A 55,790-nucleotide genomic window follows, 5' to 3' on the forward strand; every position below is an offset into this window, starting at 1 on the left:
GCAACATGGGCAGAAAAGAGGGCCAGTCGGCATAGCTGGTCGTGCTGTAGCCCGTGGTCGTGCCAAGGGAGACCGCCTGGAACAGGCCGTGGTTGAGCGCCTCCTGCCAGGTGGCGTAGTGACCATGGAACAGCAGGGAGACGAAGCAGATCAGCACCAGCACGCCCTGGATGCCCAGGAACACCTTCAATTCGGAGTCCCGCAGATAGCTGCTCAACCGCACGGGCTTGTGGGCGAATACCATGAAATGCAGGGCAAAGTTGACGCTGGCCAGCAGCAGAAACAGCACGGTAATCAGGTTGATGGCCGGGCTGTTGAAGAAACCTATGCTGGCATCGTGGGTCGAGAAGCCGCCCACCGACAAGGTGGAGAAGGAGTGGCAGATGGCATCGAACAGCGTCATCCCCGCCATCCAGTAGGCCAGGGCACAGAGGGTCGTCAGCAACAGATAGATGAACCAGAGCGCCTTGGCCGTCTCGGCTATGCGCGGGGTTACCTTGTTGTCCTTGACCGGCCCCGGGATCTCGGCACGATAGAGCTGCATGCCCCCGATCCCCAGCAACGGCAGAACGGCCACGGCCAGCACTATGATCCCCATGCCCCCCAGCCATTGCAGTAGCTGGCGGTAGAACAGAAAGGCCTTGGGCAGATCGTCCAGCCCGGTCAACACAGTCGCCCCCGTGGTCGTCAGACCGGAGAAAGATTCGAAAAAGGCCTCGGAGACCGACATGTTCGGCACGTCGCTGATGATGAAGGGGACTGCCCCCACGCTGCCCAGCACCACCCAGAACAGCACCACTATGAGGAAGCCTTCCTTGGATCTGAGGTCTTTCTTCTGATGGCGATTGGGGAACCAGAGCAGGGCACCGAGCAGGAGGGCGATGAAGAAGGAGTTCACAAACTCGGCACCGCCACCATCGCGATACCCAAAAGCAACCATCGCTGGCAGCAGCATGGTCGAGCTGAACAGCGCGACCAAGAGACCAACGATACGAATGATGCTCAGAATCTGCATTCCGGCTCCCCCTTCAGGCTAAAAGAGCGATGGATTCTAGCCATCTAAGGGGCGAAGAGATACCCGGCCATGGGTTCGGTCTGTCATTTCCTGATCCACCTGACTCCAGATGGCCGCATCCCAAGCCACCTGCAGGCGAACCTGCTGACCATAATCGGCGGCCAGCAACTGACCCTGGTGGGTCGAGATCAGGGCTTCCACCGCCCCCATGTCGCCATAGTCGCAGCAGATAAGGGAAGGAGTTTGCTGGCGCTTGATGCGGGTCTCGAGCCGCTTGAGCGCAGCCCCCACCCCGCCACCATAGGCCTTGACCAGGCCGCCGGTCCCGAGCAGGACGCCACCGTAGTAACGCACCACCACGGCCGCTATCTCGCCGATGCCGGCCCCCATCAGCTGGGCCAGCATGGGTTTGCCGGCGGTGCCCGAGGGTTCACCGTCATCGCTGAAGCCATAGACCTGGCTGTCTTGCGGAGCCCCGGCGACGAAGGCCCAGCAATGGTGCCGGGCCGTCGGGTGCTGCCGCTTCACCTCGCCGATCCAGGCCTTGGCGGCCTCGACCGTCGGTGCATGGGCAATCAGGGTGATGAAGCGACTCTTCTTGATCTCCTCGCAAAGCTCCAGCGGCGCGGCCGGAATGGCATAGTCTGCGGCCATCAGAGCCCTGCTTGCCTGGTGAGGTTCTCCACCCCGTCCCCATGCAGGACGACGTTGTCCTCGATCCTGATGCCACCGAAGGGGCGCAGCGCCTCGACCTTGTTCCAGTTGACCCGCTTGCCCTGCTCACCCTGGCGCAGCGGCTCCAGCAGACTGTCGATGAAGTAGAGGCCGGGTTCTATGGTGAACACCTGCCCCACCTCCATCACCCGGGTGCAGCGCAGATAGGGGAACTGCTCGGGCGCCGCCAGGTGGGTACCCCGCTCGTCCTGCATGAAGCCACCGGCATCGTGCACCTGCAGGCCGAGGAAGTGCCCCAGGCCATGGGGGAAGAACACATTGGTGACACCGGTGTGGATCATCTCGTCCACCGACATGTCCACCAGCTCGGTGGCCTGCAGCAAGCGCGCCAGTCTGTGGTGCATCTGCAGATGCAGCTCGCTGTAACGGCGACCGGGCTTGATCTCCGCGATGATCTCCTGCTGCTGCGCATCCAGCGCCGCGATCAGATCGGCAAACTCGCCCCGGCGCCAGGCCCAGGTACGGGTGATGTCGGAGGCATAGCCGTGATAATCCGCCCCGGCATCGATCAGGAAGGAGTGGCGCTCCGCATCCGGTACCCGCTGGGTCGACAGATGGGTGTAATGGAGGATGGCCGCGTTGCGGTTGATGGCGACTATGTTGCCATAGGGCGCCTCATTGGCCCCCTGCCCGACCGCCTTCATGTAGGCCAGGTTGATCTCGAACTCGCTTGCCCCCGCCATGAAGGAGTCCTTGGCCGCAATGTGGCCGCGCACCCCGAGCCGATTCGCCGCCCGCAGACACTCCAGCTCATAGGGCGTCTTGTAGGCACGGTGGTAGTGCAGGTAATTGAGCACCGCCTCCGGATTGGGCTGTCCCAATCCCACCAGCTGGGCCACCTCGAGATGACCGCCCAGATAGGCCCACTCCTGCTTGTCGGCTGGCAGATGATCCGCCACCTGCTCCGGCTTGGTCAGGAAGCGGATGTCGAAGAAGTCGACCCAGAAGGCATTGGGCAGGTCCGCCACCTTGTGCCAGAAGTCCACCGGCCGGTAGAACAGCAGCACCGGCTTGCTCACCCCGTCCACCAGCAGCCAGCAGTGGGGATTGTCCAGCACCGGCAACCAGGCCTTGAAGTGCGGATTGACCTTGAAGGGGTAATCCTGATCGTCGAGGAAGATGCGGTGGGTCTGGCCGGAGTGGATGGCCAGTCCGCTGAGCCCCTGTTGTTGCAGAATGTCGCGGGTGCGCTGCTGCAGGGTGTCTAGGTGCTGGGCAAAAAGTTGGCTGTAGCTGCTCATGGCGTCCTGCTCCGAGGTGAATGTGATAGCAGCATAACACCAAGCTCGGGGCGGCTCGACCCGTCAAGCTGCCGCTTCGTGAGGTAACGCATGCGTTACAAAGTGTTTGTTATCAACAGAAAACCAATCATTAACAAATCAAACACAATTCAATACACTGCCGGTAGACAGTAGATATCAGCAGTCAGGAACGATTCATGCAAAACCTTTGTCTGTGGAAACCGGATCAGGACAGGATGCAGCACTCCAACCTCCACCAGTTCATGGCCGAGGTCAACCACTTCCACGGCCTGCAATTACGCAGCTACGCCGACCTCTATCAGTGGTCGGTGGAGAAGACCACCCGTTTCTGGCCGCTGGTGTGGCAGCACTGCGGCGTCAAGGGAGAGCTGGGGGACATAGTGGCGGAGAACCGCCAGGAGATGCAGCGCGCCCGCTGGTTCCCCGACAGCCGGCTCAACTTTGCCGAGAACCTGTTGCGCCGCCTGGACGAGAGCCCGGCCATCATCTCCCGCCTCGAAGGGGGGGTGAGCCAGACCCTGAGCTGGGCCGAGCTCGGCGATCGGGTGGCCCGACTGGCCCAGTGGCTGCGCAGCCAGGGCATAGGCCGTGGCGACGTGGTCGCCGCCTATCTACCCAATATTTCGGAAACCGTGGTAGCCATGCTGGCCACCACCAGCCTGGGCGCTATCTGGACCTCCACCAGCCCCGACTTCGGTGAAGCCAGTGTGGTGGAGCGCTTCGGCCAGACCCGGCCCCGGGTGCTGTTTGCGGTGGATGGCTACCGCTATGGCGGCAAGGCCATCGACATTCAGGCCAAGGTCGCCAGCGTAGTGAGCCAAATCAACAGCATAGAGCAGACTGTGATGATCCCCCTGCTCGGCAACCCCCTGCAGCTCGGTCACGACTGGCATCAGGTGCTGGCGAGCCAGCCCGGGGCCCAGCTCGCCTTCGAGTCCATGGCCTTCAACGATCCGCTCTACATCCTCTACTCCTCCGGCACCACCGGCAAACCCAAGTGCATAGTCCACGGCATAGGCGGCACCCTGCTGCAACATCTGAAAGAGCACCAGCTGCACTGCGACATCAAGCCGGGGGAACGGGTGTTCTACTTCACCACCTGTGGCTGGATGATGTGGAACTGGCTGGTCAGCGCCCTCGCCTCCGGCGCCACCCTGGTGCTCTATGACGGCTCGCCGTTTTACCCGGATGGCAACGCGCTCTGGGATCTCGCCCGCGACGAGCAGGTCAGCCTGTTTGGCACCTCCGCCAAGTATCTGGATGCCCTGCACAAGCAGGGTTATGCCCCCATCAGCACCCACGGCTTGCCACAACTGCGGCTTATCTGCAGCACCGGATCTGTGCTCTCGCCGGAGGGGTTTGACTATGTCTATCAGGGGATCAAACAGGATGTGCAACTCAGCTCCATCTCCGGCGGCACCGACATCTGCTCCTGCTTCGTCATAGGCAACCCCTTGAGCCCCGTCTATCGCGGCGAGAGCCAGGGTCGCGGACTCGGCCTCGCGGTACAGGTGTTCAACGAGGCCGGCCAGCCGGTACAGGGGGAGAAGGGGGAGCTGGTCTGCACCAAGCCCTTCCCGGCCCAGCCCATCTACTTCTGGGGCGACGAGAACGGCGACAAGTACCACGCCGCCTACTTCGAGCGGTTCGACAACATCTGGTGCCACGGCGACTGGATAGAGCTGACCCCGACCGGCGGCATCCTGTTCTATGGCCGCTCCGATGCCACCCTCAACCCGGGGGGGGTGCGCATCGGCACCAGCGAGATATACCGCTACGTGGAGCAGTTGGACGAGGTGGAGGAGAGCATCGTCATCGGCCAGCAGTGGCAGCAGGACGAGCGGGTGGTGCTGTTCGTCAAGCTCAAGGCTGGCATGAAACTGGACGAGCCACTGCGCGAGCGCATTCGCCAGCAGATCCGCGAGCACAGCACGGCCCGCCACGTGCCCGCCCGCATCCTGCAGGTGGATGCCATCCCCCGCACCAAGTCCGGCAAGATAGTCGAGCTGGCGGTGCGGGAGGTGGTGCACAACAGGCCGGTCAACAACACCCATGCCCTCGCCGACCCCGAGGTGCTGAACCAGTATCGCAACAGGCCCGAGCTGGCCAGTTGATAAATGACTCATATCCAGAGCAGGCGCCGCAAGGCGCCTCTCTTTTGCCCGTTTTGTGATGAGGAGCTTTTACTCGAGTTCTGTTAAACAAATGTTTTAAATAGGTGTTGAAAATGTCTCCTTTTGGATCAATAGTGAGCCTCGCCCCCTGCTGGGGAGAAAGGAGCAAAGCCCCCCACCGCGTGGGAACAAGGAGACACTCTCATGATCTACCAAGGCGAAACCCTGTCGGTCAGCTACCTCGAACACGGCATTGCCGAGCTGAGGTTTGATGCCCCGGGTTCAGTCAACAAGCTGGATCGCGCTACCCTGCTCTCGCTGAGCGAAGCGATCGCCGCATTAAAGCAACAAGCCGATTTGAAGGGTCTGATCCTCACCTCCGGCAAAGACGCCTTTATCGTCGGCGCCGACATCACCGAATTCCTGGAACTGTTCGATCTGCCGCAAGAAGATCTGCTCGGCTGGCTGAAAAAGGCCAACGACATCTTCAGCGCCATCGAAGATCTGCCGGTGCCGACCCTGTCCGCCATCAAGGGCCACGCCCTGGGCGGCGGCTGCGAGACCATACTCTCCACCGATTTCCGTCTGGCTGACACCACTGCCAGGATCGGCCTGCCCGAGACCAAACTCGGCATCATGCCGGGCTTTGGCGGCACAGTCCGTCTGCCGCGCCTGATCGGCGCCGACAACGCCCTGGAGTGGATCACCACCGGCAAGGATTACCGTGCCGATGACGCCCTCAAGGTGGGTGCCATCGATGCCGTGGTCGCCCCCGACGCGCTGCACAGCGCTGCGGTGCAGATGATGAAAGACGCCATCGCGGGCAAGCTGGACTGGCAGAGCCGTCGCGCCGCCAAGAAGGCGCCGCTGCGCCTCTCCAAGCTGGAAGCCATGATGAGCTTCACCACAGCCGCCGGCATGGTTGCCGCCGTGGCGGGCAAGCACTATCCGGCGCCCATGACAGCAGTCAAAACCGTCGAGGCCGCCGCCGGCATGAGCCGCGACGAGGCGCTCAACGTCGAGGCGCAAGGTTTCATCAAACTGGCCAAGACCGACGTGGCCAAGGCGCTGGTCGGCATCTTCCTCAACGATCAGCACATCAAGGCGCTGGCCAAGAAGGCCGCCAAACAAGCTGCCAAGGCCACCAGCCACGCCGCCGTACTGGGTGCTGGCATCATGGGGGGCGGCATCGCCTACCAATCCGCCAGCAAGGGCATTCCGGCGGTGATGAAGGACATCAACGAGAAGGCGCTGGCGCTTGGCATGGGCGAAGCCACCAAGCTGCTCAACGGCCAGCTCGAGAAGGGCCGCATCGACGGCATCAAGATGGGCCAGGTGCTCTCCGCCATCACCCCGACCCTGAGCTATGACAGCGTCAAGCACGTGGATCTGGTGGTCGAAGCCGTGGTCGAGAATCCCAAGGTGAAGGCAGCCGTGCTGGGCGAAGTGGAAAGCGTTATCGGCGACGACGCCGTGCTCGCCAGCAACACCTCCACCATTCCTATCTCCCTGCTGGCCAAGGGGTTGAAGCGCCCCGAGAACTTCTGTGGCATGCACTTCTTCAACCCGGTGCACCGCATGCCCCTGGTGGAGATCATCCGCGGCGAGCAGACATCGGACGACACCATCAACCGCGTGGTGGCCTATGCCGCCGCCATGGGCAAGTCCCCGGTGGTGGTCAACGACTGCCCGGGCTTCTTCGTCAACCGCGTGCTCTTCCCCTACTTCTTCGGCTTCAACAAGCTGGTCGCCGATGGCGCCGACTTTGCGGCCGTCGACAAGGTGATGGAGAAGGAGTTCGGCTGGCCCATGGGCCCCGCCTATCTGCTGGACGTGGTCGGCATAGACACCGGTCACCATGCCGGTGACGTCATGGCGCAAGGCTTCCCGGCGCGCATGAGCAAGGAAGGTCGTACCGCCATCGACGTGATGTATGACGCCAGCCGCTTCGGCCAGAAGAATGGCAAGGGCTTCTACGCCTACGAGCAGGACAAGAAGGGCAAGCCGAAGAAGGTGGCCGATGTGGCCGCTTACGAGCTGCTGACCCCCATCGCCAAGGCGAAGCAGGAGTTCGACAAGGACGCCATCATAGCCCGCATGATGATCCCCATGATCAACGAGGTGGTGCTCTGTCTGGAAGAGGGCATAGTCGCCACGCCGGCCGAGGCCGACATAGCACTGGTCTACGGTCTGGGCTTCCCTCCCTTCCGCGGCGGCGTGTTCCGCTATCTGGACACCATAGGTCTGGATCGCTACGTGGCCATGGCCGACCAGTATGCCGACCTGGGCCCGCTCTACCGCGTCAGCGACCGCTTGCGCGAGATGGCCGCCCAGGGCAAAACCTTCTACTGATTGCGGAAAGGAGATCCATTCATGAAAGACGTAGTCATTGTCGACTGTATCCGGACCCCCATGGGCCGGTCCAAGGGCGGCGCCTTCCGCAACGTGCGTGCAGAAGATCTGTCCGCGCACCTGATGAGCTCCATCCTGCTGCGCAACCCCAACCTCGACCCGAACGAGATCGAGGACATCTACTGGGGCTGCGTGCAGCAGACCCTGGAGCAGGGCTTCAACATAGCCCGCAACGCCGCCCTGCTGGCCGGTATTCCGAAGCAGGTGGGGGCGGTCACCGTCAACCGTCTGTGCGGATCAAGCATGCAGGCGCTGCATGACGCTTCCCGCGCCATCCAGGTGGGTGATGGGGACATCTTCATCATCGGCGGCGTCGAGCACATGGGCCATGTGCCCATGAGCCACGGCGTCGACTTCCACCCCGGCATGGCGAAATCCGTGGCCAAGGCTTCCGGCATGATGGGGCTGACCGCCGAGATGCTCGGCAAGCTGCACGGCATCAGCCGAGCGCAGCAGGACGAGTTTGCCGCCCGCTCCCACCGCCGCGCCCATGCCGCGACCCTGGAAGGACGCTTCGCCAAGGAAATTGTCGGGCTGGAAGGCCATGACGCCAGTGGCGCCCGCTTCTTCTACGACTACGACGAGGTTATCCGCCCGGAGACCACGGTCGAAACCCTGAGCCAGCTGCGCCCTGTGTTCGACCCGGTCAACGGCACAGTGACCGCCGGCACCTCTTCGGCCCTGTCCGACGGCGCCGCCGCCATGCTGGTGATGAGCGCGGATCGCGCCAAGGCGCTGGGCCTCACCCCCCGCGCCCGGGTGCGCGCCATGGCCATCGCCGGCTGTGACGCCGCCATCATGGGTTACGGCCCTGTGCCGGCCACCCAGAAGGCGCTCAAGCGTGCCGGTCTGACCGTGGGCGACATCGACCTGTTCGAGCTGAACGAGGCCTTCGCCGCCCAGTCCCTGCCCTGCGTCAAGGATCTCGGCCTGCAGGATCTGGTGGACGAGAAGGTGAACCTGAACGGCGGCGCCATCGCCCTGGGTCACCCCCTCGGCTGCTCCGGTGCCCGTATCTCCACCACCCTGATCAACCTGATGGAAGAGAAGGATGCCACCCTGGGGGTCGCCACCATGTGTATCGGCCTGGGCCAGGGCATAGCCACTGTGTTCGAGCGGGTGTGATCTAAGCGGCTCACACCAAGCGTGAGCCTGCATTGTCATTTTGGGGTCGGCCCGTCCGGCCCGTTGTCGAGTCTGTGGAGCGCGCCACACGGGGTGCGCACCTGCCGTCGGAATCTGCGTGTTGGCCGGCCCGTTTGGGTCGGCCTTTTTTATTCCGTTATCCCGATCAGGGCCGATTCGGGGGCTATATTGCCCATAACTTCACATTAGAGGGGGGCCTTGCTTGCTTTTTGCTCCCCCGACAGGTTCAATCTGCACAAAAAAATGGGTGGATGCACATACATATGTCAACGAGCAAACAACTGCTTATCGTCGACGACGATCAGGAGATCCGCGAGCTGCTCAACGAATACCTGACCCGGGCGGGTTTTCAGGTGCTGACGGCGGCCGAGGGCAACGAGATGCGCCAGCAACTCGCCCTGCACAGCCCGGACCTCATCATTCTCGATATCATGATGCCAGGCGACGACGGCTTTACCCTGTGCCAGCAGATCCGTCGCGACTCCCAGGTACCCATCATCATGCTCACCGCTGCCTCCGATGAGGCGGATCGGGTGATCGGCCTCGAACTCGGCGCCGACGACTACATCGCCAAGCCGTTCAGCCCGCGCGAGCTGCAGGCCCGCATCAAGGCGCTGCTGCGCCGTGCCGAATTCCGCCAGCCGGAGAAAGAAAAAGAGCCGAGCCGCCGCCTGCGCTTCGCCGACTGGACCCTGGACACCCTGAGTCACCAGCTGACCCACGACGACGGCAGCCTGCTGGATCTCTCCGGCAGCGACGCCCTGCTGCTCGGCATGTTCCTGCAACAGCCCGGCGTGGTGCTGGACAGGGACACCATCTCCGATGCCACTCGGGGCCGCGAGAGCCTGCCCATGGAGCGCGGCATCGACGTGCAGATCAGCCGTCTGCGCCAGAAGCTGGGCGATAACGGCAAGAGCCCGCGCATCATCAAGACCATACGCGGCAGCGGCTACATGCTGATCGCGGAAGTGCACGAGATCCCGTGAAGGGTAAAAAGGTAGCAACAGCATGCTGACTGACAAGAGGCACGAGATCCCATGAGAGGTCGGCGATTCTGGCAGGCACTGGTCCCCCGCTCCCTGCTGTCACGGATGCTGCTGCTGTTGCTGCTCGCCATCCTGCTCTCCCAGACCATACTCACCGGCATCTGGATGCAGCAGATCCAGAAGCGGGAGCTGGAGGGCATGCTCAGCACCACCCGCAACCTGGCGCTCTCCGCCGCCTCCACAGTCAACTTCTTCAAGTCCCTACCGCTGCAGTACCGCCACATCGCCCTGGATCAGCTGCGCAACATGGGGGGCAGCCGTTTCTTCGTCTCCCTGAATGAAGAAGAGATCCACATCAGCGCCATCCCGGACAGCGAGCGCAAGACGCTGGTGCTTAAAGAGGTGGAGGAGGTGCTGACCCGCAAACTCTCCGACGCCATGGCCATCAAGGTGGACTTCTCCCGTCCCGAGGAGCTGCACGTCTTCAACAACGACACCCTGCTGGCAGACCTGCCCTCCTCCTGGGCCCGCTATACCCTGTCGCTGGAGCCCATCAATCCCCCGGTGCTGGTGACCCAGATCGAGATAGAGCCAGGTGAGTGGCTCTATCTGGCGGCCCTGCTGCCGGCCCCCTACATGACGCTGGATGACACCGTCATGCCGAGCAACCAGGTGCGCTTCATCGCCCTGATGACTGTCTTCCTCTGCTTCTTCACCTTCATGCTGGTGCGCTGGCAGACCCGGCCCCTGCGCCGGCTGGCCAAGGCGGCGGTCAACCTCGGCAAGGACATAGATCAGCCCTCCCTCAAGGAGGAGGGTGCCTCCGAGATAGTGGCGGCGACCCGCGCCTTCAACATCATGCAGCAGCGCATCCGCCGCTTCATAGACGACAGGGAGCGGCTGTTCAGCTCCATCTCCCACGATCTCAAGACCCCCATCACCCGGCTGCGGCTGCGGGTCGAACTGCTCGACGACGAAGCCCAGATAGCCAAGTTCAACAAGGATCTGGACGAGCTGGAGCTGATGGTGAAGGGGGCGCTGCAGACGGTGAAAGAGACCGACATTCACGAGAACCTCGAGCTCATCGATATCAATGCCCTGCTGGAGCAGATGGCGGAGGCCATGAACCTGCACGAGGATCTGCTCACCATAGAGGGGCACTGCAAGTGGCCCTATCGCGGCAAGCTGCTGGCCCTCAAGCGCTGCATCGGCAACCTGGTGGACAACGGCATCAAGTACGGCCACCGGGTGCGCGTCATCCTGATGGATGACGAGGAGATGCTGATCCTCTTCATCATGGACGAGGGCCCCGGTCTGCCGGAGGATCAGTTCGAGCGCATCTTCGAGCCCTACTACCGCCTCAGTACGGATTCCGCCGGAACCGGACTGGGTCTTGGCATAGCCCGCAACATAGCCCACGCCCACGGCGGCGATCTGGTGCTGGAAAATCGCCCCCAGGGCGGCCTGCAGGCCACCCTCTCCCTACCAAGGCAGTAAAGCTTATGAAGTGGTTGTCGTTTTCTGTCATCGCCCTGTTGTCTCTGCCCGTCAGGGTGCTGCACTGGTGGCGTGCGGTCGGCACCGACCACTCTCCTTCAATCAAGGCAGTCACAGTATGAAGTTGTTCCTGTTTGCCATTGTCGCCCTGCTCTCCCTGCCCGTCGCCGCCTCCCAGCGCGTCGGGGTGCTGCACTGGTGGCGTGAGGTCGGCACCGGCCACTCTCCTTCAATCAAGGCAGTCACAGTATGAAGTTGTTCCCGTTTGCCATTGTCGCCCTGCTCTCCCTGCCCGTCGCCGCCTCCCAGGTGGAGGTGTTGCACTGGTGGACATCCGGTGGCGAGGCCAAGGCGGTGGAAGTGCTCAAATCGGAATGGGCCGAGCAGGGCAACCAGTGGAACGACTTCGCGGTGCAGGGCGGCGGCGGCAAGAGCGCCATGACGGTGCTGAAAAGCCGGGCGCTGGCGGCCAATCCGCCGGAGGCGGCGCACCTCAAGGGCTATGAGCTACACGAGTGGGCCAGCCTGGGTTTCCTGCGCGACCTCAGCCCCATGGCCGAGCACCTCGGCTGGTACCCGCAGCTCTCCCCCATGGTCCGTGACACCCTCAGCCAGAACGGTGCCCTGATGGCGGTGCCCACCGGCATCCACAGGGTCAACTGGCTGTGGCTCAACCGCAAGTTGTTCGAGCGGCTGGGGCTGACGCCCCCCACCGACTGGGAGCACTTCATGACGGTGGCGGAGCAGCTCAAGGCGCAGGGCGTCACGCCGCTGGCCATCGGCAACGAGCCCTGGCAGCTGGCGGTGCTGTTCGAGACGGTAGCACTCGGTGAAGGGGGCAAGGCCTTCTATCGCAAGGCCTTCCTGGAGCAGGACAGCGCCACCCTGACCGGCCCCGACATGGTGCGGGTACTGACCCGCTTCCAGCAGTTGCGCGCCTATGTGCCGGAAAAATACGCCGGCCTGAAGTGGCACCAGGCCACCAACCTGCTGGAGAGCGGCGGCGCCGCCATGCAGCTCATGGGGGACTGGGTGAAGGGGGAGCTGAGCGCCGGCAACTACAGACCCGGGGAGGACATCGACTGCCTGCCAAGCCCGGGCAGCCAAGGCCTCTTCAGCTACAACCTGGACTCCATCGCCATGTTCAAGCAGCGGGATCCCGCCCAGCTGCAAGCCCAGGGCGAGCTGGCCCGCCTGCTGATGACGCCCAGATTCCAGGAGGAGTTCAACCGGGTGAAGGGCTCAATCCCAGCCCTCACCCAGCCTGACATGAGCAAGTTCGATCGCTGCGCCATCCGCTCCTACCATGACTTCCAGCTGGCGGAGCGGGACGGCAACCTGCTGCCCAGCATGGCGGAGGGCATGGCCGTTCCGACCAATATGCGTCAGGGGATCATGGATGTGCTGAGCAGCTTCTTCAACGATCCCAAGGCCAACTCGGAGCAGACGGCGCAGCAGCTGGAGCGGGCCATGCGCTCGACCCGCTCAGGCGCGGAGCAGAAATGACAAAGGCGGAATCGCTCCGCCTTTGTGGGTGAATCGTCATCCGATTCAGGATTGATCGTTCTCGTCCTCATCCTCGTCGTAGTAGTCGCTGAGCTCGATCCAGAGCCCCAGCCCTATCATCACCATGGACCCGAACCAGGTGCCGGTGTTTCCGATCGGGCTGCCCAGCACTATCATGGCGAACGACAGGAACCCCATGCCTGCGTAGGCTTGCAATCTGCCGTAGGAGACCTGCATATTCACACCTCCTTGTTGAATATGGTTCAATTTTTATATTACTCATCGGGCAAGGTCTGGATAGAGCTGGATCACACTTTGGTTACATATGCTGCTCGAAGACCCTGAGGTTTGATTATTTTTTCGCCTTGAGTATCATTGGCAGCTGAATTGGTTGAAGGTTGAATATTGATGAGTGCTTTATTCTGCGACGCAACTCATGAGTTGGACGCAATCGGGCTTCGTTACCCCGAGCCCGTGACGATAGTGCGCAAGAAGGTGCGGCTGAAGGTTGATTATTAATGAGTAATTTATTCTGCAATGCGACTCACGCGTTGGACGCAATCGGGCTTCGTTGCCCCGAGCCCGTGATGATGGTGCGCAAGAAAGTGCGGCTGATGGCCGAAGGCGAGACCCTGCTGGTCAGTGCCGACGACCCTTCCACCACCCGCGACATCCCGAGTTTCTGCCGCTTCATGGATCACACCCTGATCGCCAGCGAGACAGAGCAGGCCCCCTATCGCTATCTGATCCGCAAGGGTCAATGAGCCCCTGTACCGGAGCAATCCATGACGATTACCCGAATCGGCACCACGGCCCGCTGGTCTGATGTTGTCATCCACAACGGCACCCTCTATGTGGTGGAAGTCCCCGCCACCGACGAGGCCGACATTCACCAGCAGACCCGCGAAGTGCTGACCAGCCTGCAACGCCTGCTGGAAGCCAACGGTTCCGGGGTCGACAAGATCCTGATGGCCAACATCTATCTCAAGGACATTGGCGACATAGCCGCCTTCAACGCCCAGTGGGATGCCTGGATACCGGCCGGCACAGCGCCCGTTCGCGCCTGCGTGCAGGCCCGCCTGGCCCACGAAGGCTACAAGGTGGAAGTGCAGCTGACCGCAGCAGTCTGAGCCGCCCGCCCAGCCTGGGATAGCAAAAGGCCCCGCCATCACTGGCGGGGCCTTTTCGTTACCGGTAACCGGGCGACTTAGGCAGTCGGGGTCAGGGTAATGGTCACACGACGGTTCTGGGCCTTGCCGGCGGCTGTGCTGTTGGTGGCAACCGGCTGATCCGGGCCCACGCCGCTGGTGGCGATGCGGCTGCCGGTCACGCCCTGACCGATCAGCTGGGCGGCGACGGCGTCGGCACGCTGGGCGGAGAGCTTCATGTTCAGCTCGCGGGAGCCGGTGCTGTCGGTGTGACCGACCACGTTCAGGCGGGTCTTGTCGAACTCGGCAACCACCATGGCCACGCCGGACAGGGTATTGGCACCGGCGGCTTTGAGCTGGGCGCTGGAGCTGTCGAAGGTGACATTGTTCGGCATGTTGAGGATCAGCTGATCGCCGTTGCGAGTCACGCTGACACCTGTGCCCTGCAGCTTCTCGCGCAGCTTGGCTTCCTGCACATCCATGTAGTAACCGATGCCACCACCCAGGGCGGCGCCAGCGGCCACACCGGTCAGTATGCCCTTCTTGCGATCACCCTTGCTGGAGGAGAGCGCGCCCACGGCAGCGCCGGTGGCGGCACCGGCCAGTGCGCCCCAGGCGCCCTTGGAGGTCTGGGATTCACCGGTATAGGGATTGGTGGTGCAGCCTGTCATGGCGATGGTCAGGGCAAGTGCAGGAACCAGTTTCTTGAAATGCATGAAAAAACCTCTGAAAAAGAACGACTCTAGCCGATGGCCGCGCATTCTAACCCAGAGAGGCGCCAGAGTGTGACGCGCGCATTGCGGATATGAACAGGGGGGCCAAAGCCCCCCGTGTCATGCCGTGCACGGCATGAGTGCTGCCTGCCCGGGCAGGCCGGACATCAATATTTGATGTCGCGCGCCTCGTCACGCCCTTCCTGCTTGTTGTCGCGGTGCTCCTGACGGCAATCGGCATTGCCCACCAGGCCTTCGCGGCACTCCTGCTTGGCGTCGCGGGATTCCTGACGGGTATCCTGACGCACATCGCGGGCTTCGCGACGCTCCTGGGCCTGTTTGGTTGCCTGTGCAGGCAGGGCAGCCAACAAGGCTGTGGCTGCAAGCAGCGCGAATACTGTCTTCTTCATGGTGGCTCCTTGGCTAAACGAAATACACCGGCTTGGGATGTCTGAATTATACACTGGGGTCAAGATAACCGCGGGACGGGCGCCAGCATGGCGACCCGACAGGGAGGCGGCTTGTCAGGATCAATATTTGACGTCGCGGGCCTCGTCTCGGCCCTCCTGCTTGCTGTCGCGATGATCCTGACGGCAATCGGCATTGCCGACCACGCCTTCACGGCACTCCTGCTTGGCATCGCGGGATTCATCCCGGGTGTCCTGACGCACGTCACGAGCATCACGGCGCTCTGCGGCCTGTTCGGTTGCCTGTGCCGGCAACGAGGAGAGCAGGGCGCTGGCAGCCAGCAAGATAAAGGCACATTTCTTCATGATTAACTCCACGGGGTCGACGGGATGGCGGGGCATCCGGCAACTGATTTATATGAATTCACGGGTGGCGGTGTCTGGCGAGTTACCCGCCAGCAGGCTCGCAGGCCCTTGGGGGCGGTGAGCCCGCTCGGCTGAGGGCCCGATATGCCGCTTGCCGGCTAATCGGGCGCGTTCATCAGCGTTTGACGTCGTTGGCTTTCTCTCTGACGTCCTGTTTGACTTCACGCTTGTCCTGACGGCACTCGTAGTTGTCCTTCTGGTCGGCTTCGCGGCAATCCTGCTTGGCATCGCGGACCTCGGGACGCACCTCCTGACGCACATCGCGGGAGTCCTGGCGATCGGCCGCATGGGCAGGCAGGACGGCCAGCAGAGAGCAAGCCGCCAGGATCAGACTGCCGGCCGTGCGAATGCGAGATGAATTCAGTGACATGGATTAACCCTCAATGTTGATGGACCGATTTTGAGCAGGAGTGACTGTATGCCAGCTGTACCGAACAGCGGAAATGGGCCCCTTCCCCGCTGACACCTAGCCTGGCAGCTGCGGCCGACGAGGTGATCGCTCATCACTCCCGGCGCCGGCATAAGGGCAAGGAGGATGGAGCTGGCGCGGCGGCAGGGCGGGCAAGGTGGGGCAGCGCCTGCCTCCCCCCAAATGCGGGGTTGCCGCTCGACGGCCAGTGACCCCAGAGTGGGGGACATTCCTCACGGAGCCATGCCCATGTCATCCCTGCCCCACCCCGCCCTGCTCGCCATCGACCTCCAGGTCGGCCTTCTTCACGGCCCGGAGGCGCCCCATGCCGGTGCCGAGACCCTGGCCAACATCAATCGCCTGAGCCAGGCGGCCCGCGCCGCCGGTGTCCCCGTGCTGGCGGTGCGCCACACGGGCCCGGCCGGTAGCCCCATAGCCGCCGGCAGTCCGTTCTGGCAACTTGCCCCTGAGCTGGTCGTCGACGAGGCCGATCGGGTGTTCGACAAGCACAGACCCAGCGCCTTTCATGGCACCGGCCTCGATGGCTGGCTGAAGGAGGGCGGGGTGCAGACCCTGATAGTCACCGGCATGAAGACCCAGTACTGCATCGATACCACCTGCCGGGCGGCGGCGGATCTCGGCTACGCCGTGGTGCTGGTGAGCGATGCCCACACCTGCATGGATACCCCGCAGCTTGCTGCAACCCAGATCATCGCCCACCACAACGCCACCCTGGCCGGCCCCTTCGTGCGGCTGATGAGCAGCGACGAGCTGTGCGAGGCGCTGAGCCACACCCTTCAACCCGATTGATGACGGCGCCACAACGAAGAAGGGAGGCAGCATGCCTCCCTTCTTCCTCTGCTCCGGCCGCTTATTCCGGCGTCCCTGACTGCTGGCACTCGGCGTGGCAGGGGCAGGTCACCAGATGATCGTTCACCATGCCCACCGCCTGCATGAAGGCGTAGCAGATGGTGCTGCCGACGAACGTGAAGCCCAGCTTCTTGAGGGCCTTGGCCATGGCGTCAGACTCTGGCGAGGTGGCGGGGATATCGCCGTTGCCCTGCCGCCGATTGACCATGGGGACGCCGCCGACGAAGCCCCACAGATAGTCCGCGAAGTCGATGCCCTGGGCCTCCAGCGCCAGATAGGCGCGGGCGTTTTTGATGATCGACTGCACCTTGAGGCGGTTGCGGATGATGCCTTTGTCCTGCATCAGCCGCTCCACATCCTGCTCGTCGAACCGGACGATGAAGGTGGGATCGAAGTCGGCATAGGCGCGGTAGTAGCTGTCGGTGCGCTTGAGAATGGTGATCCAGGAGAGCCCCGCCTGCTGGCCATCGAGGCAGAGCTTGGCAAACAACTCCCGCGGGTCGCGCACCGGCCGCCCCCACTGCTTGTCATGGTATTCGATATATTCCGGGTCCCTGGTCACCCAGGCGCAGCGCAGTTCCATTCCTCGTCTCCTGTTATTTTCTCTGTCCGACTCTCTGTCCGACAAGGGGATTTCATCGGCGACATGACGGGGCTTTCATCCCGGGCCAACCAGGCCCGGCGCAGCCCCGCCCCATGAACCCCCTACAATTTCGCCTATTATCCGACCATGCCAGACGGTATACTCCTTCGGTTCACATTCAGCAAATCTTGCTCTGATTTCACTTCGCGCGAAAAACACTATGCAAAAATTCGATGTCAAAACCTTTCAGGGCCTGATCCTGCAGCTGCAGGACTATTGGTCCCGCCAGGGCTGTACCATCATTCAGCCGCTGGATATGGAAGTGGGTGCCGGTACCTCCCACCCCATGACCTGCCTGCGCGCCCTGGGCCCGGAGCCCATCGCCTGCGCCTACGTGCAACCGTCCCGCCGTCCCACCGACGGCCGCTACGGTGAGAACCCGAACCGCCTGCAGCACTATTACCAGTTCCAGGTGATCATCAAGCCTTCCCCCGACAACATTCAGGAACTCTACCTCGGCTCCCTGAAGGAGCTGGGCATGGATCCCGAGATCCACGACATCCGCTTCGTGGAAGACAACTGGGAAAACCCGACTCTGGGTGCCTGGGGTCTGGGCTGGGAAGTCTGGCTGAACGGCATGGAAGTGACTCAGTTCACCTACTTCCAGCAGGTTGGCGGCCTCGAATGCAAGCCGGTCACCGGCGAGATCACCTATGGTCTCGAGCGTCTGGCCATGTACATCCAGGGCGTGGACAGCGTCTATGACCTGGTATGGTCCGATGGCCCCCTGGGCAAGACCACCTACGGCGACGTCTTCCACCAGAACGAAGTGGAGCAATCCACCTACAACTTCGAGCACGCCGACGTGGACTTCCTGTTCCACTGCTTCGAGCAGTACGAGAAAGAGGCCCAGCACCTGCTGGCTCTGGAAACGCCCCTGCCGCTGCCCGCTTACGAGCGCATCCTCAAGGCCGCCCACTCCTTCAACCTGCTGGATGCCCGCAAGGCCATCTCGGTCACCGAGCGCCAGCGCTACATACTGCGCATTCGCACCCTGACCAAGGCCGTGGCCGAGGCTTACTACGCCTCCCGCGAAGCGCTGGGCTTCCCCATGTGCAAGCGTGGCAACAACGAGCAGCAAGGTTAAGGAACGGACATGGCACAACATACATTTCTGGTAGAGATCGGCACCGCCGAGCTGCCACCCAAGGCCCTTCGCTCCCTGGCCGAAGCCTTTGCCGACAACTTCAAAGCCGAGCTGACCAAGGCCGATCTGGCCTTCGGTGACGTCGAGTGGTTCGCCTCACCGCGCCGTCTGGCGCTGAAAGTGAGTGAGCTGGCCGGCGAGCAACCGAGCAAGAGCGTCGAGAAGCGCGGCCCGGCAGTCTCCCAGGCGTTCGATGCCGAAGGCAAGCCGACCAAGGCTGCCGAAGGCTGGGCCCGTGGCAACGGCATCACGGTTGAACAGGCCGAGCGTCTGGTCACCGACAAGGGTGAGTGGCTGGTTCACACCGCCAAGGTGGAAGGCCGTCCGGCCGTCGATCTGCTGGGCGAACTGGTTGCCGCAGCGCTGGCCAAGCTGCCCATCCCCAAGATGATGCGCTGGGGCGACAAGAGCATCCAGTTCGTGCGTCCGGTGTTCACCGTGACCCTGCTGCTGGATGGGGATCTAGTTCCCGCTCACATTCTGGGTATCGACTCCGCCCGCACCATTCGCGGTCACCGCTTCATGGGCGAGAGCGAGTTCACCATCGACAATGCCGACCAGTACCCGCAGATCCTGCTGGAGCGCGGCATGGTGGTGGCCGACTTTATGGCCCGCAAGGCCAAGATCAAGGCTGACGTCGAAGCGGCCGCCGCCGCCTTCGGTGGCGTCGCCGATCTGGACGACGCCCTGCTGGAAGAAGTCACCGCCCTGGTCGAATGGCCTGTGGTGCTGACCGCCAACTTCGAAGAGAAGTTCCTGGCGGTACCGGCCGAGGCGCTGGTGCACACCATGAAGGGTGACCAGAAGTACTTCCCGGTCTACGACAAGAGCGGCAAGCTGCTGCCGAAGTTCATCTTCGTCACCAACATCGAGTCCAAGGACCCGAGCCAGATCATCAGCGGCAACGAGAAGGTGGTGCGCCCCCGTCTGTCTGACGCCGAGTTCTTCTTCAAGACCGACCTCAAGCAGAGCCTGGCCTCCCGCCTGCCGCGCCTCGAAACCGTGCTGTTCCAGCAACAGCTCGGCACAGTCCGGGCCAAGGTCGAGCGCATCGAGACCGTCGCCGGCTTTATCGCCGAGCGCATCGGTGCCAACGTGGCTCAGGCCAAGCGTGCCGGCCTGCTCTCCAAGTGCGATCTCATGACCAACATGGTCGGCGAGTTCGCCAGCACCCAGGGTGTCATGGGGATGCACTACGCCCGTCACGACGGCGAAGACGAAGTGGTGGCCGTGGCCCTGAACGAGCAGTACATGCCGCGCTTCGCCGGTGATGCCCTGCCGTCCGCGCTGGAAGCCTGCGCCGTGGCGCTGGCGGACAAGCTCGACACCCTGGCCGGTATCTTCGGCATCGGCATGCTGCCGAAGGGTGACAAGGATCCCTTCGCCCTGCGTCGCGCCGCCATCGGTGCCCTGCGCATCATGACCGAGAAGCAGCTGGACCTGGATCTGGTCGAACTGGTGGAAGAAGCCGTTCGCGTCTACGGCGACAAGCTGACCAACAACACCGTCGTCACCGACGTGGTCGACTTTATGCTGGGCCGCTTCCGCGCCGCCTATCAGGACGAAGGCATAGGTGCCGACGTGGTGCTGGCCGTGCTGGCCCGCCGCCCGACCCGCCCGCTGGACTTCGATCGTCGCGTCAAGGCCGTCAGCCACTTCCGCAGCCTGGATGCCGCACTGGCACTGGCTGCCGCCAACAAGCGCGTCAGCAACATCCTGGCCAAGGTGGAAGGCGAGCTGCCGACTGCCGTCAAACCGGAACTGCTGGTCGATGCCGCCGAGAAGGCGCTGGCCACCCAGGTTGCTGCACTGCAAAGCGAGCTGGCACCGCTGTTCGCGGCCGGTGACTATCAGGCTGCCCTCACCCGTCTGGCCGCCCTGCGCGAGCCGGTCGACACCTTCTTCAACGAGGTGATGGTGATGGCCGACGACGAGGCCCTCAAGGCCAACCGTCTGGCGCTGCTGAACAACCTGCGCAACCTGTTCCTGCAAGTCGCGGATATCTCGCTGCTGCAGTGATGTTGGTTAGATTGATCGGTATAAAATAGGCGCCCAAGGGCGCCTATTTTTTGAAATCTAGCTAAGCATTTAAATAATCATGGCTCTTATATCAGTTTCAACCAACTCAATAAGAATATGTAAAACCAGAACTCCTTAATTTTAGAGTCACGAACTAGCACTACAAAAGATTATCTTTCTATGTATTTATCAAAAATACTAACCACTTGCCTCTCAGTTAGTATTTTACCGCAATAATTAGCAAATCCATAAATCACCAGCAACTTTACAATAACATCATTAATTTCTTCTTGATTCGTAGGTGTTGATATTCCTTCAGCTATTAGCAACTGCCTATTTAATCTTTCAAATTCTAATGCGTGTAATTCAGAGACGTGGTAAAACTCATCTATAAGTTGCTTTAAATCAAGCGGAGCTGTTTCTATATACACACTTAAATATTTAGCAACAAACCGCTTTATCTCGCCTTGTTCGTTTTGTTCTGACAAGGATAAACCTGCGAAGAAACCAAAACCCTCATTGATATTCAATATTGCCTTGTCAAATAAATCATACTTCGACTTATGAAAATCAAATATTCGTTCATGGGCTCTAAATTTATTACTTTCAACAATCTCCTTCACCTTTATTTTAAATTGAAACTTTGCTGTAAAGTAGGCTGCTAATGCTGTGATTATAGCAGGGCCTAATATTTTAACCGACTCCAATGCAACATCTTGCCAACTCGTCCCCATCTTCCTCTAATCCTTTTAATTCGTAAAAATCATTATGAAAATAATGTATAGTTATCAAGAGCTCTATCTAAACACCATAATTTAAGTTATAAAAATATCATTAATGAGAAAAACACAGAAGCCGTATAGTGGTCAACTAAATCCGGACACTTGGTTAGGCCGATCCTCGGCTTTTGCTGGCGCGCTCCCGTCATTGTGTTGATGTGGACGCCGCCAGTTGTAGTAATCCATCAGGTAATAGCTGATATCCCGCTTCGCCTCCCGCAGGTTCATATATCCCGTTGTCGGGAGCCACTCTGTCTTCAGACTCCTGAACAACCGCTCCATCGGTGCATTATCCCAACAGTTGCCACGCCGACTCATGCTCTGGGTCATGCGATGGCGCCACAGCCGCTGCCGAAATGCCCGGCTGCCATATTGGCTGCCTTGGTCTGAGTGAAACAGCACACCTGATGGGCAACCCCGCTGCTGATAGGCCATCTCGAGCGCTTTTATTGCCAGCTCTGCATCAGGCTTGTCAGACATCGCCCAGCCCACGACTCGGCGGGCATAAAGGTCGAGCACCACCGCCAGGTAATTCCAACGACCACCTGCCCAGACGTAGGTGATATCGCCACACCACACCTGATTGGGTTGTTGGACATCAAATTCACGGGCCAGCAGATTGGGAATATCCGGTCGTTCAGACCGGGCGACCTGATAGCGATGAGCGCCCGGTTGCTTGGATACCAGACCGACCTCCTTCATCAGACTGCGCACTTTGAATCGGCCAATCTGATGCCCCAGCGCTCGCATCATCGACATCAAGGCGCGGCTGCCCGCTGAGTTCCGGCTCTCTTTGAACAAACGGCGCAACTCGCTGCGTTGCTGCATCCGCTCACGGTTAATCGTCCGCTTGCGGGCCAGATAGTCGTAAAAACAGGATGTTGGCACATCGAAAGCGCAGCAGACCAGAGTGATGGGGGCTTGCTCCCTTAATCGGTCTATCAGCGCGTACGTTTGAACTCGTCCGCCATCAAGAGAGCAGTAGCCTTTTTTAGAATGTCCTTTTCGCGCTCGAGCTGGTTGATGCGGGCTTCCAGCTCCTGGATTTTCTGCTGCTCCGGGGTCAGCGCTTTGCCGATTGGGGTGGTGCCGGTTCGTTCGGATTGGAGCTGCTGAACCCATCGGCGAAGTATGGTTTCACCGACATCCAGTGAACGGCTGGCTTCGGGGACAGAGTATCCCTGGTCGAGTACCAGGGATGCGGCTTCGAGTTTGAATTCAGCAGTAAATGAGCGACGTAATCTGGTCATTGAACACCTCAAGTCATGGTGGCGACTGTACCACCTAAAATGGTGTCCGGGATGATTAGACCACTACACTGGGACACCCACCTAATCCCAGCTTTGACAACTCACGCCTCCTCCACTTTCCTTAAACCGTGAGACCTGAGGAGAGAGCAGCCATGACCATCGCCCGTTCACGTCAGATCAGCCTCGCCGATACGCCCTATTACCATGTAGTCAGCCGCTGTGTCCGGCGCGCCTTTCTTTGCGGCCAGGATGATCACTCCGGCCAAAGCTACGAGCACAGACGCCAATGGGTTGCCGACAAGCTGGGCCAGCTGTCGCAGGTCTTTGCTATCGGCATCTGCGCCTATGCCGTGATGAGCAATCACTATCATCTGGTACTCAAGGTGCAGGCCAACATTGCCCATGAGTGGAATGAACGGGAAGTGGCAGAGCGCTGGTCCCGCCTGTTCCAGTGGCCCTTGCTGGTGCGGCGCTGGTATCAGGGAGAGGAACTGATAGCACCCGAGCTGGACCTTGTGCACCAGTTGATCGCCCAGTGGCGGGAGCGCCTCCATTCCATCAGCTGGCTGGTGCGCTTGCTGAACGAGTCGCTGGCCCGCCAGGCCAATCAGGAAGACGGCTGCAAGGGCCACTTCTGGGAGGGGCGCTTCAAAAGCCAGGCTCTGCTCACCGAGTCGGCGCTGCTGGCCTGCATGACCTATGTCGACCTCAATCCCATTCGAGCTGGCATCGCGACCACACCGGAGGAGAGCGACTTCACCAGCATCCAACAACGTATCGAGCAAACCGCTGATCTAGCCACACAGACCCCCTTGCTGCTGCCTTTTGCGAGAGAGGGGAAGCTAGAGGCGCTCCCCTGCTATTTTGCCGATTATCTGGCACTGGTGGATTGGACAGGGCGAGCCATTCGCCTCGATAAGCATGGCCATATCCCGCACCATCTCGCACCTGTGCTCCAGCGCCTGGGCATAGAAGAGGGGCAATGGTTGGGGCAAGTCACCCTGTTTCGGCGCCACGGTATCAGAGCGTTTGGTGACAAGCTTTGCTGCCAGCGCTACGCCGTCCATTGTGGCCAGACGCGATGTTATCAGCCCAGTCCTTGATACCTGCAAACCTCGCGAGTTCACCACCAATCCATCGATGACAGCAGCCCTCTTTGACGCTGTACGGGCACTGATTACCAACTCGCAGCCACTGACGCTCGCTCAAGCTCACAGCTCGCACTACCACCGCAGTTTCATGCCTTCCATCCCCGGAATCAGCCTGCACACGAATGGGGCTTTCAGGTTATCAGCCATTTCCCATCAAGTGGGTGTCCCAATTAAGAGACCAATTCAGGGGGGAGAGGATGCTGACCTGTCGGTGTCTTTCGATGGGGTTATGTCTTGGAGGAGATGAATTGGACGGCAAGGCAATCATGCTTTCTGCGCCTTCATTCAGCCCCGGTTAATATCTGAAAGTCAGGGGTCTATATAATGGCGAAATATCTGTCATAGGATTGACCGGGATAGCTGCCGGGCCAACGGCTAGAGCAACATATTGGCAGCATTTTCAATATGCATCATTTCAAAGGGCACTTTCATGAAACGTCACCTTATTCTTCTTGGCGCCATTCTGGTACTGAGTGCTTGCTCCTCCACTCCCAGCAGTGAATATACGAAAGCGGGTGCCTCTGAAGCCCAGAGAACAGATGCCTTATCCGAGTGCCAATATCAGGTCAAACTCAACAGGATCGAGGATGAAGAGCAGGCAGAGCTGATCAACCTGTGCATGCAAGGCAAAGGCTTCCGTCTGACCCCGATGGAATAACCCCCTATGACCGCCTGAAACAATATCTGCCCAGAATAAAAAGCCCCATATGATGACCATGTTTGGGGCTTTCTATCCTTAGGCAGCAATGGAAAGGCCGTAATCAATCAACCTGTGGCCAAGCTCCCGACTCTCAGCCCCCCCGGCAAGACCATGGCGCCTCAAAGCACGATGCCGAGCTGCCGTTGCAACTGCCGTTTCCCCTTGGGGGTCAGGGTCAGTTCACGGCTCTCCAGCCCGCGCACCAGCCACCTCTTGTTCAGCATATGGCCGAGCAGGCGGGCACCCAGCTGGCCGCCAAGATGCATGCGCCGCTCGCTCCAGTCGAGACAGTGGCAGGCAAAGGGGCGCTTGCCAGTCGCCACGCAGTCGATGCCAAGCTGACCAAGATGCTGCTCCCCCTGCGGGGTCAGCCCATGGCCCTCAGCCTCCAGCCAGCCCTGGCTCATCAGACCGTCATGGAGCCTCACCCCCAGCTCGCCCGCCAGATGGTCATAACAGCTACGGGCAAAGCGCAGCCGCTCCGGGGTCTTGCTCCTGAGCGCCCCCGTGCCCATGTCCACCAGCCCCATCAGTTGCTCCACCACCAGCGCCACTTCATGGCTCGCGATGCGGTAGTAGCGATGTTTTCCCTGCCGGACACAGGCCGTCAGCCCCTGCTGCTGGAGCCGGGCCAGGTGGTGGCTGGCGGTTGATGCCGACACCTCGGCCATCAGGCTCAGCTCGGTCGCCGTCCAGGCACGCCCATCCATCAGGGCGCACAGCATGCGGGCGCGGCTGCCATCGGCGATGGCGGCCGCCACCTGCGCCAGACCTTGTTCCAGGCTCTCCTGCTTGCTCATCTCGCTACTCTCTGCTTGCCCCTGTCATTGCCACTCTGCCGTGACCCTGCGGGCCTTGTCGATGTCTTCGGTCACCAGGATCAGCTGGTTGGCATGGTCGCTGTACAGGGTGATGATGTTGACAGAGGCATCCCCCAGAGCGCTGCAGATGGCCCCCAGCTGCCCCGGCACCTCCTGCTTGAGGCGGCGCACCAGCACCTCGCGCACGGCCACCACTTCCAGCCCCCCTTGCTCGGCGGCCCGGGCCGCAGCGGCACCATCTTCCACCAGAAAGTGGGCATGGCCTGCGCCCCCCAGGGTGAACATGCCGCCCCCTTCCAGGCTGACACCGGCCCGCCCCATCAAGCTCCCGAACTGCCCCAGTGTGCCCGGGTTATCGGGCAGCATCACGTGAATATCGTACATCCCTGCTTCTCCTTGGTGACTCGAGTCCGCAGAGTAATGCCATGGCCGGGGCAACGCTTCGATGGCGGACGAAGTGTCCACCCCTTCTGCCCGTGACGACCCAAGCAAAACGGCGCCCGAAGGCGCCGCTTTTTCTACATAAGATCGCAAGGGATGCCGATCAGCCGGTATAGACAGGCAGCAGCCCCGCCATGTTGAGCAGATGGAAGGCGGCTGTCAGCACCCCGAACAGGATCACCAGCCCTATCATCAGGATACCGCCGGGAGCGCGGAAGCCCGCGCTGCCAGCAGGCGCGGCCTTGCGCACCTTCCAGGCCAGCAGCGGCGGTATGATGCAGGTCCACAGGGTGGCTACGGCACCCGCATAGCCGATGGCCACCAGGAAGCCGAACGGGAACAGCAGGGAGAGCACCAGAGGCGGCAGGAAGGTGACGCCCCAGGACTTGGCGCGACCGGCGCGACTGTTGTCGAACTTGAACAGGTCCGCCAGATAGTCGAACACCCCCAGGCCCACCCCGATGAAGGAGGAGAGAATGGCCGCCATGGAGAAGGCGTTGAGGGCATTGGCCACCGCCTTGGATTCGATCACCGAGCCCAGGGCCTTGAGCAGGGCATCCACGTTGCCCCCTTGCTCGATCACCGGGCCAAACTCGCTGCGGGGCAGGTTGCCGAACACGCTCACCAGCCAGATGAGGTAGAAGGTGAGGGCGATGACGGTCCCCCCCAGGATGGCGCGGCTGGCGCGGCGCTCCTCGCCGTAGTAGGCCCGCATGGACGACACCGAGTGGTGATAGCCGAAGGAGGTGAGCGCCACCGGCAGCATCACCAGGGCATAGGGGGCGTAGTGGGTCTCACTGCCGACTCTGTCGAGCAAGAGATCGAGACGGATGTTCATCGACAGACCAGAGATGCCGAAGGCAAAGCTCAGCCCCATCAGGATCACCAGCAGCACGGAGATGCGGTCCACCGCCCGGGTGGAGTGCCACACCAGCACGGAGAAGACCAGGGTGAACAGCACGGAAGCCCAGTGGCTGCCCATCCCCGTCATGCCATCTATGATGAGACCGGCCGAGGTGATATAGGCGTAGAGCAGAATGCCGCCGACGAAATAGACGCTGAGGTTGTTGAGGGCATTGACCTTGTTCCCCAGCAGATCCCGGGTCACGGTATCGAAGGAGACGCGCAGCGGATAGCCCTTGTAGGATTCGAGCAGCATCCAGCCAGAGACCGTCATCACCACCATGGTCAGCGCCACCGCGAGCATGGACCAGAGGCTCCAGGCTCCCGCGCCCGCACTCGGCAGTCCCAGCATACCGGCTCCCACACAGACGCCGGCAATGATGCATGCCCCGCCCACCAACGATGGTTTCTGTTCCATTACTCCCCCAAACGGATTGTTGACTGGTCACGGCGCGCCGCCGTGCTTCTCCTGCGTTCGCCAATGCTGGCGCCGGGGGACTTTACCCTTCATGCCTTCGGGTATCAAATCCGGGGGCGAATTGATGGGAAATGGGGGCGATATCCGGCCGTTAGTACCAAGTTTTGGGCGGTTCAGGCGCCAGACACCACAGGGGACGCCCGCAGACGCCCCCTGTCGGCTTGCCGGAGGGCTGAGGTCAACCGGTATAGATGGGTAACATACCCGCCATGGCCATCAGGTGGAAGATGGCCGTCAGCACCCCGAACAGGATGACGGCCACCACCATGGGCTGACCACCGGGGGCCTTGAAGCCGCCCCCTTGTGGCGCCAGCTCCCGGGATTTTTTCGCCAGCAGGGCGGGGATGATACAGGCCCAGACGGTCGCCGCCGCCCCGGCATAGCCGATGGCCACCACGAAGCCGAAGGGGAACAGCAAGGAGAACACCAGAGGCGGCAGGAAGGTGACGCCCCAGGACTTGGCACGGCCCTGGCGGCTGTTGTCGAACTTGAACAGATCCGCCAGATAGTCGAACACCCCCAGTCCCACCCCGATGAAGGAGGAGAGGATGGCCGCCATGGAGAAGAGGTTGATGGCGTTGGATACCCGCTTGGACTCGATCACCGAGGCCAGCGCCCCGAGCAGCACATCGACGTCGCCCCCCTTGGCGATGATGGGGCCGAAGGCATTGCGAGGCAGGTTGCCGAAGATGCTCAGCAGCCACAGCAGGTAGAGCGCCAGCGCGATCAGGGTACCTCCCAGGATCGCCTGCTTGGCCTTCTGCTCCTCGCCATAATAGGCACGCATCGACGCCACCGAGTGGTGGTAGCCGAAGGAGGTGAGCGCCACCGGCAGCATGGCCAGGGCATAGGGCGCCTGACCCAGCTCCTCGGTGAGGGAGTGGAACAGCATGGTCGCGTCTATGTTGGCGGCAAGGCCCGACACCCCGAACACGAAGCTCAGCACCATAAAGGCGATCAAGACGACCGAAATCCGATCCACAGCCCGGGTCGAATGCCAGACGAAGCAGGAGAACACCAGCACGAACAGCACCGAGGCCAGCTGGCTATTGATGCCGAGCAGGCCGCTCAGGATCAGACCCGAGGAGGTGATATAGGCGTACAGCAGAATGCCGCCGACGAAATAGACGGTCAGATTGTTGAAGATATTTATCTTGTGACCGAGCAGATCCTTGGTCACCGAATTGAAGGAGGCGGTCAATTCATAGGGCTTGAAGGCTTCCAGCAGCATCCAGCCGGAGACCGTCATGATGATCATGGTGAGAATAATGGCCAGCGAGGACCAGCTGGTCCAGGCGCCCGCCCCCGCACTCGGCAACCCCAACATGCCGGCGCCGACACAGACGCTGGCAATAATGCAGGCCCCTCCCGTCACGGATGGTTTCGATGTCATGTGTTGTCACTCCCGAAATTTCACAGAGCTGTGAAAAAAAAGGGGCACCTGATTAAGTGCCCCTGACTCGTTATGCTTCTATTAATTTTTCACTCTTCTTGCTGACCGCCTGACCCTGAGGCTCGATCTCCTTCAATCTGGCGGTGAAGTGGCGCAGCACAGCCGGCTCATAAATAAAGTCGAGCCCCTTCACGTTCCTGGCGTTCTTCTTCACCTCGCCGAAGGCCTCGATGACAAAGTCCATGTGGGTCTGGGTATAGGTGGCGCGCGGTATGGTGAGGCGCAGCAGCTCCGCCGGACAGGGGTGCTGCTTGCCGGTGGCGGGATCCCTCCCCAGCAGCAGGGAGCCTATCTCCACCGCCCGGATGCCGGCCACCTTGTAGAGCTCGCACGCCAGGGCGTGGGCCGGGAACTGATCCGCCGGGATGTGGGGCAACAGCTTGCCCGCATCCACGAAGGCCGCATGTCCCCCCGCCTGCTGGCACACCACGCCTATGGCCTCCAGGCCGTCCACCAGGTACTGCACCTGGCCGATGCGGTAGGCCAGCCAGTCCTGGCGCATGCCGTCCCGCAGTCCCACCGCGAGCCGCTCCATGGCGCCCCCCTCCAGACCGCCGTAGGTCGGGAAGCCCTCCTGCACCACGCAGAGGGTGCGGCACTCGGTGTAGACGTCCAGCATGCTGTCGTCCTTGAAGCAGAGCAGGCCCCCCATCTGCACCATGGCATCCTTCTTCGCCGACATGGCGAGGCCGTCGGCATACTTGTAGGACTCCATGGTGATGGCCTCTATGCTCCAGTCGGCATAGCCGGGCTCGCGCTGCTGGATGAAGTAGGCGTTCTCGGCGAAGCGGGCCGAATCCATGATGACGGGGATGTCGTATTTCCTGGCGATCTCGTAGACCGCCTTGAGGTTGGCAATCGATACCGGCTGGCCCCCGGCGGAGTTGCAGGTGATGGTGCTGACGATGTAGGGCACGTTGGCTGGCCCCGCCTCCAGGATGGCCTCCTCCAGCTTGACCAGATCGAAGTTGCCCTTGAAGTCGGCGGTGACAGAGGTGTCGAACGCCTCCTTGGTGTAGACGTTCTTCGCCACGCAGCAGTTGATCTGGGTATGGCCCTGGGTGGTGTCGAAGAAGTAGTTGGAGAGTGCCACCATCTTCTTGCGATCCAGCCCCTTCTCCTGCTCCCGCTTCTTGATCAGCACCGGGATGTAGATCTGCTCGGCGCCGCGTCCCTGGTGGGTGGGGATGGTGAGGGAGTAGCCGAAGATCTCCTGCACCGCCTTCTGCAGGGCGTAGTAGCTGCGGCTGCCGCTGTAGGCCTCGTCGCCGCGCAGCATGGCGGCCTGCATGTCCTGGGTGATGGCACCGGTGCCGCTGTCGGTCAGCAGGTCGATGAAGACGTCTTCGCTGTCCAGCAGGAAGGGGTTCATGCCCGCCCTTATGATGGCCTCCTCCCGGTAGGCGCGGGTGGTGCGCTTGACCGGCTCGATGACACGAATGCGGAACGGTTCGGGAAGATGCTTGAAGTTTTCCATGGATAGACACCCTAGCTTTAAATATTCAGGATGAGTCTCATCACCCGCCATCAATAATGGTTGGCAGCTGGCAAATAATGAGATCGGGTGCACGACATCGCCTCGCCAATAAATAAGGCGAGCGCCAGTGCAGATTATTTCAGATCAGGAATTCAGACGGACTCGTTGCATCCATATAAATGCACAAGCGCCGCGGGGGATATTACAGCGGGAAGAAGAAAGCGATTTTATGATCCAGGGTAAACCACTTGGGTGAGGTGATCATGATATTCATGTTGTTGCTCATCTGGTTGAAATTAACAACGACCAATAACGCAATCCATTATGGGGGGCCCCGCCCAAGGATCAATTGCGACATGAGCAATTTGGGATGGCGCTAACAGTTTGGCGGGGGATTTTTATACACCCCCGCCGACGGCTCAATGATTCAACCAGGGCAGCCGTTGCAGCAACTCGTAGCGGTCGGCGAGCGGCGTCTGGCTGACCCAGAACTCCAGCAGGCCGTAAGCGAGCAGCGGCAACACCAGCAGCAACAGGCAGAGCAGACCCAGCAGCCACTGGGGCTCAAGCCTGCGTGCCCTGCTGCCCAGCTGCAGTGCATCGGCGCTTTTGGGGCAGGCGGCCACGCAGCTCATGCAGTTGCTGCACTCGAGGCTCTGCACCGCGATCAGCTGGTGCACCTGGATGCGGGACGGGCAGGCCCGGCTGCACCTGTCGCAGTCGTGGCCAGCACTTCGCAGGCAGCGCGCCAGATCCCGGCGAATGCGCAGCGGTGTCAGCAGGCCGAGTAAAGAGAGCCAGGCGCCGTAGGGGCAGAGGTAGCGGCAGAAGCCCTGGCGGAAGGTGGCGGTGAGCAACAGCACCCAGCCAAGGCACAGGCCGGAGATGAGGGTCAGGTTGAAGAAGAAGGCCCCCATCTTCATGTCCGCCGCCTGATGGTAGGGGCTGGTGAAGTAGCCGGGCAGGGCGGCGGCAGGCACCGCCAGCAATACGATGAAGAGCAGGAAGCCGAGCACCAGGAATTTCTGGGCCCGCAGCAGCCAATCCAGCCAGCGGGGCGGTACCCACTCCCCCGGCAACAGGCGCGAGCGCAGGCCGTGTAGCCACTCCCCCACCAGCCCCAGCGGGCAGAACCAGGCGCAAAAGGCCCGCCCCAGCAGCAGGGCCGACAGGCAGAGCACCAGCACAGTGATGGTGGCCGCCGGATGGTGGGGATCCACCAGCCCCTGGCCTAGCCAGGCCCGCAACCCCAACCCGCCGGCGATGGGCAGGAAGCCGTCCACCACATCCGGGCGCACCAGCCAGGGGGGTATCCCCTGCCCCAGCTGCCAGATATGGATGCCGTACTGCACAGTCACCAGCCCCCAGCAGAGCAGCAGCAGCTGGCGGGTCCAGGCCCGCAGCGACTGGCTGTTGATCCCGCCGAGTGCCGGCAGCGGCCGGTGTCTGTGCCACAGGGCGAGGGGGACGACCACCAGCCCCAGCGCGAACCAGAGCAGGCTGTCCGCCACCAGCAACCAGAGCATGAGCTGCAGGCCGAGGGCGAGGCGCCACTGCCAGCCCGATCGCGCCTGCCACGCCAGCAGCACCAGATAGACCAGGCCAGCCACCATGGTCATGGCTTCAATCAGGCTCATGCATCTCCCTCATAGCACTCATTCGGATAAGGGGGCAGGATAACGAACATCTGAATTGATTATTTTGATCTGCATGGGCAGAGGGGCCATTCATCAGGATGGATCCCACCGGCGCTCACCCTTTGCGACTGTTGAACCTTATTATTTTCGGCTGTTGAACAGGGGCTGATCCGACGAACCCTGCTCGGCCCAGAAGTGGATATTGAAGCGAGCATCCTCCGACAGCTCGACCCTGTGCCAGTACCGGGGCGGGCTGGTGGCAAACTCCCCGGCCCGGATCACCAGGCTCAGCTCCGGCTCCTCGGCCTGTTCGTCGGCAAAGCCGTGATAGGTGACGGTGCCCTCCATCACGCAGAGCTGGCCGAACACCCCGGCCGCCGTGTTGTGGTGGCTGAGCAGGGCCTGGGGCACGTTGTCACGAGTGAAGAAGGGGGTGGAACGACGCACCACCCAGTGAGACGGTATCAGTTGCATAGACATATCAATTCTCCTCAGGTGGCCGGGTCAACCCGGCCTGGCGTTATCGATGAATCAACGGGGCAGCTGGCGCAGCAGCGGGAAGGCGGCGCTCATCTGATCGCCCCCCACCACGAAGCCGCACAGCTCGCCAGCTTCGTCGCGCGCCTCGGCCACCATGCCGTGGCTGTTCCAGCGGCACTGCCAGGCGAGATCCTCGCCCTTGGTGCGGCCCGCCAGCTGCAGCGGGTAGCGCGGCGTCTTCACCTTTATCAGCATGGGGGGCAGGATCAGCGGAGTCGGGGTGCCGAGCAGGGTGCGGGCCAGCGCATTGGCCCCCAGCACTATGGGTTGCAGGAAGGGGAGCAGCTGACCCCGCCACTGCACGCAATCCCCCAGCGCGAAGATATGGGGATCGCTGGTCTGCAACATGTCGTCGACTAGGATGCCGCGTTCCACCTCCAGTCCGGCTGCTTGGGCCAGGGCCATATTCGGCTTCAGGCCAATGGCGGCGATCACCAGATCCTGCTCGCAGGTGCGGCCGTCGGTCAGGGTCACTCGCCAGCCATCGCCGGGCTGGGCGTCCACTCTGGCAATACCTGTCCCGAACTGCAGGCTGACTCCCTGACTGCGCAGCGCCTGTTGCAACGGCTGGATCAGGGTGGCAGGCAGCAGAGCGCTGAGCGGGCTGTCGGTCAGATCCACCAGCGTCACCACTTTCCCCGCGCTCGCCATATCCATCGCCAGTTCGCAGCCAATCAGCCCGGCCCCCAATATCATGATGCGTCTGGACTGCTGGATCAGCCCCTCGGCGGCGGCATACTCCTGCTGGCTGTTGAGGGTCACCAGATGCTCGCTGCCCGGTATCTCGGGGCGCGCCGCGCTGGCGCCGGTTGCCAGCACCAGCTGGCCGTAGGGGAAGCTGCCCTGCGAGGTCAACAGGGTGCGCCGGGCGGGATCTATACCGAGAACCTGGCAGTGGGGCAGCAGCGCGATGCGCTGTTGCTCGGCGAAGTCGCTGCCGCTCAGCCGGGTCATGGCTGCGGCGGCGCAGCCCCGGCTCACCACGTGGCTCAGGTCCGGCTTGTTGTATTCGTCGCCGCTGTCGGCGGTGATGAGGCGGATGGGCTGTTCACCATCCAGCTTGCGCAGGCTCTTGACCAGTTGCTGGGCGGCGAAGCCGCTGCCGATCACCACGATTTCCCGGCTGATGCCGGCGTCATTCAGGGTTGCTGCGTTCATACACAGGCCTCCACGGCGCAGGGTTCGAATACCTCCTTGCCGATGCCGCAGCCCGGGCAGAGGAAGCTGTCAGGCACCTGGGCCCAGGGAGTGCCCGGCGCCACCAGCTGATCCGGCTCGCCCTGGGCCGGGTCATAGACCCACTGGCAGACGGTGCAGAGCATGGGCTGGTTATCGTCCTGCTCGCAGGTGATCGGGGCCACGCCGCGAGATACCGGGAGCTCCATCGCACCAGAAAAAGCGGGGACACCCACCTCAACCACAACTCCTGCCTCAACTACCGGAGCCGCTGCGACGCTAGTTGTGATGATCGGACGGGGCGCCTCCAGCGGATGCAGGGCCCACTGGCGGGCGAGTTGGCGACCATGCTCCCGACATTCCGCCAGCGCCGAGCCATCCGGGCGCCACTTGGCCTTGAGGGAGAGGCTGATGTCGAAGCCAGCATCCATCAGCCGGGTCTGGATCCTGTCCACGGCGCCGCCGGTCCAGCCATAGCTGCCGAAGGCAGAAGCCCACTTGTTGCGAAAACGCAGGCCGGTGATCTCCTCCAGCATGCCCGCCACCTTGGGCATCATGACGTTGTTCATGGTGGAGGAGCCCACCAGTATCCCCTTGGAGCGGAACACCTGGGTCAGGATCTCGTTCTTGTCGTGGCGGGCCACGTTGTAGATCTTCACCGCCACGCCGGGGTCCACCTCGTGGATGCCCTGGGCGATGGCGTCCGCCATCATGCGGGTGTTGTTGGACATGGAGTCGTAGAAGAGGGTGATGCGATCCTCCTGATAGTGGTCGGCCCACTCCAGGTATTTCAGGATGATCTGGGTAGGGTCCTCGCGCCAGACGATGCCGTGGGAGGTGGCCACCATGCTCACCGGCAGGTTGAAGCCGAGCACCTCCTTGATCTTGGCGGTCACCAGGGGACTGAAGGGGGTGAGTATGTTGGCGTAGTAGCGTTGGCACTGCTCCATCAGCTCGGTCTGATCCACCTCGTCGTTGAACAGGTGCTCATCGCAGTAGTGCTGGCCGAAGGCGTCGTTGGAGAAGAGCACGGCATCCTCCGTCATGTAGGTCATCATGCTGTCGGGCCAGTGCAGCATGGGGGTCTCGATAAACACCAGCTGCTTGCCGTTGCCGATATCCAGGCTGTCGCCCGTCTTGACCGGCTGGAAGTTCCACTCCGGGTGATGATGGTGACCTGTGATGGAGTCGATGGCGTTGTGGGTGCAGTAGATGGGGGTGCCGGGGATGCGGGCCATCAGCTCGGTCAGGGCGCCGGCGTGATCCTCCTCGGCGTGGTTGATCACCACATAATCGATGGAAGCGAGATCTATCTCCGCCGCCAGGTTCTGCACGAACTCCCGGCTGAACTTGTGATCGACGGCGTCGATCAGCACGTTCTTCCCTTCGCGGATGAGGTAGCTGTTGTAGCTGGTGCCCTTGTGGGTCTTGTACTCGGTACCGTGGAAGTCGCGCACCTCCCAGTCCCGTTGGCCGACCCAGTGAATGTTGTTTTTGACGTGAATGCTCATCAAGTTGTTCCTCAGCAGGCAATAGCGAATGTGCGACTGAACGGACTATTGCAGTTGACGTGCCAACTTATAACTTATTGTTTTTGCTTGACACTCACATCCAACATTGTCATTTAGACAATCACTCTTTATAGTCAAAACCACAAACACACTGTCATTTGGACAATTACCGTGATCTCGACCGACAGCCTGGCGCGCATCGCCCTCGACCTGCAACTCGGCATCTCCCATCAGGACAGGTTCCACCGTCTGATCCAGAGCGTGCGCAGCCTGCTGCACTCGGACGCCTCTGCCCTGCTGCGCTACGAGGGAGGCCAGTTCATCCCGCTGGCCATCGACGGCCTGATGCAGGACGTGCTGGGCCGCCGCTTCGCCCTCAAGGATCACCCGCGCATGGAGGCCATAGCCCGGGCTGGCGACGTGGTGCGCTTCCCCGCCGACAGCAACCTGCCCGACCCCTATGACGGCCTGATCCCGGATCACGACGACTTCAAGGTGCACGCCTGCGTCGGCCTGCCGCTCTTCTCGGATCAGACCCTCATCGGTGCCCTGACCATAGACGGCATGAACCCGACCCAGTTCGACGGCATCAGCGACGAAGAGCTGCGGCTGGTGGGGGCCCTGGCCGCCGCCGCCCTCAGCAACGCCCTGCTGCTGGAACGGCTCGCCCGCCAGAGCAGCGAGCCCCTCGCCTCAGCCCCCCATGCCGAGGGCCAGCCGGAGATGATAGGCCACTCCCCCGCCATGGCCCGGCTGCGCCACGAGATAGACGTGGTGGCGAGCTCGGAGCTGAACGTGCTGATTTTGGGGGAGACGGGGGTGGGCAAGGAGCTGATCGCCAAGGCGGTGCATCAGGGCTCACCCCGCGCCGGCGCGCCCCTGGTCTATCTCAACTGCGCCGCCCTGCCGGAGTCGGTGGCCGAAAGCGAGCTGTTCGGTCACGTGAAGGGGGCCTTCACCGGCGCCATCCACAACAGGGCGGGCAAGTTCGAGCTGGCCGACAGGGGCACCCTGTTTCTGGACGAGATTGGCGAGCTGTCGCTGGCGCTGCAGGCCAAGCTGCTGCGGGTGCTGCAATACGGGGATCTGCAGCGCATAGGTGACGACCCCCCCCTCAAGGTCAATGTGCGCATCCTGGCGGCCACCAACCGGGATCTGAAGCAGGCGGTGGTCGAGGGGCAGTTTCGAAGCGATCTCTACCACCGGCTGAGCGTCTTCCCGATCCTGGCCCCGGCGCTGCGGGAACGCCCCGGCGACATTCCCCTGCTGGCCGGTTATTTTTGCGAACGCTGCCGGGTCAGCCTGGGGCTGGAGCGGCTGCGCATCCTGCCCGGGGCGCTGGCACTGCTCGAGGGTCACGACTGGCCGGGCAACGTGCGCGAACTCGAGCACGCCATCCACAGAGCCGCCGTGCTGGCCCGGGCCGAGCAGGGCAGCCAGTCCCCGGCCCTGGACGCCCACCACTTCAATCTGGGGGCGGCGGTCTCGCCGCCGCCTGCCGCCAGCACGGCCACCCCAGCCCCGTCCGTTGCCACCGGCCTCGGCCTGCGCGCCGCCACCGACGCCTTCCAGCTCCAGCTGATAGAGCAGACCCTCGCGGCCCAGGACGGCAACTGGGCCGCCACCGCCCGGGCGCTGGCGCTGGACGGCGGCAACCTGCACCGGCTCGCCCGGCGGCTCGGCCTCAAGCCCTGAGGGGCGGCGCAGGGCCCCAAAAACAAAAACCCCCTCGCGAGGGAGGGGGTTTGGGGACAACCGAAGTGGCGATCAGCGCAGGGACTTGACCGAGCGACGAACGATCAGCTCAGGCTGAACCGTCATGGACTCGACTTCCAGGGCCTTGTTGCGGATCCGGCTCACCAGATGCTGCACCGCCAGCAGGCCCAGCTCGGCCTTGGGGTGGCGAATGGTGGTGAGCGGCGGGCTGGAGAAGCGCGCCATCTCCACGTCGTCGTAGCCGATCATGGAGATGTCGTCCGGCACCTTGACCCCGGCTTCCCAGGCGGCGCAGATGGCACCTATGGCCATGGGATCGTCGAAGGCAAACACCGCCGTCGGGCGGGGCTTGAGGGCCAGGATCCGCTGCATGGCGTCGTAGCCGCTCTGGCTCTCGTAGTCCCCTTCGAAGATCTGTTCGTCCTTCAGGGTCAGGCCATGCTCGCCCAGGGCGTCACGCACCCCATCCAGCCGCTGCTGGGTGGTCGGCTTGTCGATCTGGCCCGTGATGCAGACGATCTCGGTGTGACCCTGCTCCAGCAGATGACGCACGGCCAGGCGCGCACCTATGCGGGCGTTGTCGTTGATCACGTTGGCAAAGTCGCACTCGGTTCCCCAGTCCAGTACCACCTGGGGCACGTTCTTGTGGATCCGCAGCATGTCCCGCAGCGGGGTGTCGATGTCGGTCCCCAGCACCAGCAAGCCATCGACCCGCTTCTCCATCAGCATGCGCAGATAGTGCTGCTGACGGGGGGGCTGGTTCTCGGTGTTGCACAGGATCAGGCTGTAACCCTGTTCGAAGCAGTAGGCTTCCACCCCTTGCACCACTTCCGCAAAGAAGGGGTTGGCACTGGTGGTGACCAGCATGCCTATGGTCTTGGTCGAGTTGATCTTGAGGCTGCGCGCTACCGAATTGGGCGCGTAGTTGAGTTCTGCCACCGCCTCAAGCACTTTCTGGGTTGCATCTTCGCTGACCCGACGGGTGTGATTGAGTACATGTGAGACGGTGGAGATGGATACGCCTGCCCTGGAGGCGACATCCTTGATAGTGGCCATCTCTGTCTCCTGAATAACAAAGGCGGAACAGTAGCAGATTTCCCGAATAAAGGCTTGGTTTTAACGAGAGCTGCCAGCGAATTGTCAATCTTGGCTAATCTAGGCGGTCATTTCTTTTTGCGCAAACGGAATTTGGTCAAAATGAGAGCGGACGCAGAATGAAATATCGTCAGTTTTTTACTCTGCAAATTGTCACCGTGACAATTTGTTGTCAGTATGTTAATCGACATTCGCGATATTAAACTCCAAAATAAAAACTTAAGCAGGGCATTTGTTTCATAAAAGCCCTACCCAAGCCGTTCCGGTTAGTATCTTTAACATCTTGTTATTGCACGGCGAGGAATGATAGAACCTTATCTATTGCCGGGCTGGCGGGACACAGGCTCGGAATGACACACGGAAAATGAAACAATCCACTGATTAAGGGACGAATCAATGAATAACTTGAGCAAAATGGCAGTCAGGGCAGCGGTTTCTTTGGCTCTGTTTGGATCAGTCTCCATGGCCAATGCGGCCGATACCATCAAGATTGGCATCGCCGGCCCCCTGACCGGCCCGGTCGCCCAGTACGGTGACATGCAGTTCACCGGCGGCAAGATGGCGGTCGAGCAGATCAACAAGGCGGGCGGCATCAAGGGCAAACAGATCGAAGCCGTCATCTATGACGACGCCTGCGATCCCAAGCAGGCCGTGGCCATCGCCAACAAGGTGATCAACGACGGCGTCAAGTTCGTGGTCGGCCACCTCTGCTCAGACAACACCCTGCCCGCCTCCGACATCTATGAAGATGAAGGTGTGCTGATGGTGACCCCGGCCTCCACCAACCCCAAGATCACCGAGCGTGGCTACCAGCTGACCATGCGCACCATTGGCCTGGACAGCGACCAGGGCCCGACCGCCGCCAAGTACATCATCGAGCAGGTCAAACCCCAGCGCGTGGCCGTCATCCACGACAAGAAGCAGTACGGTGAAGGCATCGCCTCCAGCGTCAAGGCGGCGCTGGACAAGGCTGGCGTCAAGGTAGTGGCATTCGAAGGCATCACTGCCGGGGACAAGGACTTCTCCGCCCTGATCGCCAAGCTGCAGAAAGAGAACGTGGACTTCGTCTACTACGGCGGCTACCACCCGGAGCTGGGCCTGATCCTGCGCCAGGCTGGCGAGAAGGGTCTGAAAGCCAAGTTCATGGGCCCGGAAGGTGTGGGTAACAAGGACATCTCCGCCATCGGCGGCCCGGCCTCCGAAGGCCTGCTGGTCACCCTGCCGAACAAGTACGACCTGCTGCCTGCCAACGCCTCCATAGTGGAAGCCTTCAAGGCCAAGGGTCAGGACTCCTCGGGCCCCTTCGTCTGGACCACCTACGCGGCCATGCAAGCTCTGGCAGCCGGTATCGCCAAGGCGGGCGAGGATGATCCCGCTGCCGTGGCTGCCGCCATGAAGGCCGCACCGATCGACACCGTCATGGGTCCCCTGACCTGGGCACCGAATGGTGACCTGAAGGGCTTCGAGTTCGGTGTCTTCCAATGGCACGCCGACGGTACCTCCACTCAACTCAAATAATCTGCCGGTCGGGGGTGACAAGCGTCACCCCCTCCTTTCTTTGCGGGCAAGTACAGGGAACGCAGTATGTCCGAACACCTTCTTTATCTGGTTCAGCAGCTGCTGAACGGGTTAACCATAGGTAGCACCTATGCGTTGATCGCCATCGGCTACACCATGGTCTACGGCATCATAGGCATGATCAACTTCGCCCACGGCGAGGTTTACATGATCGGCTCCTATGTCGCCTTCATGGTGATGGCCGGGCTCATGATGATGGGCATCGACAGCACAGTGCTGCTGCTGGGCGGCGCCTTTCTGATCAGTATCCTCATCACAGGCAGCTATGGCTGGACCATAGAGCGGGTCGCCTATCGCCCGCTGCGGGGCGGCAATCGCCTCATCCCCCTCATCTCCGCCATCGGCATGTCGATCTTCTTGCAGAACATGATGCGAATGGCACAGGGCTCGCGCGATATCGCCATGCCCACCCTGATCTCCGGGGGTTGGACCCTGGGCGGTGAGGAGGGCTTCCAGGCCAGCCTCTCCTACATGCAGCTCATCATCTTCGTGGTGACCTTCATCACCATGCTGGCGCTGACCCAGTTCATCAACCGCTCCCGCATGGGCCGCGCCTGTCGCGCCTGTTCGGAAGACATCAAGATGGCCAACCTGCTGGGCATAGATACCCATGTGGTCATCTCCATCACCTTCGTGCTGGGGGCCGCCCTGGCCGCCGTCGCGGGCGTGCTGCTCGGCATGTATTACGGTGTCATCAACCCCTATCTCGGCTTTATGGCCGGTCTCAAGGCGTTTACGGCAGCGGTATTGGGCGGCATCGGCAGCATTCCTGGCGCCGTGATCGGCGGCCTGCTGCTCGGCGTGGTCGAGGCGCTCACCGCCGGTTACCTCAGCACCGAGTACAAGGATGTGATGGCCTTCGCCCTGCTCATCTTCGTGTTGCTCTTCATGCCCACCGGCATTCTCGGCCGTCCGGAAGTGGAGAAAGTCTGATGAAACGTCAATTTATCCATGCCTGCATCGCCAGCCTGATGCTGCTGGTGCTCTCCTTCTGGCTGCTCGGCTTCAAGCTGGAGACCGATGGCTCCCGCCTGCTGGTGGTGAGCCGGCTCGATGTCTCCCTGGCCTGGCTGCTGGGGGGCGCCACCATCGTCTTCTGGTTCCAGATGCTGCGCGGCCAGATCAGTCGCCTGTTCCAGGCCTCCATCAGCGGCTTCTCCGTCGGCTTCACCAAGCTGGTGCTGCCGAGCCCGGAGGAGGCGCCAAAGCTCTACAACCTCACCGCCATCCTGGTGCTGTTGTTTGCGGTCAGCTGGCCCTTCATGGCGTCCCGTGGTGCCATCGATCTCGCCACCCTGGCGCTGATCTACATCATGCTGGGGCTGGGGCTGAACGTGGTGGTGGGCCTCGCCGGCCTGCTGGATCTCGGTTACGTCGGCTTCTACGCGGTCGGCGCCTACAGCTACGCCCTGCTCAACACCTACTTCGGCCTGAGCTTCTGGGAGTGCCTGCCCATCGCCGGCCTGATGGCGGCCACCTTCGGCTTCCTGCTCGGCTTCCCTGTGTTGCGGCTGCGGGGGGACTATCTGGCCATAGTCACCCTGGGCTTTGGCGAGATCATCCGCATCCTGCTCAACAACATGACCACTCTGACCGGCGGCCCGAACGGGATCTCCGGCATTCCCAAGCCGACCCTGGGCGGCCTGGAGTTCAACCGCACCGTCAAGGACGGGGGCTTTGGCACCTTCCACGACTTCTTCGGCATCGCCTACAACGCCAACCACAAGGTGATCTTCCTCTACCTGATGGCGCTGGTGCTGGTGGTGGCGACCCTGTTCGTCATCAACCGCCTGCTGCGCATGCCGCTGGGCCGTGCCTGGGAAGCGCTGCGGGAAGACGAGATCGCCTGCAAGTCCCTGGGGCTCAACCCCACCATCATCAAGCTGACCGCCTTCACCATAGGCGCCTGCTTCGCGGGCTTCGCCGGCAGCTTCTTCGCCTCGCGCCAGGGCTTCATCAGCCCGGAGTCCTTCGTCTTCATCGAGTCGGCCATAGTCCTGGCGATCGTGGTGCTGGGCGGCATGGGCTCCCAGATCGGGGTGGTGCTGGCAGCCATCGTCATGACGGTACTGCCGGAGCTGGCCCGTGAGTTCAACGAGTACCGCATGCTGATGTTCGGCCTCTTGATGGTGTTCATGATGATCTGGCGGCCGCAGGGACTGCTGCCCATGAGCCGACCCCATATGGAGCTGCGCAAATGAGCAAGCTGAACAATACCAACAACAAATTGCTCGACGTCTCTGACCTGTCTATGCGCTTCGGCGGCCTGCTGGCGGTCAACGGCGTCAAGCTGGATGTGGACAAGGGCGAGGTGATCTCCATCATTGGCCCCAACGGGGCGGGCAAGACCACCATCTTCAACTGCCTGACCGGTTTCTACCGCCCGACCGGCGGTACCATCCGCTACCGTGGCGAGGAGATCCAGGGGCTGCCCGGCCACCTCATCGCCCGCAAGGGCATAGTGCGCACCTTCCAGCACGTGCGCCTGTTCAAGGAGATGACGGCGGTGGAGAACCTGCTGGTGGCCCAGCACAGGCATCTCAATACCGGCTTCATCGCCGGGCTGTTCAAGACCCCGAGCTTCCGCCGCGCCGAGAAAGAGGGGCTGGAGCAGTCCGCCTTCTGGCTGGAGAAGGTGGGTCTCAAGGATCTCGCCAACCGCCCCGCCGGCAACCTGGCCTATGGTCAGCAACGCCGGCTCGAGATCGCCCGCTGCATGGCGACCCGGCCCGAGCTGCTGATGCTGGATGAGCCGGCCGCCGGCCTCAACCCGCACGAGACCGACGAGCTCAACGACCTCATCTCCAACCTGAGGGACGAGTTTGGCGTGTCAGTATTGTTGATAGAGCACGATATGAAGCTGGTAATGGAGATCTCCAACCGTATCTTCGTGGTGAATCAGGGCACCCCGCTGGCCCATGGCAAACCGGACGAGATCCGCAACAACCCGGCCGTGATCAAGGCCTATCTGGGCGAGTCGTAAGGAAATCAAGATGTTAGAACTTCGCAACGTATCGACCCACTACGGCAAGATCCAGGCGCTGCACGACGTCAGCGTCGAGATAAAAGAGGGGGAAATCGTCACCCTGATCGGCGCCAACGGCGCCGGCAAGACCACCCTGCTGATGACGCTCTGCGGCGAACCCAAGCCCAGCAGCGGCAGCATCTGGTTCGAGGGGGAGCAGATAGACTCCCTCAGCACCGCCCGCATCATGCGCAAGGACATCGCCGTGGTGCCTGAGGGGCGCCGCATCTTCGCCCGCCTGACGGTGCAGGAGAACCTGCTGATGGGGGCCTTCTTCGTCGACAAGGCCGAGCAACCTGCCCTGCTGGATCAGGTGTTCACCATGTTCCCCCGGCTGCACGAGCGGCTGGAGCAGCGGGCGGGCACCATGTCCGGCGGCGAACAGCAGATGCTGGCCATAGGCCGGGCCCTGATGAGCAAGCCGCGCCTGCTGCTGCTGGACGAACCCTCCCTGGGGCTGGCCCCCATCATCATCCAGCAGATCTTCGACACCATAGAGCAGCTGCGCCAGAAGGGGATGACCATCTTCCTGGTGGAGCAGAACGCCAACCAGGCGCTCAAGCTGGCGGATCGGGGCTATGTGCTGGAAAACGGCCGGGTGGTGCTGCAAGACACGGGGGCGGCCCTGCTCGCCAACCCGGCAGTGCGCCAGGCCTATCTCGGCGGCTGATCATGAGCAGGACAGAGGCAGGGCCGGACAGACACAGCTTCTGGCACGACCCTGCCCTGCCCTTCATTGAGGCGCGGGCGGTGCAGGATGGCCGCCACGTCTGCTACGACAAGCACAGCCACGCCCACTTCTCCATCGGCGCCATCACCGGCGGCCACAGCCACTACCTCAACCAGCGGAGCCTTCAGGAGGTCGGCCCGGGTTCCCTGGTGCTGATGAATCCGGAGGAGGTGCACGCCTGCAACCCCATCGCCGACCAGCCCTGGTCCTATCTGATGTTCTACCTCGACACCGACTGGCTGCGCAGCCAGCAGGAGGAGGCCGGCCTCGGCAGCGAGTTTAGGCCCTTCGACATGACGGCGAGCCGGGATCCCCTGCTCTACCAGGGCTTGCAGCACCTCCATCACCAGTTGGTGCAGGCGCCGGATCCCCTGGCCCGCGAGGTGGCCTGCCACCTGTTCAGTCGCCAGTTGCTGGCCAGGCTCACCCCGGCACGCTGGGACGATCGCCCGCCCCAGCACCTGCAGCGGGCCGCCGAGCTGATGCAGGACGACAGCGCCAGCCCCCTCAGCCTGTCACAGCTGAGCGCCGTTGCCGGGCTCACCCCCTCCCACTTCGTGCGCGCCTTCAGCCAGCATTACGGCATGACCCCCCACGCCTATCTGCTGGACAGGCGCATCCGCCACGCCCGCACCCTGCTCAAACAGGGGCAGCCCCTGGCCGAGGTCGCCCTGGCCAGCGGCTTTGCGGATCAGGCCCACTTCCAGCGCCAGTTCAAACGCCGGGTCGCCGCCACCCCGGGCCAGTACAGGACCCAGCTCGCCCGTCAGGCTGAACGCACCAGATAGGCGGCGCTGAGCAGCAGCAAGAGTGCCATGGCCCGGTTGAACCAGCGCAGTCGGCGAGGCACCAGCAGCAGCCCCTGCATGCAACTGCCGGCATAGGCCCAGCAGGCGATTGAGCCGAGGCAGATCACCAGATAGACAGAGGTAAACAGGGCTATCTGCCCCAGCCCGCCCGCGACGCCGTAGGCCCCCATCCCCATGCTGGCCGCCAGCCAGGCCTTGGGGTTGAGCCACTGCATCAGGGCCCCGTACCAGAAGGCGGGTGGCGCCCCCTCGACCCGCTCCAGCTGCCCCCTGTCCACCAGCAGCTGCCAGGCCATGTAACAGAGAAAGAGCACGCCGCCCCAGTGGATGGCGCCCGCCGCCACCGGCCACCGGGACAGGGCACCGCCGAGGCCCAGCCCCATCAGCAGGAGCAGCAGGATGAAGCCGAGGGTTGCTCCCACCACGTGGCGCAGGCTGGCCGGGAAGCCGTAGCGGGCACCTGTGCCGAGGGCGACCAGGTTGACTGGCCCCGGGGAGATGGACATGGCCAGGGCAAACCCGGACATGGACAACAACAGACTGATTTCCATGGATGATGCTCACGCAAAGGATTGAGCCACCAGCCTATCCGGCCCGCCCGGGCCGATATTGAAGGAAATTGCGATCCCGCGGCACATGGCAAGGCACATTGCGGGCTTAGCGCTAGCCACGGCTTGCGGTAAACTGGCCCTCAATCATCTATTTGCAGGACATCTCAATGGACCAGTTTGCCCATATCAGCGCCCAGGATGCCCACCAGAAGCTGGAGGCCGGTGAGGCCCGTCTCGTGGACATTCGTGATCCCCAATCCTTCGAGACGGCCCACGCGGTCGGCGCCTTCCACCTCACCAACGGTTCCCTGGTTCGCTTCATGAACGAGGTGGACTTCGACACCCCCGTCATAGTGATGTGCTATCACGGCAACAGCAGCCAGGGGGCGGCCCAGTATCTGCTGCAACAGGGCTATGACGCCGTCTACAGCCTGGACGGCGGCTTCGAGGCCTGGCGCAGGGAGTTCCCGATCCAGGCAGGCGACGCATGACAGGGGCGGGCCACTCCTCCCCGGCCGGCATGATCCAGCTGCTGGTACTGGGTGACGCCCGCATGGCCCAGACGCTGGTGGATTACCTCGCCACCCTGGGCATCTCGTGCGAGCTGACCCAGTCCGAGCTCGGCGTCTCCGTCTGGCTGGCGAACGAGCAGCGCCTCGCCCAGGCCCAGCTGGAGGTGAAGCGCTTCCTGGCCGAGCCCAACCACCCCCGCTACATGGAAGCCTCCTGGCAGTCCGGCCGGGCGGATGCCCGCATCGACTACAGCAAGGGGATGACGGATCCCGTCACCGACTTCCTCCATCAGGCAGGCCCCCTGACCCTGGTGGTCATCATCGCCTGCCTGGCCATCTATGCCCTCGACGCCATAGGCCTGCCCATCTTCGACGAGCTGGCGTTCCACCCGACCCTGGCCCAGTTCACCGACTGGCAGGCCTGGCGCTACGTCACCCCGGCCTTTATCCACTTCTCGGTGCTGCACCTGGTGTTCAACCTGCTGTGGTGGTGGTATCTCGGCGGCCAGATCGAGCAGCGGCTCGGCAGCGGCAAGCTGTTTATCCTGCTCATCGTTGGCGCAGCATTACCCAATATCGCCGAGTTCTTCGTGAGCGGCCCGCGCTTTGGCGGCCTCTCCGGGGTGGTCTATGCCCTGCTCGGCTACAGCTGGATGCGGGCCAGACTGCAGCCTGCCTGCGGCCTCACCATGCCGCCGGCCCTGATGGGCTTCATGCTGATCTGGCTGGTGCTCGGCTTCTTCGACATGCTCGGCACTCCCACCGCCAACATGGCCCATCTGGTCGGTCTGCTGGCCGGTCTGCTGCAAGGCTGGCTGGACAGGCATCACAGACCGGCGTGAGACCTGGTTGTCGGCAAGTCTTTCGACCTGCTCGGCAGCCAGAGCGACCGCCAACATGGCGCATCTGGTCGGTCTGCTGGTCGCGGCCTGCTGCAAGGCTGGCTGGACAGGCATCACAGACCGGCGTGAGGCGTTTGCTACAGTCAGCCCACCGCTATTACCCCAAAAACAAAACGCCGCCCCTAAGGGCGGCGTTTTTATTATCCAGCTGGTTTACTGCTTGAGCAGGCTGGCGTCGGTCACCTTGACCGCAGTACCGCCGCTCGCGAAGAAGCTGCCGAACTGGGTCTGCATCTCTGAGGTGACGGCGCCGGTCGGATCGAAGTTCTCATCCGGTGCCAGCAGCGAGCTGTGACCACCTGCCACGAAGCGGGTGGCGTGGTGGTTGGCCGCACCGGTCGCGCTCAGGGGTTGCAGGGCCAGCACCTTGAACAGCGGCTCGGTGCCACCCAGGGGGGCGGTGGCAATGCTGTTCGGGATAACCCGATCCGACAGGCTCAGGGCGCCGTCGCCGACGACTTCGGTGGCAAACAGCGGGAAGCCCGCCGCTATGCCGCGACCCAGGTTGATCGGATCCGCCGAATCCAGCACCGACTGGGCCGCGAAGCTGTAGCTCTGCAGGGTACCGGCCGCGCTCGCCTGGGTGGCGGCGTCCAGGCTCGGCAGGAACTCGTTGACGAAGCAGGTCGGCGCCGCCGTCTTGCAGTTCGGCGCATAGGCGGTGAAAGCCGTCTTCAGGGCAGCACTGCCACCGGTCAGCACGCTCATCTGGATGGTCGGGCCGAAGGTCGGCGAGTTCAGCAGCAGCGGGGCTATGCCGCCACCCGGCATGGCCAGGCCGCCGGTGGTGAACTTGAACAGGGCATCCGCCTGGGCGTTGCCGATGGGCTGGTTGGCCACCGCCAGCAGGTTGGCCCCGGCGATGGCACCCAGGGAGTGACCCAGGAAGTGCACCTTGAGGCCCTTCTGACCGATAGCACCCTTGGCATTGGCCAGACCCACCGCCAGACGCAGGCCCAGCAGATCCGCCACGCTCTGTTTCAGGTTGTCCCGCGCCACCGTCAGGTAGCTCAGGTTCAGGTAGGGGGTCGGGTTGTCGGAGGTGGTCACCGAGTCCGGACCACCGGTCAGGGCGAAGCCACGCTCCCCATGCAGTGGATGATCGATCACCACCACAGCCACATTCTTGCTCGCCTGGGCACCGGCACCGATCTGACCCAGCGCTAGGGCGTAGGCGTTCTCCTTCACCGAGGTGACGCCGTGCTGATAGATGATCACATCCGTGATGGCTGTCAGCGGTGCCGCGGCGAAGATCCGCATCGGCACGGACTGCACCTCTTCCAGCTTGGGCAGCGGGTTGAAGCGGCCTATGTTCATCTCGGGATCCAGCGCCTTGCCGCCGGAGGTGAGGGTCACCCCGATCAGCTTGCTCGCCTCCGCCAGCAGCTCGGCCTGACGGCTGGGCTCGGCGATGAGCTCGCCCAGTAGGGCCGGATCCACACCGGCGCCCACCAGACCGCCGATCACCTCGGCATCCTGTGCCTTCAGCGCATTGGCGATGGCATAGAGGCTGGGGATGGCACCATGCCAGGACTGGGTCCTGGCCTTGTCCCAGGAGCCGGCGGTGGCCGGAGAGGAGAGGAAGTAGGGCAGCTTGACGGTACCGCTGTAGACGGTGGCCGCCTTGGCCAGGCCGTTAAGCGGGGTGCCGGTGCCGAAGGCTGCGGCAATGGCATCTTTCTGCTCTTGCGGCAGGAACTGTTCCGCATCCAGCTGGGTCAGGAAGGTATTGCTACCGGTCACGGCCAGGGTGTAGGTGCCGGGCAGGCTGGTGTTGCCCAGGGCATCCTGCTTCCACAGGGCGGCTGCGTCCAGGGTCGGGCTCTTGAGCACGGAAGCGGCCGCGCCCTTCACCGCCACCAGCACATCGGCACCGGACTGGGTACCGAACCAGTCGGAGAAGATCACGTGATCGCTGGTGATGCCGGTGGCCGCCTTGAACAACCCTTCCTGCAGCGCGATCAGGCCGCTGATGGTCTGCTCCTGGGCATTGCTGCCGGTGGTGCTCTTGTAGTTGCTATAGTCGCTGCCCGCCCGCAGGGGGTTGCCGCTGCTGTCCTTGAGCGAATCGGTCGCCACTATCATGTAGTAGGAAGAGGGATTGAGCGGCTTGAGCGGCACCAGGTTCAGCTTGCCCGCCGACTCGGCGACCACGAAGTCCACCCCGTAGGTCAGCACCTTCTTCACGCCACTCGGGCGCAGGGCGGCGCTGTCGAACTCCAGCTCCAGCAGGTAGAGCGGGGCCACTGAGGCACCGAATTCGGCGGCGGACGGCGCCTTGACTGTGATGCCCGAGGCAGTCACTGGCACTATCTGGATCGCCTGGGTAGTGGACCAGCCATCCAGGGTGGAGAGGGCTGAGACTGGATTGGAGAGATCGGCCGTTTCGGTCGAGAACTTCAGGGTGCCGTCACTGGCACGGGCGGCCAGGGCGCTGGGGCGCGCCGCATTGGTACCGCTCAGCAGATAATCGAGATAGCTTGAGGTATCGCCTTTGTTTTCGTCACTGCCACCACAACCGCTCAGCAGCGCACTGACGACTGCCGCGTAAATTAGCTTCTTTTTCATATCCTTATCTCTTTATATGTTGTTATCCATGATGAGCCTGACGGGGTAGGGTCCAAACCCGACCGAGTCATATTAACAGCAACGCAACAATTAATAAGCCTCTGGTCGGTCATCTGATCTGATTTTTTTGTGTACAACATCAAGGAATTGGAATTGATCCCCGGCGCCAGAGGGTAACAGCCTTCCCCTTATCACCAGACCCGACCAGAACCTTTCAGCGTCAGTGGCGCAAAAAGCCACCCCGATCTCGGCAAAGGGGGGGATTTGTCGGTAGAATGGCGCCATTGCTTAAGGAGAACCCCATGATCGACCCGAAAAAACTGGAAGAGATCGCCAAACAGATACACAACGCCCTGCCGCCCGGCATTCGCAGCATGGGTGAAGAGGTGGAGAAGAAGACCCGTCAGGTGCTGCAGGCCCAGCTGAACAAGCTGGATCTGGTGAGCCGCGAAGAGTTTGATGTGCAGACCAAGGTGCTGCTGCGCACCCGGGAGAAGCTGACCGCTCTCGAGGCCAAGCTGGCTCAGCTGGAACAGCAGCTCGGCGCCAAGGGCGAGTAATACGGCTCGACGTCCCGTCGGCACATAAAACAAACCCCAGCCAGGCTGGGGTTTGTTGTTTCTGATGCCCAAGGGGGAGCCGATACGGGCTGGCAAACCAGTTTGCTCATCCCACCCCTTCTCCCGCGAGGGGAGAAGGGAGGGGATCGGCGTTCCTCGGGTAGACGGTGATCAGATGAACTCGTAGGCGTCGCCGAAGATGCGCTCTGGCTCGGCACCCAGCACCTTGAACTCCTCGCGGGCGGCACCCGCCATCTCGAAGCGACCGGCCACATAGATGTCGTAGTCATGCAGGCTGACGAAGTCATCCATGATGGCCTTGTGCACCAGGCCGGTCTTGCCGGTCCAGTCCGCTTGTGGCTCCTGCACCACGGGGATGAAGGTCAGCGGCGCATAGTCGCGCTCCCACTGCTGCATCAGCCCCTGTTCATAGAGCCAGTGCGCCTGGCGCACGCCCCAGTAGAGGAACACCGGGCGCTTGCTGCCGGTATCGATCAGATACTCCAGGATGGCGCGGGCGTAGGAGAAGCCGGTACCACCCGCCATCAGGATCAGGGGGCGCGGCGATTCGTCACGCAGGAAGGCCTTGCCCGCCGCCAGCTCGATCTCGATCTCCCCCTGCTCGCGCATGCGGGCCAGCACCTGACCGGCGTAGGCGTTCTCCGGGGTGGCACCGATCTGCAGCTCCAGCACACCGGAGCGGGTCGGCGAGTTGGCGATGGAGAAGGGGCGCTTGTCCGAATCGCTCATCACCACCAGCAGATACTGGCCAGGCTTGAAGCTCACCGCTTGCTGCGGCGTCAGGGCCACGTGCCAGATGGTGTCGACATATTCGCGCAGTTCCTCTACGCGGCACTTGATACGTTGCATTCTTGTCCTTGTGAGGGGCCTGCCCGGCCCGCTTCGCTCATGGTTTCACTGTTTTCTGGCGACCAGCTTGTGGTCAAGTCAGTCGAGCATACCCAATTCGGCACGGCAATACCGCACTTTTGCGTCGACATGGCCGCCAGCCCGGGCGGGTCGCTCAGTCGAGGATCTTCAACTCGTCCCAGATCCCGTCGATCTTCTGCTTCACCGCCTCGTCCTGGACTATGGGCTGACCCCACTCCCGGTTGCTCTCCCCCGGCCACTTGTTGGTGGCATCCAGCCCCATCTTGGAGCCGAGCCCCGAGACCGGCGAGGCGAAGTCGAGATAGTCGATGGGCGTGTGTTCGATCAGGGTGGTGTCCCGCGCCGGGTCCATCCGGGTGGTGATGGCCCAGATCACGTCCTTCCAGTCCCGGGCGTTGATGTCGTCGTCGCAGACGATCACGAACTTGGTATACATGAACTGGCGCAGGAAGGACCAGACCCCCAGCATCACCCGCTTGGCATGGCCGGGATAGCGCTTCTTGATGGTCACCACCGCCATTCGGTAGGAGCAGCCTTCCGGCGGCAGGTAGAAGTCCACGATTTCGGGGAACTGCTTCTGCAGCAGCGGCACGAACACCTCGTTCAGCGCCACCCCGAGCACAGCCGGCTCATCGGGCGGACGGCCGGTGTAGGTGCTGTGATAGATGGCATCGCGGCGCATTGTCATGTGGGTGATGGTGAACACCGGGAACTCGTCCACCTCGTTGTAGTAGCCGGTGTGATCCCCGTAGGGACCCTCGGGTGCCATCTCCCCCGGCTCCAGATAGCCTTCCAGCACGATTTCGGCGCTGGCGGGCACCTCCAGATCACAGCTCAGGGCCTTCACCACCTCGGTGCGGCTGCCCCGCAGCAGGCCGGCGAAGGCGTATTCGGAGAGGCTGTCCGGCACCGGCGTCACAGCGCCGAGTATGGTCGCAGGATCGGCGCCGAGCGCCACCGCCACCGGGAAACGCTCACCCGGGTGGGCCTCCTGCCACTCGCGAAAATCGATGGCGCCGCCGCGGTGATCCAGCCAGCGCATGATGAGCTTGTTCTTGCCGATCTTCTGCTGACGGTAGATGCCGAGGTTCTGGCGCTTCTTGTAGGGGCCTCGGGTGATGGTCAGCCCCCAGGTCACCAGGGGCGCCACATCACCGGGCCAGCAGTGCTGGATGGGGATCTGGTCCAGATCCACCGCATCCCCCTCCAGCACCACCTGCTGACAGGGGGCGGAGGAGAGCCGCTTGGTCGGCATGTTGAGCACCTGCTTGAAGATGGGCAGCTTCTCCATCAGCTCCTTGAGACCACGGGGCGGCTCGGGCTCTTTCAGGTAGGAGAGCCAGACCCCTACCTGGCGCAGGGCACCGACGTTGGGCTGGCCCATGCCCATGGCGACCCGATCCGGGGTGCCGAACAGGTTGGTCAGCACCGGCATGGAGTAGCCTTTGGGATTCTCGAACAGCAGGGCCGGGCCGCCCGCACGCAGGGTGCGGTCGCTGATCTCGGTCATCTCCAGATAGGGGTCTATCTCGCGGCTGATGCGCTTGAGCTGTCCGGTTTGTTCCAGCTGCGCGATGAAATCACGCAAGTCCTTGTATTTCATGCAGGTACCCTAGCGGGGTCAGGAGGTTCCGCATTATAACCCTGGCCGCGCATCCGGTGTACCCGTATCGGGCAGCATGACGGACGAGGCGTGACGTCGCTCCTGTCGGGTGAGCCTGTCCGCCAGCTGGCCCAGCAGCCTGGGCTCGTCCATCTGCAGCAAGAGACCGGCCACCAGGCCGCCATACTGGTGCTTGCCGAGCTCCGCCAGCAGGTATTGCTGGGCACCGTCCGGCAGCGGCGAGAGCCGGCTGAGCTGCTGCAGGGCGGGGATCATCAGCCGCCCGTTGCGACTGGCGGCGATCAGCAGATCGCTCGCCTCCTGGCCGGTATGGAAGCGGGGAATGGAGTGCAGGGCCGTCAGGCTGTCGTGATCAACAGGCTGACGCCACAGCTTCAGGTAGAGCGCGGTATCGCCGGTCCGCTCGATGAGGTGCAGCAGCAACTGGTTGTCGGGCAGGAAGAGGTTGAGGGAGGCGAGCCGGTCGGCCTCGCGCCGCAGCACCGGGGTGGGCTGCTCATCGAGCACACTCAGCAGCGCCTGTTGCTGCCGGGCCAGCTCAGGGTTGCGGCTGTAGTAGACCTGCTTGTAGTCGAAGCGGTTCTGCTCCAGCAGTTGGCGGTAGTTGTCCTGCCAGGCCAGCTGCTGCCAGTGGTTGAGCACCAGCCGGGCCTCGGCGGCAAAATCATAGGCGGGCAGCTGGACCAGGAAACCGTCCACCTCCCCCTCCACCAGCCATTGTGGCGCCTTGGCGGCTTGCTTGCGCACCCAAGCCAGCAGGGCGGGGCTGGGGGCATCCGATGACTTGAGCCCGCTCAGCAGCTGATGCAGCAAATATTCCCGCTGCCCCACCGCCAGGCTCTCCAGCAGGGCATCCATGGCGTCAAACTGGTCGAGCGCCAGCCGGCCGTTCAGATAATCACTGTGACCTTGCAACCCCTCGTCAGCCACCAGCGGCGCCCGCTGCGGCGGGAGCGAATCGGCCTGCACCGGGGCGGCCAGCATCCAGCAGAGCCCTATGAGAAATACCAGCTTCATGACGTCCCTGTCCTTGTGACATCGAGGCTCACATACTACTAAGCCAGCCGTGAAATAGATAAACAAAAACCGCGACCTGGGCCGCGGTTCTGTCATTCCAAGATGCAGTTATTTCTGCTGACGCTTCATGGAGTCGAAGAACTCGTCATTGGTCTTGGTGGCTGCCAGCTTGTCGATGAGGAACTCGATGCTGTCGATCTCGCCCATGGGGTGAATGATCTTGCGCAGTATCCACATCTTCTGCAGCTCGTCCGGCGCAGTCAGCAGCTCTTCCTTGCGGGTGCCGGAGCGGGTGATGTCGATGGCCGGGTAGACACGCTTCTCGGCAATCTTGCGCGAGAGGTGCAGTTCCATGTTGCCGGTACCCTTGAACTCTTCGTAGATGACTTCATCCATCTTGGAGCCGGTGTCGACCAGCGCGGTGGCGATGATGGTCAGGCTGCCGCCTTCCTCAACGTTGCGGGCAGCACCGAAGAAGCGCTTGGGCCTGTGCAGGGCGTTGGCGTCCACACCACCGGTCAGTACCTTGCCGGATGAGGGGATGACGGTGTTGTAGGCACGCGCCAGACGGGTAATGGAGTCCAGCAGGATGACCACATCCTTCTTGTGCTCGACCAGACGCTTGGCCTTCTCGATCACCATGTCGGCAACCTGAACGTGGCGCGAAGCAGGTTCGTCGAAGGTAGAGGCGATCACTTCACCCTTCACCATGCGCTGCATCTCGGTCACTTCTTCGGGACGCTCGTCGATGAGCAGCACGATCAGTTCACAGTCCGGATGGTTGTAGGCGATGCTCTGGGCGATGTTCTGCAGCAGCATTGTCTTACCGGCCTTGGGCGGCGCCACGATCAGGCCACGCTGGCCTTTACCTATGGGGGCAGCCAGGTCCAGCACGCGGGCTGTGATGTCTTCGGTCGAGCCGTTGCCACGCTCCATGCGCAGACGCTCGTTGGCGTGCAGCGGAGTCAGGTTCTCGAACAGGATCTTGTTGCGGACGTTTTCCGGGCGGTCGTAGTTGACCTCGTTGACCTTGAGCAGCGCGAAATAACGTTCGCCCTCTTTCGGTGGCCGGATCTTGCCGGAAACGGTATCGCCGGTTCGCAGGTTGAAACGGCGGATCTGGCTCGGGGAGACGTAGATATCGTCCGGGCCGGCCAGATAGGAGCCGTCTGCGCTGCGCAGGAAGCCAAAGCCGTCGGTCAGGATTTCCAGCACACCGTCGCCAAAGATATCCTCGCCACCCTTGGCGTGCGCCTTGAGGATCGCGAAGATGATGTCTTTCTTGTGCGCCCGAGCCAGATTTTCCAACCCCATGGATTCGCCAAGCTGTACCAGCTCAGACACAGGAGTGTTCTTTAGTTCAGTCAGATTCATAGTGGTGAAAGTCTGTAAGCAAGGATTGAAATGAGGAGACAGTCTGCTGGATTGATGCTGATCGGATTTGACTTGCCAGGCTGCTGTTAAGCAAGAAGTCAGGCAAAAAGGTTAGCAAACGAGCGATAAACTAGCACCAATCGGGATGAGCGTCTAGGTGATAAAACACAAGGAGCGCATTATTGCAATGCGCTCCTTCTTGATTATTACAGGTTACCGTCCAGGAACTCTTTCAGCTGAGTCTTGGACAGGGCGCCGACCTTGGTCGCTGCCACTTCGCCATTCTTGAACAGCAAGAGGGTCGGGATACCGCGAATGCCATACTTGGGCGGAGTGTCGGCGTTATGATCGATGTTCAATTTCGCCACTGTCACGCGACCGGCATATTCTTGGGCGACTTCGTTCAGGATCGGGGCAATCATCTTGCACGGACCGCACCATTCAGCCCAGAAATCGACCAGAACGGGGCTGTCGGCTTTGATTACATCGGCCTCGAAGCTGGCATCGCTCAGCTGAACAATCTTGTCACTCATCTCCAACTCCAGTCAGTAATTAAGGCTTTATTGATGGTTCAACAAAGGCAATAGTTGCCCTATTTGAAATGATCCTGTTTATTATTGCAAGCCTAACCTGATAACCTACCGCCATGAGCAAAACACATCTAACGACCGAAAAATTCGCCCAAATGGGCCTCGAACCCGAAGTTCTGGCTGGTCTGGAATCAAAGGGATTTCACTATTGTACGCCCATCCAGGCACTGTCTCTGCCCCTGCTGGTAGAAGGCCATGACCTCGCCGGTCAGGCCCAGACGGGGACCGGCAAGACCCTTGCCTTCCTGGCCGCGACCTTCAACTATTTATTGACCCATCCCCTGACCAGGCCGCGCCTCGTCAACCAGCCCCGCGCCATCATCATGGCCCCGACCCGGGAGCTGGCGGTCCAGATCTACAACGATGCAGAAGGCATGTCTGCCTCCACCGGGCTCAAGCTCGGTCTCGCCTATGGTGGCGAAGGCTATGACAAGCAGCTGGCCGTGCTGGAACAGGGTGTCGACATCCTGATCGGTACCACAGGCCGCATCATCGACTACTTCAAGTCCAAGGTGATCGATCTGGGCAACATCCAGGTCGTGGTGCTGGATGAAGCGGATCGCATGTTCGACCTCGGCTTCATCAAGGACATCCGCTTCCTGTTCCGCCGCATGCCGCCCGCCACCGAGCGTCTGAGCATGCTGTTCTCCGCCACCCTCTCCCTGCGGGTGCAGGAGCTGGCCTACGAGCACATGAACCACCCGGAACACGTGCAGATAGAGCCGGAACAGATGACCGGCGTGCGGATCAAGGAGGAGCTGTTCTACCCCTCCAACGAAGACAAGATGCTGCTGTTGCTCTCCCTGATGGAAGAGGAGTGGCCGGAAAAGGCAATCGTCTTCGCCAACACCAAGCATGTCTGCGAAGACGTACATGCGTGGCTGGAGAACGACGGCCACCGTGTCGGCCTGCTGACCGGTGACGTGCCGCAGAAGAAGCGGATGAAGATCCTGGAAGACTTCACCAAGGGCACCCTGGACATCCTGGTCGCCACCGACGTGGCCGCCCGTGGTCTGCACATCCCCGACGTGACCCACGTCTTCAACTACGACCTGCCCGACGATGCCGAAGACTATGTACACCGTATCGGTCGTACCGGTCGTGCCGGCAAGAGCGGTCACTCCATCAGCCTGGCCTGTGAAGACTATGCCTTCAACCTGCCGGCCATCGAGGAGTACATCCACCACGCCATCCCGGTCAGCAAGTACGATCGCGACTCCCTGCTGGATGATGTGACAGCCCCGAAACGGGTGTTCCGCAACCGTCAGCCGGTGAACCGCAACATGCGGGATCGCCAGGGTGGTGGCAACAGCAACAACCGCCGCCGTCCGCCACGCAAGAACTAAGGGACTGGCCCAGTTGCACAACTCGCCGCTCTATGCCGCCATCGACCTCGGCTCCAACAGCTTTCACATGCTGGTGGTGCGCGAGGTCGCCGGTGCCCTGCGCACCGTCACCAAGGTCAAGCGCAAGGTT

At 62.0% G+C, this 55,790-nt stretch carries 55 protein-coding genes (2 of these 55 running past the window's edge); 26 read left to right on the top strand and 29 right to left on the bottom strand.

Annotated features, from left to right (window positions below):
• The 3 genes in view from ACFWHB_RS20860 to pepQ are tightly spaced (at most 36 nt apart) and all read right to left on the bottom strand, a layout consistent with a single transcriptional unit that may run on beyond the window.
• Positions 1-1,015: the 5' portion of a TrkH family potassium uptake protein gene (locus tag ACFWHB_RS20860; protein ID WP_106885444.1), read on the bottom strand. It extends 443 nt beyond the left edge of the window; the window shows 1,015 of its 1,458 coding nt (coding positions 1-1,015); it begins with the start codon at positions 1,013-1,015; its stop codon lies off the left edge, out of view.
• A gap of 36 nt (positions 1,016-1,051) precedes the next feature.
• Positions 1,052-1,669 (bottom strand): YigZ family protein, encoded by a 618-nt coding sequence (locus tag ACFWHB_RS20865; protein ID WP_106885443.1) that lies wholly within the window; start codon positions 1,667-1,669, stop codon positions 1,052-1,054.
• Complete coding sequence (pepQ, locus tag ACFWHB_RS20870; protein ID WP_106885442.1) at positions 1,669-2,991, bottom strand: Xaa-Pro dipeptidase; 1,323 nt, start codon at positions 2,989-2,991, stop codon at positions 1,669-1,671. The genes ACFWHB_RS20865 and pepQ overlap by 1 nt, the downstream gene beginning before the upstream one ends.
• 197 nt (positions 2,992-3,188) lie before the next feature.
• On the opposite strand from pepQ, the gene ACFWHB_RS20875 reads away from it, so the two are divergent.
• The 7 genes from ACFWHB_RS20875 to ACFWHB_RS20905 all read left to right on the top strand — a co-directional run bounded on the left by ACFWHB_RS20875 (position 3,189) and on the right by ACFWHB_RS20905 (position 12,673).
• Entirely contained in the window at positions 3,189-5,126 is a 1,938-nt protein-coding gene (locus tag ACFWHB_RS20875) for an acetoacetate--CoA ligase (protein ID WP_395949178.1), read from the top strand.
• Between the two features lie 204 nt (positions 5,127-5,330).
• Positions 5,331-7,478, top strand: a complete 2,148-nt coding sequence (fadB, locus tag ACFWHB_RS20880; RefSeq protein ID WP_395949179.1) for a fatty acid oxidation complex subunit alpha FadB — start codon at positions 5,331-5,333, stop codon at positions 7,476-7,478.
• Between the two features lie 21 nt (positions 7,479-7,499).
• The gene (fadA, locus tag ACFWHB_RS20885; protein WP_289981207.1) at positions 7,500-8,663 is read left to right on the top strand and encodes an acetyl-CoA C-acyltransferase FadA; all 1,164 of its coding nucleotides are present in this window, start codon (positions 7,500-7,502) and stop codon (positions 8,661-8,663) included.
• A gap of 284 nt (positions 8,664-8,947) precedes the next feature.
• Positions 8,948-9,670 carry a response regulator gene (locus ACFWHB_RS20890; protein ID WP_025328790.1) on the top strand — a complete coding sequence of 241 codons (723 nt, stop codon included), beginning with the start codon at positions 8,948-8,950 and terminating at the stop codon, positions 9,668-9,670.
• Positions 9,671-9,721: 51 nt separating this feature from the next.
• The gene (locus ACFWHB_RS20895) at positions 9,722-11,167 is read left to right on the top strand and encodes an ATP-binding protein (protein ID WP_106885438.1); all 1,446 of its coding nucleotides are present in this window, start codon (positions 9,722-9,724) and stop codon (positions 11,165-11,167) included.
• 118 nt (positions 11,168-11,285) lie between these two features.
• On the top strand, positions 11,286-11,420 hold the full coding sequence (locus tag ACFWHB_RS20900; RefSeq protein WP_289987489.1) for a hypothetical protein: 135 nt from the start codon (positions 11,286-11,288) through the stop codon (positions 11,418-11,420).
• A complete protein-coding gene (locus ACFWHB_RS20905) occupies positions 11,417-12,673 on the top strand; it encodes an ABC transporter substrate-binding protein (RefSeq protein WP_289987491.1) in 1,257 nt (418 codons plus the stop codon). The genes ACFWHB_RS20900 and ACFWHB_RS20905 overlap by 4 nt, the downstream gene beginning before the upstream one ends.
• 45 nt (positions 12,674-12,718) lie before the next feature.
• On the opposite strand, the gene ACFWHB_RS20910 is transcribed toward ACFWHB_RS20905, so the two are convergent.
• The gene (locus ACFWHB_RS20910) at positions 12,719-12,910 is read right to left on the bottom strand and encodes a hypothetical protein (protein WP_025328793.1); all 192 of its coding nucleotides are present in this window, start codon (positions 12,908-12,910) and stop codon (positions 12,719-12,721) included.
• Between the two features lie 281 nt (positions 12,911-13,191).
• On the opposite strand from ACFWHB_RS20910, the gene tusA reads away from it, so the two are divergent.
• Entirely contained in the window at positions 13,192-13,437 is a 246-nt protein-coding gene (tusA, locus tag ACFWHB_RS20915; RefSeq protein ID WP_106885436.1) for a sulfurtransferase TusA, read from the top strand.
• A 21-nt stretch (positions 13,438-13,458) separates the two neighbouring features.
• The gene (locus ACFWHB_RS20920) at positions 13,459-13,803 is read left to right on the top strand and encodes a RidA family protein (protein WP_106885435.1); all 345 of its coding nucleotides are present in this window, start codon (positions 13,459-13,461) and stop codon (positions 13,801-13,803) included.
• Between the two features lie 77 nt (positions 13,804-13,880).
• Here the strand turns inward: ACFWHB_RS20920 and ACFWHB_RS20925 are convergent, their stop codons facing one another.
• The 4 genes from ACFWHB_RS20925 to ACFWHB_RS20940 all read right to left on the bottom strand — a co-directional run bounded on the left by ACFWHB_RS20925 (position 13,881) and on the right by ACFWHB_RS20940 (position 15,737).
• The gene (locus ACFWHB_RS20925; RefSeq protein WP_106885434.1) at positions 13,881-14,537 is read right to left on the bottom strand and encodes an OmpA family lipoprotein; all 657 of its coding nucleotides are present in this window, start codon (positions 14,535-14,537) and stop codon (positions 13,881-13,883) included.
• A gap of 164 nt (positions 14,538-14,701) precedes the next feature.
• Positions 14,702-14,944, bottom strand: coding sequence for a hypothetical protein (locus tag ACFWHB_RS20930; RefSeq protein WP_005323913.1), 243 nt, complete (start codon positions 14,942-14,944; stop codon positions 14,702-14,704).
• Between the two features lie 120 nt (positions 14,945-15,064).
• Positions 15,065-15,307 carry a hypothetical protein gene (locus ACFWHB_RS20935; protein WP_106885433.1) on the bottom strand — a complete coding sequence of 81 codons (243 nt, stop codon included), beginning with the start codon at positions 15,305-15,307 and terminating at the stop codon, positions 15,065-15,067.
• Between the two features lie 175 nt (positions 15,308-15,482).
• Entirely contained in the window at positions 15,483-15,737 is a 255-nt protein-coding gene (locus ACFWHB_RS20940) for a hypothetical protein (protein ID WP_106885432.1), read from the bottom strand.
• A gap of 288 nt (positions 15,738-16,025) precedes the next feature.
• On the opposite strand from ACFWHB_RS20940, the gene ACFWHB_RS20945 reads away from it, so the two are divergent.
• Positions 16,026-16,586, top strand: a complete 561-nt coding sequence (locus ACFWHB_RS20945) for a cysteine hydrolase family protein (protein WP_395949180.1) — start codon at positions 16,026-16,028, stop codon at positions 16,584-16,586.
• 61 nt (positions 16,587-16,647) lie between these two features.
• Here the strand turns inward: ACFWHB_RS20945 and ACFWHB_RS20950 are convergent, their stop codons facing one another.
• Positions 16,648-17,229: a DNA-3-methyladenine glycosylase I gene (locus tag ACFWHB_RS20950; protein ID WP_395949181.1), complete on the bottom strand. Its 582-nt coding sequence runs from the start codon at positions 17,227-17,229 to the stop codon at positions 16,648-16,650.
• Between the two features lie 220 nt (positions 17,230-17,449).
• Between ACFWHB_RS20950 and glyQ the strand changes: the two genes are divergently transcribed.
• Entirely contained in the window at positions 17,450-18,376 is a 927-nt protein-coding gene (gene glyQ, locus ACFWHB_RS20955; protein ID WP_163155262.1) for a glycine--tRNA ligase subunit alpha, read from the top strand.
• Between the two features lie 9 nt (positions 18,377-18,385).
• Entirely contained in the window at positions 18,386-20,455 is a 2,070-nt protein-coding gene (gene glyS, locus ACFWHB_RS20960; RefSeq protein WP_171277115.1) for a glycine--tRNA ligase subunit beta, read from the top strand.
• 170 nt (positions 20,456-20,625) lie between these two features.
• Here the strand turns inward: glyS and ACFWHB_RS20965 are convergent, their stop codons facing one another.
• Both ACFWHB_RS20965 and ACFWHB_RS20970 read right to left on the bottom strand, forming a co-directional pair.
• Positions 20,626-21,189, bottom strand: a complete 564-nt coding sequence (locus tag ACFWHB_RS20965) for a hypothetical protein (RefSeq protein ID WP_111913549.1) — start codon at positions 21,187-21,189, stop codon at positions 20,626-20,628.
• A gap of 132 nt (positions 21,190-21,321) precedes the next feature.
• Positions 21,322-22,484, bottom strand: a protein-coding gene (locus tag ACFWHB_RS20970; protein ID WP_395948442.1) for an IS3 family transposase whose coding sequence is annotated in 2 segments (ribosomal slippage) — positions 21,322-22,229 and positions 22,229-22,484 — 1,164 coding nt in all. Because the reading frame shifts where the segments join, the coding sequence is not laid out codon by codon here.
• Positions 22,485-22,636: 152 nt separating this feature from the next.
• Here ACFWHB_RS20970 and ACFWHB_RS20975 point away from each other — a divergent pair.
• Complete coding sequence (locus ACFWHB_RS20975) at positions 22,637-23,587, top strand: transposase (RefSeq protein ID WP_395949182.1); 951 nt, start codon at positions 22,637-22,639, stop codon at positions 23,585-23,587.
• Between the two features lie 478 nt (positions 23,588-24,065).
• A complete protein-coding gene (locus ACFWHB_RS20980) occupies positions 24,066-24,293 on the top strand; it encodes a lipoprotein (RefSeq protein ID WP_162627386.1) in 228 nt (75 codons plus the stop codon).
• A gap of 161 nt (positions 24,294-24,454) precedes the next feature.
• Here ACFWHB_RS20980 and ACFWHB_RS20985 read toward each other — a convergent pair whose 3' ends face one another.
• From ACFWHB_RS20985 to norV, 10 genes are all read right to left on the bottom strand, one after another.
• The gene (locus ACFWHB_RS20985; protein WP_393937690.1) at positions 24,455-25,135 is read right to left on the bottom strand and encodes an ArsR/SmtB family transcription factor; all 681 of its coding nucleotides are present in this window, start codon (positions 25,133-25,135) and stop codon (positions 24,455-24,457) included.
• Between the two features lie 24 nt (positions 25,136-25,159).
• A complete protein-coding gene (locus ACFWHB_RS20990; RefSeq protein WP_234569979.1) occupies positions 25,160-25,540 on the bottom strand; it encodes an amino acid-binding protein in 381 nt (126 codons plus the stop codon).
• Positions 25,541-25,700: 160 nt separating this feature from the next.
• Positions 25,701-26,918 (bottom strand): aromatic amino acid transporter, encoded by a 1,218-nt coding sequence (locus ACFWHB_RS20995; RefSeq protein WP_163135450.1) that lies wholly within the window; start codon positions 26,916-26,918, stop codon positions 25,701-25,703.
• Positions 26,919-27,156: 238 nt separating this feature from the next.
• Positions 27,157-28,371 carry an aromatic amino acid transporter gene (locus tag ACFWHB_RS21000; RefSeq protein ID WP_111913051.1) on the bottom strand — a complete coding sequence of 405 codons (1,215 nt, stop codon included), beginning with the start codon at positions 28,369-28,371 and terminating at the stop codon, positions 27,157-27,159.
• Between the two features lie 70 nt (positions 28,372-28,441).
• Positions 28,442-29,908, bottom strand: a complete 1,467-nt coding sequence (tnaA, locus tag ACFWHB_RS21005; protein WP_106885423.1) for a tryptophanase — start codon at positions 29,906-29,908, stop codon at positions 28,442-28,444.
• A gap of 202 nt (positions 29,909-30,110) precedes the next feature.
• The gene (gene tnaC / locus ACFWHB_RS21010) at positions 30,111-30,194 is read right to left on the bottom strand and encodes a tryptophanase leader peptide (RefSeq protein WP_080675260.1); all 84 of its coding nucleotides are present in this window, start codon (positions 30,192-30,194) and stop codon (positions 30,111-30,113) included.
• 133 nt (positions 30,195-30,327) lie between these two features.
• Complete coding sequence (locus tag ACFWHB_RS21015; RefSeq protein ID WP_395949183.1) at positions 30,328-31,545, bottom strand: 4Fe-4S binding protein; 1,218 nt, start codon at positions 31,543-31,545, stop codon at positions 30,328-30,330.
• Between the two features lie 141 nt (positions 31,546-31,686).
• The gene (locus ACFWHB_RS21020; protein WP_395949184.1) at positions 31,687-32,025 is read right to left on the bottom strand and encodes a DUF1971 domain-containing protein; all 339 of its coding nucleotides are present in this window, start codon (positions 32,023-32,025) and stop codon (positions 31,687-31,689) included.
• A gap of 51 nt (positions 32,026-32,076) precedes the next feature.
• Positions 32,077-33,243 (bottom strand): NADH:flavorubredoxin reductase NorW, encoded by a 1,167-nt coding sequence (norW, locus tag ACFWHB_RS21025; RefSeq protein ID WP_395949185.1) that lies wholly within the window; start codon positions 33,241-33,243, stop codon positions 32,077-32,079.
• A complete protein-coding gene (gene norV / locus ACFWHB_RS21030; RefSeq protein ID WP_395949186.1) occupies positions 33,240-34,772 on the bottom strand; it encodes an anaerobic nitric oxide reductase flavorubredoxin in 1,533 nt (510 codons plus the stop codon). The genes norW and norV overlap by 4 nt, the downstream gene beginning before the upstream one ends.
• Positions 34,773-34,943: 171 nt before the next feature.
• Between norV and norR the strand changes: the two genes are divergently transcribed.
• A complete protein-coding gene (gene norR / locus ACFWHB_RS21035; protein WP_395949187.1) occupies positions 34,944-36,467 on the top strand; it encodes a nitric oxide reductase transcriptional regulator NorR in 1,524 nt (507 codons plus the stop codon).
• Between the two features lie 72 nt (positions 36,468-36,539).
• On the opposite strand, the gene ACFWHB_RS21040 is transcribed toward norR, so the two are convergent.
• Entirely contained in the window at positions 36,540-37,544 is a 1,005-nt protein-coding gene (locus ACFWHB_RS21040; RefSeq protein WP_106885418.1) for a substrate-binding domain-containing protein, read from the bottom strand.
• A 435-nt stretch (positions 37,545-37,979) separates the two neighbouring features.
• Here ACFWHB_RS21040 and ACFWHB_RS21045 point away from each other — a divergent pair, with 435 nt between their 5' ends.
• From ACFWHB_RS21045 to ACFWHB_RS21070, 6 genes are all read left to right on the top strand, one after another.
• A complete protein-coding gene (locus tag ACFWHB_RS21045) occupies positions 37,980-39,101 on the top strand; it encodes a branched-chain amino acid ABC transporter substrate-binding protein (RefSeq protein WP_162520030.1) in 1,122 nt (373 codons plus the stop codon).
• A 66-nt stretch (positions 39,102-39,167) separates the two neighbouring features.
• Positions 39,168-40,094, top strand: a complete 927-nt coding sequence (gene livH, locus ACFWHB_RS21050; protein ID WP_111913037.1) for a high-affinity branched-chain amino acid ABC transporter permease LivH — start codon at positions 39,168-39,170, stop codon at positions 40,092-40,094.
• Positions 40,094-41,362: a high-affinity branched-chain amino acid ABC transporter permease LivM gene (locus tag ACFWHB_RS21055; protein ID WP_162627384.1), complete on the top strand. Its 1,269-nt coding sequence runs from the start codon at positions 40,094-40,096 to the stop codon at positions 41,360-41,362. The genes livH and ACFWHB_RS21055 overlap by 1 nt, the downstream gene beginning before the upstream one ends.
• Positions 41,359-42,144, top strand: coding sequence for a high-affinity branched-chain amino acid ABC transporter ATP-binding protein LivG (livG, locus tag ACFWHB_RS21060; protein ID WP_106885414.1), 786 nt, complete (start codon positions 41,359-41,361; stop codon positions 42,142-42,144). Before ACFWHB_RS21055 ends, livG begins: the two co-directional genes overlap by 4 nt.
• Before the next feature lie 10 nt (positions 42,145-42,154).
• On the top strand, positions 42,155-42,856 hold the full coding sequence (locus ACFWHB_RS21065) for an ABC transporter ATP-binding protein (protein ID WP_106885413.1): 702 nt from the start codon (positions 42,155-42,157) through the stop codon (positions 42,854-42,856).
• 2 nt (positions 42,857-42,858) lie between these two features.
• A complete protein-coding gene (locus ACFWHB_RS21070) occupies positions 42,859-43,704 on the top strand; it encodes an AraC family transcriptional regulator (RefSeq protein WP_289981135.1) in 846 nt (281 codons plus the stop codon).
• On the opposite strand, the gene ACFWHB_RS21075 is transcribed toward ACFWHB_RS21070, so the two are convergent.
• Positions 43,683-44,276: a LysE family translocator gene (locus tag ACFWHB_RS21075; protein ID WP_025328821.1), complete on the bottom strand. Its 594-nt coding sequence runs from the start codon at positions 44,274-44,276 to the stop codon at positions 43,683-43,685. The genes ACFWHB_RS21070 and ACFWHB_RS21075 overlap by 22 nt on opposite strands.
• A gap of 167 nt (positions 44,277-44,443) precedes the next feature.
• On the opposite strand from ACFWHB_RS21075, the gene glpE reads away from it, so the two are divergent.
• Positions 44,444-44,767, top strand: a complete 324-nt coding sequence (gene glpE, locus ACFWHB_RS21080) for a thiosulfate sulfurtransferase GlpE (protein ID WP_025328822.1) — start codon at positions 44,444-44,446, stop codon at positions 44,765-44,767.
• A 29-nt stretch (positions 44,768-44,796) separates the two neighbouring features.
• Complete coding sequence (gene glpG, locus ACFWHB_RS21085; RefSeq protein WP_395950230.1) at positions 44,797-45,630, top strand: rhomboid family intramembrane serine protease GlpG; 834 nt, start codon at positions 44,797-44,799, stop codon at positions 45,628-45,630.
• Between the two features lie 213 nt (positions 45,631-45,843).
• Here the strand turns inward: glpG and ACFWHB_RS21090 are convergent, their stop codons facing one another.
• A complete protein-coding gene (locus tag ACFWHB_RS21090; protein ID WP_395949188.1) occupies positions 45,844-48,258 on the bottom strand; it encodes a VolA/Pla-1 family phospholipase in 2,415 nt (804 codons plus the stop codon).
• Between the two features lie 302 nt (positions 48,259-48,560).
• Between ACFWHB_RS21090 and ACFWHB_RS21095 the strand changes: the two genes are divergently transcribed.
• A complete protein-coding gene (locus ACFWHB_RS21095; RefSeq protein WP_025328825.1) occupies positions 48,561-48,818 on the top strand; it encodes a ubiquinone biosynthesis accessory factor UbiK in 258 nt (85 codons plus the stop codon).
• A gap of 171 nt (positions 48,819-48,989) precedes the next feature.
• On the opposite strand, the gene fre is transcribed toward ACFWHB_RS21095, so the two are convergent.
• The 5 genes from fre to trxA form a co-directional block, all read right to left on the bottom strand.
• Entirely contained in the window at positions 48,990-49,688 is a 699-nt protein-coding gene (fre, locus tag ACFWHB_RS21100) for an NAD(P)H-flavin reductase (RefSeq protein WP_025328826.1), read from the bottom strand.
• Positions 49,689-49,842: 154 nt separating this feature from the next.
• Positions 49,843-51,312 (bottom strand): 4-hydroxy-3-polyprenylbenzoate decarboxylase, encoded by a 1,470-nt coding sequence (ubiD, locus tag ACFWHB_RS21105; protein WP_025328827.1) that lies wholly within the window; start codon positions 51,310-51,312, stop codon positions 49,843-49,845.
• A gap of 33 nt (positions 51,313-51,345) precedes the next feature.
• A complete protein-coding gene (locus tag ACFWHB_RS21110) occupies positions 51,346-52,350 on the bottom strand; it encodes a hypothetical protein (protein WP_395949189.1) in 1,005 nt (334 codons plus the stop codon).
• A 108-nt stretch (positions 52,351-52,458) separates the two neighbouring features.
• Entirely contained in the window at positions 52,459-53,724 is a 1,266-nt protein-coding gene (rho, locus tag ACFWHB_RS21115; protein ID WP_041206691.1) for a transcription termination factor Rho, read from the bottom strand.
• Between the two features lie 206 nt (positions 53,725-53,930).
• The gene (trxA, locus tag ACFWHB_RS21120) at positions 53,931-54,257 is read right to left on the bottom strand and encodes a thioredoxin TrxA (RefSeq protein ID WP_025328829.1); all 327 of its coding nucleotides are present in this window, start codon (positions 54,255-54,257) and stop codon (positions 53,931-53,933) included.
• Positions 54,258-54,370: 113 nt separating this feature from the next.
• On the opposite strand from trxA, the gene rhlB reads away from it, so the two are divergent.
• Together rhlB and gppA are read left to right on the top strand one after the other, a co-directional pair.
• A complete protein-coding gene (gene rhlB, locus ACFWHB_RS21125) occupies positions 54,371-55,660 on the top strand; it encodes an ATP-dependent RNA helicase RhlB (protein WP_106885407.1) in 1,290 nt (429 codons plus the stop codon).
• A 13-nt stretch (positions 55,661-55,673) separates the two neighbouring features.
• A protein-coding gene (gppA, locus tag ACFWHB_RS21130; protein WP_111913021.1) for a guanosine-5'-triphosphate,3'-diphosphate diphosphatase crosses the window boundary here: on the top strand, positions 55,674-55,790 show its start. It continues 1,374 nt past the right edge of the window; only the first 117 of its 1,491 coding nucleotides appear in the window; its start codon is at positions 55,674-55,676; its stop codon lies beyond the right edge, outside the window.

It is taken from the genome of Aeromonas mytilicola subsp. aquatica (assembly GCF_044336385.1).
Lineage (GTDB): Bacteria > Pseudomonadota > Gammaproteobacteria > Enterobacterales > Aeromonadaceae > Aeromonas > Aeromonas rivipollensis.

What these genes read in the sequence shown, in the direction of transcription:
- ACFWHB_RS20930 (WP_005323913.1), bottom strand. Translation starts at nt 14,944, where the DNA reads ATGAAGAAGACAGTATTCGCGCTGCTTGCAGCCACAGCCTTGTTGGCT.
- ACFWHB_RS20965 (WP_111913549.1), bottom strand. Translation starts at nt 21,189, where the DNA reads ATGGGGACGAGTTGGCAAGATGTTGCATTGGAGTCGGTTAAAATATTA.
- ACFWHB_RS21040 (WP_106885418.1), bottom strand. Translation starts at nt 37,544, where the DNA reads ATGGCCACTATCAAGGATGTCGCCTCCAGGGCAGGCGTATCCATCTCC.
- ACFWHB_RS21000 (WP_111913051.1), bottom strand. Translation starts at nt 28,371, where the DNA reads ATGACATCGAAACCATCCGTGACGGGAGGGGCCTGCATTATTGCCAGC.
- ACFWHB_RS20950 (WP_395949181.1), bottom strand. Translation starts at nt 17,229, where the DNA reads ATGGAACTGCGCTGCGCCTGGGTGACCAGGGACCCGGAATATATCGAA.
- ACFWHB_RS20900 (WP_289987489.1), top strand. Translation starts at nt 11,286, where the DNA reads ATGAAGTTGTTCCTGTTTGCCATTGTCGCCCTGCTCTCCCTGCCCGTC.
- ACFWHB_RS20945 (WP_395949180.1), top strand. Translation starts at nt 16,026, where the DNA reads ATGTCATCCCTGCCCCACCCCGCCCTGCTCGCCATCGACCTCCAGGTC.
- ACFWHB_RS21020 (WP_395949184.1), bottom strand. Translation starts at nt 32,025, where the DNA reads ATGTCTATGCAACTGATACCGTCTCACTGGGTGGTGCGTCGTTCCACC.
- ACFWHB_RS20910 (WP_025328793.1), bottom strand. Translation starts at nt 12,910, where the DNA reads ATGCAGGTCTCCTACGGCAGATTGCAAGCCTACGCAGGCATGGGGTTC.
- ACFWHB_RS20890 (WP_025328790.1), top strand. Translation starts at nt 8,948, where the DNA reads ATGTCAACGAGCAAACAACTGCTTATCGTCGACGACGATCAGGAGATC.
- fadA (WP_289981207.1), top strand. Translation starts at nt 7,500, where the DNA reads ATGAAAGACGTAGTCATTGTCGACTGTATCCGGACCCCCATGGGCCGG.
- ACFWHB_RS21015 (WP_395949183.1), bottom strand. Translation starts at nt 31,545, where the DNA reads ATGAGCCTGATTGAAGCCATGACCATGGTGGCTGGCCTGGTCTATCTG.
- norW (WP_395949185.1), bottom strand. Translation starts at nt 33,243, where the DNA reads ATGAACGCAGCAACCCTGAATGACGCCGGCATCAGCCGGGAAATCGTG.
- ACFWHB_RS21075 (WP_025328821.1), bottom strand. Translation starts at nt 44,276, where the DNA reads ATGGAAATCAGTCTGTTGTTGTCCATGTCCGGGTTTGCCCTGGCCATG.
- rhlB (WP_106885407.1), top strand. Translation starts at nt 54,371, where the DNA reads ATGAGCAAAACACATCTAACGACCGAAAAATTCGCCCAAATGGGCCTC.
- glyS (WP_171277115.1), top strand. Translation starts at nt 18,386, where the DNA reads ATGGCACAACATACATTTCTGGTAGAGATCGGCACCGCCGAGCTGCCA.
- fadB (WP_395949179.1), top strand. Translation starts at nt 5,331, where the DNA reads ATGATCTACCAAGGCGAAACCCTGTCGGTCAGCTACCTCGAACACGGC.
- ACFWHB_RS20985 (WP_393937690.1), bottom strand. Translation starts at nt 25,135, where the DNA reads ATGAGCAAGCAGGAGAGCCTGGAACAAGGTCTGGCGCAGGTGGCGGCC.
- ubiD (WP_025328827.1), bottom strand. Translation starts at nt 51,312, where the DNA reads ATGAAATACAAGGACTTGCGTGATTTCATCGCGCAGCTGGAACAAACC.
- livH (WP_111913037.1), top strand. Translation starts at nt 39,168, where the DNA reads ATGTCCGAACACCTTCTTTATCTGGTTCAGCAGCTGCTGAACGGGTTA.
- ACFWHB_RS20895 (WP_106885438.1), top strand. Translation starts at nt 9,722, where the DNA reads ATGAGAGGTCGGCGATTCTGGCAGGCACTGGTCCCCCGCTCCCTGCTG.
- ACFWHB_RS20940 (WP_106885432.1), bottom strand. Translation starts at nt 15,737, where the DNA reads ATGTCACTGAATTCATCTCGCATTCGCACGGCCGGCAGTCTGATCCTG.
- ACFWHB_RS20980 (WP_162627386.1), top strand. Translation starts at nt 24,066, where the DNA reads ATGAAACGTCACCTTATTCTTCTTGGCGCCATTCTGGTACTGAGTGCT.
- ACFWHB_RS21070 (WP_289981135.1), top strand. Translation starts at nt 42,859, where the DNA reads ATGAGCAGGACAGAGGCAGGGCCGGACAGACACAGCTTCTGGCACGAC.
- rho (WP_041206691.1), bottom strand. Translation starts at nt 53,724, where the DNA reads ATGAATCTGACTGAACTAAAGAACACTCCTGTGTCTGAGCTGGTACAG.
- ACFWHB_RS21045 (WP_162520030.1), top strand. Translation starts at nt 37,980, where the DNA reads ATGAATAACTTGAGCAAAATGGCAGTCAGGGCAGCGGTTTCTTTGGCT.
- ACFWHB_RS20935 (WP_106885433.1), bottom strand. Translation starts at nt 15,307, where the DNA reads ATGAAGAAATGTGCCTTTATCTTGCTGGCTGCCAGCGCCCTGCTCTCC.
- tnaA (WP_106885423.1), bottom strand. Translation starts at nt 29,908, where the DNA reads ATGGAAAACTTCAAGCATCTTCCCGAACCGTTCCGCATTCGTGTCATC.
- glpG (WP_395950230.1), top strand. Translation starts at nt 44,797, where the DNA reads ATGATCCAGCTGCTGGTACTGGGTGACGCCCGCATGGCCCAGACGCTG.
- tusA (WP_106885436.1), top strand. Translation starts at nt 13,192, where the DNA reads ATGAGTAATTTATTCTGCAATGCGACTCACGCGTTGGACGCAATCGGG.
- tnaC (WP_080675260.1), bottom strand. Translation starts at nt 30,194, where the DNA reads ATGAGCAACAACATGAATATCATGATCACCTCACCCAAGTGGTTTACC.
- ACFWHB_RS21095 (WP_025328825.1), top strand. Translation starts at nt 48,561, where the DNA reads ATGATCGACCCGAAAAAACTGGAAGAGATCGCCAAACAGATACACAAC.
- ACFWHB_RS20925 (WP_106885434.1), bottom strand. Translation starts at nt 14,537, where the DNA reads ATGCATTTCAAGAAACTGGTTCCTGCACTTGCCCTGACCATCGCCATG.
- ACFWHB_RS20990 (WP_234569979.1), bottom strand. Translation starts at nt 25,540, where the DNA reads ATGTACGATATTCACGTGATGCTGCCCGATAACCCGGGCACACTGGGG.
- ACFWHB_RS21090 (WP_395949188.1), bottom strand. Translation starts at nt 48,258, where the DNA reads ATGAAAAAGAAGCTAATTTACGCGGCAGTCGTCAGTGCGCTGCTGAGC.
- ACFWHB_RS20905 (WP_289987491.1), top strand. Translation starts at nt 11,417, where the DNA reads ATGAAGTTGTTCCCGTTTGCCATTGTCGCCCTGCTCTCCCTGCCCGTC.
- pepQ (WP_106885442.1), bottom strand. Translation starts at nt 2,991, where the DNA reads ATGAGCAGCTACAGCCAACTTTTTGCCCAGCACCTAGACACCCTGCAG.
- ACFWHB_RS20995 (WP_163135450.1), bottom strand. Translation starts at nt 26,918, where the DNA reads ATGGAACAGAAACCATCGTTGGTGGGCGGGGCATGCATCATTGCCGGC.
- ACFWHB_RS20975 (WP_395949182.1), top strand. Translation starts at nt 22,637, where the DNA reads ATGACCATCGCCCGTTCACGTCAGATCAGCCTCGCCGATACGCCCTAT.
- ACFWHB_RS20865 (WP_106885443.1), bottom strand. Translation starts at nt 1,669, where the DNA reads ATGGCCGCAGACTATGCCATTCCGGCCGCGCCGCTGGAGCTTTGCGAG.
- ACFWHB_RS21065 (WP_106885413.1), top strand. Translation starts at nt 42,155, where the DNA reads ATGTTAGAACTTCGCAACGTATCGACCCACTACGGCAAGATCCAGGCG.
- ACFWHB_RS20875 (WP_395949178.1), top strand. Translation starts at nt 3,189, where the DNA reads ATGCAAAACCTTTGTCTGTGGAAACCGGATCAGGACAGGATGCAGCAC.
- ACFWHB_RS21055 (WP_162627384.1), top strand. Translation starts at nt 40,094, where the DNA reads ATGAAACGTCAATTTATCCATGCCTGCATCGCCAGCCTGATGCTGCTG.
- ACFWHB_RS20920 (WP_106885435.1), top strand. Translation starts at nt 13,459, where the DNA reads ATGACGATTACCCGAATCGGCACCACGGCCCGCTGGTCTGATGTTGTC.
- trxA (WP_025328829.1), bottom strand. Translation starts at nt 54,257, where the DNA reads ATGAGTGACAAGATTGTTCAGCTGAGCGATGCCAGCTTCGAGGCCGAT.
- livG (WP_106885414.1), top strand. Translation starts at nt 41,359, where the DNA reads ATGAGCAAGCTGAACAATACCAACAACAAATTGCTCGACGTCTCTGAC.
- ACFWHB_RS21110 (WP_395949189.1), bottom strand. Translation starts at nt 52,350, where the DNA reads ATGAAGCTGGTATTTCTCATAGGGCTCTGCTGGATGCTGGCCGCCCCG.
- fre (WP_025328826.1), bottom strand. Translation starts at nt 49,688, where the DNA reads ATGCAACGTATCAAGTGCCGCGTAGAGGAACTGCGCGAATATGTCGAC.
- glyQ (WP_163155262.1), top strand. Translation starts at nt 17,450, where the DNA reads ATGCAAAAATTCGATGTCAAAACCTTTCAGGGCCTGATCCTGCAGCTG.
- norV (WP_395949186.1), bottom strand. Translation starts at nt 34,772, where the DNA reads ATGAGCATTCACGTCAAAAACAACATTCACTGGGTCGGCCAACGGGAC.
- glpE (WP_025328822.1), top strand. Translation starts at nt 44,444, where the DNA reads ATGGACCAGTTTGCCCATATCAGCGCCCAGGATGCCCACCAGAAGCTG.